We start from the raw sequence: 57,016 nt of genomic DNA, 5'->3' as shown, positions 1-57,016 counted from the left end.
GATCGGCGCGTGGACCTCGCCGTTCCGCACGGTCGCGGCGATGAAGTTCATGCCGGGATTGCCGAGGAACCAGCCGCCGAACTCCGAGGTCGGCTCGTTGTAGAGCACCTGCGGCCGGTCGTATTGCAGGATGCGACCGTCCTTCATCAGCGCGATGCGGTCGGCGAGCGTCATCGCCTCGGTCTGGTCGTGGGTGACGTAGACGATGGTCTGCCGCAGCCGCTGGGTCACCAGCTTGAAGGCGCGGATCAATTGCAGTTTCGCGTTGACCTCGACGTTCGTCGTCGGCTCGTCGAACAGCACGATCTGCGACTGGCGGGCGACGGCCCTGCCGACGGCGACCTTCTGCCGCGAGCCGGCGTCGAGATCCTCGATGAAGGCGCCGGCAAGCGGGCGGATGTCGAGGACATCCAGCACCTCGTCGACCCGGCGCTGGCGCTCGGTGGCGGAAACGCCGCGGTCGTAGAGCATCGGCAGGCCGATGTTCTCGGCAACCGAGAGTGTCGGGTACATCACGGGGTACTGGAACACCATGCCGACATCGCGCTTGCGCGGCGGCAGCCGGGTGACGTCGCGGCCGCCGAACAGGATCCGGCCGCTCGTCGGCCTCTCCAGCCCGGCCAGCATGCGCATCAACGTGGTCTTGCCGCAGCCGGAGGGGCCGAGCAGGCAGGCGACCTCGCCATCGGCAAAGCGCATGTCGATATCATTGACGGCCGTGAAGGCGCCGAAGCGCTTGGTGACGTGCTCGATGACGATCTCGGCCATGTCAGGCAATCCTCTCGTCGCGGCGGCGGCCGGTGGCGCCGTCGAAGAGCATGATGTCGGCGGGATCGACCTGCAGCGTCACGGCATCCCCGAGCTGCGGCGGCACGGCGCCGGACAGCGGCAGCGTCGCGGTCAGCGGGAAGCCGCCGGCATCGAGATAGACCACCGCCTCGCCGCCGAGGTTTTCGACCAGCGTGACGCGGGCCTCGATCACGAGCGCCCCGCCGGACCCGCTGGGGCGAGGGACGAGGCGCACCGCTTCCGGCCGAAGACCGGCGATCACCGCGCCGTCCGCCGTGGCCGCGGGAAAGCGCAAGGGGCCGGCCTCGACCGTCCCGGCTGCGGCCTTGCCGGGGATGAGGTTGGCGTGCGGAAAGCCGATGAGGTCGAGCGACCGGGCGTGCGCCGGTCGGTCGTAGACGGCGATCGCCGTATCGTGCTGGACGACGCGGCCCTCGTCGATGACGACGAGCCGCTGCGCCATGGTCAGCGCCTCCAGGCTGTCCGACGTCGCATAGAGGAAGGTCGCCTTCAGCTCCTGGCGCAGGCTCTTCAACTCTTCCATCAGCCGCTCGCGCAACTTGTAGTCGAGGCCGACCAGCGGATCGTCGAGGACGAAGATCTCGGCATTCTTCAGAAGCCCGCGGGCGACGGCGACGCGCTGCTTCTCGCCGCCCGACAGCTGGTCCGGCGTCTTCTTCAGAAGATGGGTGATCGACAGGATGCCGGCGGTGCGGTCGACACGAACGGCGATCTCGTCTTTGGCGACCTTCGCCAGTGTGAGGGGATAGGCCATGTTCTCGGCCACCGTCTGATGCGGGTAGAGCGCAAAACTCTGCGGCACGTAGCCGATCGGCCGCTGCGCCGGCGGCGCGTCGGTGATGTCGCGGCCGCCGAGCAGGATGCGGCCGTTGTCGGGCTTGTCGAGGCCGACGAGGATGCGGAACAGCACCGACTTGCCGGCATGCGGCGGCCCGCAGAGAACGGTGAAGCTCTCCGGCTCGACGGCAAGGGTGAAGCCGTCCAGCGCCTTTTTGGCGCCGAAGCTGCGGGTGACGGACTGGAAGGTGAGCGACATCGCGGTTACCGGCCCATCACGGAGAAGTACGGCACCAGAAGGATGCCGACGCCGAAGACGACCGCGACGACCACGAGCACCTTGGCGATGAAATAGAGGCTGCGGCCGGCCGAGGCGTCCTTCTTCAGGTTGCCGACGGCGATCTGCAGCAGGGTCGAGACGACGAGGATGCTGAGGCCGACCTTGTAGAGGGTGAGGTTGTAGCGCTGGGCGATCAGCAGGATGCCGATCACGAGGCCGAAGATCAGCGTCGTCTCCAGCCGCTCGGGAAAGCTTCTCGCATGCTTCATGGCCTCAGACCTCGCCACGGACCGTGCCGAAGGTCATGCCGACGAGCAGGTATTTCTGGAAGATGTAGATGAAGAGGATCGGCGGGATAATGTAGATCGAGGTCATCGCCGAGATGAAGGTCCAGTTGACGCCGCCATCGGCATAGGTGCCGACCGCCAGCGCATAGGGAATGTTCTGCGTCGTCACGCCGCCGATGATGAAGTTGAACAGGAACTCGTTCCACACGAAGATCAGGTTGAAGATGAAGGCGGCGATGAGGCCGGGGCGGACCTGCGGCAGTACGACCTTGAAGATGACGTGGAACCAGGAGCCGCCATTGACGATGCCGGTCTCGTCGAAGCGCGTCGACACGCCGTCGAGGAAACCCTTCAGGATCCAGACCGAGAAGGGGATCGAGAACATCGCGTAGAACAGCATCAGCCAGAGGTGCGAATCCTTCCAGCCGAAGGCAACGTACATCAGGAACACCGGCAGGATCACCGCCGGGCCCGGCAGCATGCGGATCGACAGGAGCAGGAACATCAGGAAGTCGGTACCCTTCGGCTTGAAGCGCGAGAAGCAGAAGGCAGCGAGGAACGAGACGAAGACGGCGATGATCACCGCGCCGAGCGACAGGACAATGGAATTGCCGATCTGCAGGAACAGCGAGTCGCGCTGGAACAGGGCGACGTAGTTCTCGAGCGTCGGCGAGAAGATCAGTTTCGGCGGCATGGCCAGGATGTCGGTGCGGGTCTTGAACGAGGCCAGCACGATCCACGCGATCGGCGCGAAGAAGAACAGCGAGATCGCCCAGAGGCCGGCGTAGTAGGCCCATTCGCGGATGCGGCTCATCTCTCAGCCCTCCCGCCGGCGTCTAAGATTGAGAACGAAGATGAAGACGCTGGTCATGGCGATGGAGATCAAGAGCAGCAGCACCGAATAGGCCGAGGACCAGCCCATGTTGAAGCTCTCGAAGGCCTGCTTGTTGAGCTCCAGCGCGACGAGGCGGGTCTGCTGGCCCGGCCCACCCTTGGTCATCGGGATGATCAGGTCGAGCGTCTTGAAGCTGTCGATGGTGCGCAGGAGAATGCCGAGCATCAGGATGAACTTGCCGTGGTGCCAGATCACCAGGCTCAGCCGCCGGAAGAACGGGACGCGGTCGATCTCGGCGGCCTCCAGCTCGGCTTTCGGCACCGAGCCGAGGGCGGCCAGCGTCATCAGCGTCATGAACGGCGTCCACATCCAGCAGTCGACCGCCAGGACCGCCCAGAAGGCGATCCTCGGATTGCCGAGAAAGTCGATCGGGCCGATGTCGAACAGGCCGCTCGCCATGGCGTTGAGGACGCCGAAGGTCGGATCGTAGATGAAGCGGAAGAAGGTGCCGGTGGCGACCGGCGTCAGCACCATCGGCGCGAACAGCAGCGTCAGCGCCAGCCGCCGGCCGGGCATCTGCTTCGATCCCCAAAACAGGAAGCCGAGCGCGGCGCCGAGGAGCGTCTGGATGGTGACGCCGAACAGCACGAAGGTGAAGGTGCGCGACAGGTCGTACCAGATGGCGTTCTTGGAATTGAAGATCTGGATGAAGTTGCGGAAGCCGACGAATTCGGGCGGCACGCCGCCGGTCAGCGAAAAGTTGTAGAAGGAAAGACCGAGCAGCCACAGCGTCGGAATGGTGTTGAAGACGATGAAGAAGATCAGCACCGGTGCGAGCAGCGTCGCCACCAGCGTCTTGCGGTCGTCGAACAGGCGGGCGAGGCGGGGCATGGGCTTCTCCGTGGACCGGCTGCGGCGGCGGGGGTGAGGCGGCGGTGGTGAGGCGCCGACCGCTTTGGCGGTCCTGCGTAGGCTTTGGCGTGGGCATCGCGGTCGGATGAAGGGCAGCGATGCTTGCGTTTCGGGGTGCTGCCGGAGTGGCAGCAAGGGCTTGGCGCCGGGTTTTCAATTTCGTCATCCCGGGCTTGACCCGGGATCCATGCCAACCGCGGCGACCGCCGTAGTCCGGGTCAGGTGGGCCGCAGCAAGGCGCCGACTTGGCAGTTCAAGCGATTTGGAATGGATCCCGGGGTCAAGCCCGGGATGACGAACTGAGAGGTGGCGGCCTTGCTTCCGGAGGCCAGAGGCCAGAGGCCGGGGGCTAGAGGCCAGAGGCCCGGCAAGCGGGGCACCAAGCCCCGCCCGCCTCGATGTCGCGCGTAGAGACGTCGCGCCTACAGCGACGTCATCGCGCATGAATCCCCCGGCGCCGTCTTCGACGTGCCGGAGTCGTAAAGGATCTGCTGCTGGGCGCAGGCGATGTAGTCGAGCACGGCCTGCGGGTCGCTCGACTGTCCCGTCACGAAGGAGGAATAGCCCTCCTGCTGCACCGCCAGCATCTCCGAATATTTCGGGTCGTGCCAGAAATCGCGCGAGCGGCCGTCTTCCAGCATGAACTTGTAGGTGCGGTTCCACGGGTTGATGTCGTTGAAGTCGGCGCGCGACAGCGTCGTCTTGTCGGCGGGGTTGCCGCCGCGCTTGGCGAACTCCAGCGCGGTGTCGGGCTGGTACCACCAGTTCATGAAGTCGATCGCGACCCGCATCTTGGTCTCGTCGTTGAACTTGTTAATCACCCAGGGCTGGCCGCCCATGGAGTAGATCCGCTTGGCGGCCTCGCCGGTGCCGTGCTTGGGCGGCGGCACGACGAGCACCTTGCCCTTCAGCTCCTCGGTGATCATCGCCGGGCCGACGGCGGCCCACTGGATGGTCGAGAACACCTTGCCCTGCACGAAGACGTCGATGCCCTCGGCAATGCCGATATTGGTGGCGCCGGGCGGGGCGTATTTCAGCCAGTCCTTGAAGGCCTGCAGCGAGGCAGCGTTGGTCGGGGTGTTGAGAACGCCCTCGATCTGGCCGGTCGCCGGGTCCCAGAGCTCGCCGCCGCGGCTCCAGAGGAAGTTGTTGAAGGCGCATGTCGCGAAGTCGTAGACGCGGCTGTACTGCTGGGCAAAGCCCCAGCGCTGCTCATCCGGCCGGGTGAAGAACTCGGCCACCTTCTCGAACTCGTCCATGGTGAGGGCTTCGAAGTCCTCGAAGGTCTGCGGCAGCGGCTTGCTGTACTTGGCCTGAAAGGCTTCCTTCTCCTTCGGGTCCTCCAGCCAGTCCTTGCGCACGAACAGCGCCTCGACGTCGCCCTCCTGCGGCAGGCCCCAGACGTCCTTGCTGCCGTCGGGATAGGTCATGTAGGTGTCGACGACGGTCTTGGAGTACCAGTCGAGCTGCAGGCCCTTGTTGGCCGCAATGACATCGTTCAGCTGCAGGATCCAGCCGGGCTGGGCGAGCGCGCCGAGCCACTGCGAATCCGAGATGATGATGTTGAATTCCTGGCTCTTGGTGACGAGCGAGGTCGCCGCCTTCTGGAAAAGGTCTGAGAACGGCGCTTCCTGGAAGGCGAAGGAGACGGTGTAGCCGTATTTCTCCTTCACGTAGTCGGCGAACAGCGGCGACATCTTCACGCCGAGCGAGGAGGGAACCCAGCCGGCGATGCCGAGGATGTTCATCTCGATCGACTGGCCCTTCAGCGGATGCGCTTCCTGCGCGCTCAGCCGGTTGATGAACGGTGCACTCAGCGCGCTGGACAGTCCGAACGCGGCGGCACCCTTTAATATTGTGCGGCGCGGCAAGATGATGCCGTGCCCAGAATTTGGGACATTCTTCATGAGACCCTCCCAGTGCAACCGCAGTTGCTAACGTTTCCGAACGACTTCTTGACGAAGTTCATTTCCACGATTTACCCCGTGCTCAACCTTTGACAGTTGCTGCAGTGCGGTGCCGCGAATAGTTATTGGCGACAATATTCAAATCGGTTACAACAAATGTCAAGATGGCTCGGCGCAATGGTTTCCCCTCACGGCAGAACGACAGCGGAAGGGCTTCCGGCAAGGCTGCGCCGGCGGCGAGCGCGTTTCTGCCGGCGGCCCGCGAGCGCCACGCCGCCGAGGTGATCCCGCTGCATTTCCAGGACGATCCGCTGCTCTGGGCCGGCTGGCTCTACGCCGAGGACGGCATGACCCAGAACGACATCGCGTCGGTCATGGGCGTTTCGCGCGCGACGGTGAACAACTACCTCGCCGAGGCCCGCAGCCGCGGCATCGTCACGCTAACAATGGATCCCGCGCGCCTCGGCGAGTTCTCGATCGCCGAGGCGCTGAAGCAGCATTTCCGGCTCGACGCCTGCATCGTCATCCCCGCCGCCGGTGCCGGCCGGCCGCTGATCGAGCGGCTCGGCGTCGCCGGCGCGCGGGTGCTGCGGGGCCTCGTCAAGCCCGGCGACAGCATCGGCGTCGCCTGGGGGCGGACGGTGATGGCGGTGGCGAGGTCGATGGCGCCGGTCGAGGTGCCGGACGTCTCGGTGATCCAGGTCACCGGGGGCCTCACCGCGACGTTCGACTTCTCGCCGGAGCTCTGCGTCTCGCGCCTCGCCCAGGCCTTCGGGGCCCGGTCGATCAACATCACCGCGCCGGCCATGGTCTCGAGCCCCGAGGTGCGCGAGATCCTGATGGCGGAAAAGATCCTCGCCGAGCAGTTCGCACTGGTGCGCGGCGTCGACAGGCTGCTCTTCGGCATCTGCACGACGCGGCCGGACAGCCTGATCTACGCGAGCGCCCTGATCACGCCCGAGGACATCGCCGACCCCGTCGCCAGCCGGGCGACGGCGGTGGTGGCCGGGCGGCTGATCGACGACCGCGGCAGACCGATCGCCGGCAAGCTCGACGACCGGACGATCGGGCTCGGCCTGCCGGACATGCTGAAGATCAAGACTCGCATCGCGGTGGCCGGCGGCGCCGACAAGGTTTCGGCGATTCTGGCCGTGCTGCGCGGGCGCTACGCCAACATCCTGATCACCGATGCGCTGACCGGGCACGGCATCCTGCAGGCGGAGGGCGTGCCGGAGGCGCTCGGCCAATTGAGGGGAACGCGGAAACTGCAGGCGCTGGGAGGCAATGGCGTGAAGACCAAGAAACTGATCAACGACCCGAAGGACATCATCGAGGAAATGCTGGAGGGCATCGTCACGGCGCATCCAAAGCTCGTGCGGCAATTGCCGGACGCGCCGCGGGCGCTGGTCGCGGTCGAGGGGCCGCGCCAGGGCAAGGTCGGGATCGTCGTCGGCGGCGGTTCGGGGCACGAGCCGACCTTTCTCGGCTTCGTCGGCAAGGGCCTCGCCGATGCCTGCGCCGTCGGCAACGTCTTCGCCTCGCCGCCGCCGGACCCGATCCTCGCCTGCACCAAGGCGGCCGACGGCGGCGCGGGCGTGCTGCACCTCTTCGGCAACTATGCCGGCGACGTCATGAACTTCGAGATGGCCTCGGAAATGGCCGCGATGGAGGACATCGAGGTGCGCACGGTGGTGACCACCGACGATGTCGCCTCGGCGCCGCGCGACCAGCGCGACCAGCGGCGTGGTGTCGCCGGAAACTTCTTCATCTTCAAGGTGGCGGGCGCGGCGGCCGACAGGATGTGGTCGCTCGACGAGGTGGAGCGCGTCGCGCGCAAGGCCAATGATTTGACCTTCACCGTCGGCGTCGCGCTGTCGCCGTGCTCGCTGCCGCAGACGCTGCGGCACAATTTCGAGATCGGCGACGGCGAGATGGAGATCGGCATGGGCATCCATGGCGAGCCCGGCATCCGCCGCGAGGCGCTCGGCACCGCCGACGCCGTGACCGACGCGATGCTCGAGCGGATCTTCGCCGAGCTGCCGACGGAGAAAGGCGGCAAGGTCGCGGTGCTCGTCAACTCGCTGGGGTCGACGCCGCTGATGGAGCTCTACGTCGTCAACCGCCGCGTGCAGCAGCGGCTGGCCAAACGCGGCATCGCCGTGCACGCGACTTTCGTCGGTCCCTATTGCACCTCGCTGGAAATGGCGGGCATGTCGGTGACGCTGATCCATCTCGACGACGAGCTGACTTCGCTTCTCGACCACCCTTGCGACTGTGCGATGTTCCGTGCGGGGTGAGGCCGAGCCTGCGCGGCCCGGGGCCGGAAGCCCGTTCGCCGTGACCTCTGGGAGAATTGACGTGACCGACATCGCCGCCCGCGACCTGATCGCCCTTTTCAAGGCGATCGCCGACATGATCGAGGAGCATAAGGACCATCTCAGCCAGCTCGACGGCGTGATCGGCGACGCCGACCACGGCGTGACCATGGGCATCGGCTTTGCCGCCGTCACCGAGGTGCTGGCGGGGCTCGACCCCGACGCCGAGCCGACGGCGGTGTTCAACACCGCGGCGAAATCCTTCCTCAACGCCGTCGGCGCCTCGTCCGGGCCGCTCTATGCCACCGCCTTCCTGCGGGCGGGCGCGGCGGTGAAGGGCAGAGCGGTGCTCGACTGCGACGCCATGGTCGATGCGGTCGCCGCGATGGCGCGCGGCATCCAGGAACGCGGCAAGGTCGTTCGCGGCGAGAAGACCATGGCCGATGCCTGGCTGCCGGGTGCCGAGGCGGCGCAGGCCGCCCGCGACGCCGGCCAGCCGCTCGCAGCATGCCTTAGCGCGGCCGCCGCAGCGGCCTCGGAAGGCGCCGAGGCGACCAAGGCGATGACGGCCTCCAAGGGCCGCGCCGCGCGCCTCGGCGAGCGGGCGCTCGGCCACATGGACCCCGGCGCGCGGTCGGCGGCGCTGATCATCGCCGTCATGGCCGAGCATTTCGCCGCGGCCTGATCCGCGTATCACCCGGCGGCAGCGCGGAAGGCCGTCGCGCCAAGCTACATCCCGGAAAGGACGAGAGTGCCGACGACCGAGACAGAATTGCGCCAGCATATCATCGACTGCTGCCGTGAGATGAACCGCAACGGGCTGAACCAGGGGACCTCCGGCAACATCTCGGTCCGCCATGAGGGCCGCATGCTGATCACCCCGACCGCGACGTCCTATGAGGCGATGCGCCCGGACATGCTGGCCTCGATGCCGATCGACGACAACGCGGTGGCGGTGTTCGAGGGGCCGCTCCGGCCGTCTTCGGAATGGCGTTTCCACCGCGACATCCTGCGCGAGCGGCCGGAGATCCACGCCGTCGTGCACGCGCACCCGACCTTCGCGACGACGCTGTCGATCGGCCGCCTTTCCATCCCGGCCTGCCACTACATGATCGCCGCTTTCGGCGGCAACGACGTGCGCTGCTCGGATTTCGCCGTCTACGGCACGGCCGCGCTTTCCACCCATGCCCTGAAGGCCTTGGAGGGCCGTACGGCCTGCCTCCTCGCCAACCATGGCAGCATCGCCCTCGGCGCCGATCTCGACAAGGCGATGTGGCGGGCAGTCGAGCTCGAGACCATCGCCCGGCAATATTTCTACAGCCTGCAGCTGAAGGACGGTCCGGTCATTCTGGGCGACGCCGAGATCAAGGAGACCCTCAGGAGCTTCGGGGCCTACGGCCTGCAGGCAAAGCCGGCGGCCTAGCCGCCGACCGCAAGCCGGATCGCTCGGAGAAGGCGTCAGGGCGTTCTGCAACGGAGGAACTGGTCGCCGTCCGCTTGCGGCGCGCCGACGGCATGGCGTACCTCAGGCGATGCCGGGCAGCGGTCGAAGGCTGCGCCCATCTCCGGCGAGGCGCCTTTGGCCTTGCCGAGAAACAGGAAGGTCAATGCGCGTGTCCCACGGTATTCTGGTCCTCGATGGCGGCATGAGCCGCGAACTGGTGGCGTTCGGTGCCACGCTGCGCCAGCCCGAATGGTCGGGGCTCGCTCTGATCGAGCAGCCGGAGATCGTCGGGAAGGTGCACCGCGTCTTCATCGAGGCCGGCGCCGACATCGTCACCACCAACAGCTATGCGCTGGTGCCGTTTCACATCGGGCAGGAGCGGTTCGACCGGGATGCGACGATGCTCGCCGATCGCGCCGGTCGGCTGGCGCGCGCCGCTGCCGATGCCTTTCCGGAGCGGCGGGTCCAGGTCGCCGGCTCGCTGCCGCCGCTGTTCGGCTCTTACGAGCCGGAAAACTTCGATGCAGCGCTCGCGCCCAGCTATCTCAGCCGGCTCGTTCCCGGCCTTGCCCCGCATGTCGACCTCTGGCTCGGCGAGACGCTGAGCCTGATCGCCGAGGGCCAGGCGGTCTGCGATGCTGTGGCGGCGAGCGGCAAGCCGGTCTGGATCTCCTTCACCCTCGACGAGGAGTCCGCCGGCCACGGCACGCCGAAGCTGCGCTCGGGCGAGACGGTGAAGGCTGCGGCCGAGTGGCTCGCGAGGTCGCCGGCGGTGGCGATGCTGTTCAACTGCAGCCAGCCGGAGATCATGGCGGAAGCCGTCGGGGTCGCCGCGGCGGTGCTGGATTCCGCCCGCCCGGACGTCCGGATCGGCGTCTATGCCAACGCCTTCGAGGTCAAGGCAGACGACGAGGTCGCCAACGAGACGCTGACCGAGCTGCGCGGCGATCTTGAGCCCCGGCGCTATGCCGGCATGGCGGCGGAGTGGGTCGAGAAGGGCGCCTCGATCGTCGGCGGCTGCTGCGGCATCGGCCACGAGCACATCCACTGCGTCCGACAGGCTTTCCCGGGCTGAAAGCCGGGTACGAGCGATGAGGCCGGCAATGCCGGCCTCCTGAAGGTCAGGCCGTGGGACGCAGCAGGTCGAAGGCGGCGAGCGACAGGCCGATGACGCCGTAGCCGATGCAGCGCTCATCCGGCTGGTAGTCCGAATTGTGCAGCCTGTCGTCGCGGCCCGGCGTCTGCGCGCCGACGCCGAGCTGGAAGGCCGGCACTTTGGCGCCGACAAGGGCGAAATCCTCCGCGCCGAGCGAGGCCGGCCGGGCGTGCACGACGTCGCCATAATGCTCGGTGATGCTCTTTACCGTCGCGCGCAGCAGCGTCTCGTCGCTGACGAGCGAGGGCACGCCGCGCACCATGTCGAGCCGGCAGTCGACCCGCATCGACGCTGAGACGCCGGCGCAGATCCTGAGGATCGCCTGCTCGATCAGGTCGCGGTTTTCCGGGTGCTGCGTGCGCACCGTGCCGATCAGCCGGCAGCTGTCGGGAATAATGTTGTGGGCGAGCCCGCCCTCGATCCCGCCGATGGTCAGCACCGCCGGGTGCATCGGGTCGACCTCGCGCGCGACGACCGTCTGCAGCTGCAGGATCAGCGTCGCCGCCGCCACAATGGGGTCGCAGGCATGCTGCGGCCGGGCGGCATGGCCGGACGTACCGGTGACGAGGATGCTGAACTCGTCGGAGGATCCGTTGGAGATGCCGGGCGTGTAGCTGAAGCTGCCGACGGCCTCGTCGGGGTGGTTGTGGAAGCCGAGCGCCATGTCGACGCCGTCGAGCGCACCGTCGTCGATCATCGCCGCCGCACCGCTGTCCGACGTCTCCTCGGCCGGCTGGAACATGAAGCTGATGCGCCCGGACAGTTCGTCCTTTAGCCGTTCCATGACCTCGGCGACACCGAGGAGGGTCGCCACGTGCAGGTCGTGCCCGCAGGCGTGCATCTTGCCCTCGATCGTGCTGGCGAAGCCAAGCCCCGTCTGCTCGTGGATCGGCAGCGCGTCCATGTCGGCGCGGATCAGGAGGTGGGGGCCGGGCCGGCCGGTGTCGATCTGCCCAAGGACGCCGGTGCGACCGATGCCGGAACGCGCCGGAATGCCGAGCGCTGCCAGCCGGTCGGCGACAATGCCTGACGTGCGCACCTCTTCGAACCCGACCTCCGGATGGGCGTGGATGTCCCGGCGGATGGCGACGAGGTCGGGGGCGATCGACGCGGTGATTTCCTCGATCTTCGAGCTGAGGCTGTTGGCAAGCATGGTGGTTCCTTCGGCGGCAGGTGGCGCGGAGGGAGTGCAAGATCCCTCGCATCAGACAGCGCCTACCGTTTTTCTAGCGCCACCGCGAGAGCGTCTGCCGCACCTGTCTGCCGCAAGAAAGGCGCATGCCGTGTCCTCCAAGGCTTTCCCCTTTTTTCAGTGTGACGGCGTCTCCTGGCCCAAAACCGCTTGTAATTGAGTATTTCTTCCCTTTCGGCCGGGCTGCGCGGACGCTATCCCTGCCGGATATCTCAGACGCAGGAGCACCATGGCATGACGGACAGATTCGAGAGCGGTCCATTCTTCACGGGCATGAGCCGGCGTGGCCTCCTGAAAGCCTCCGCCATGCTCGGTGCCGGCGCGCTCCTGTCCGGCAGCGCGCTCTCGGCTGCGCTGGCGCAGGAGGCTTCGACGCCGAAGCGGGGCGGCCACCTGATCCTAGGCCTCGACACCGCCTCGAGCTCCGACAGCCTGGACCCGGCCTTCTATACCGAAGCCTACATGTACACGGTCGGTTTCCAGCTGTTCAATACGCTGGTCGAGATCGACGACACCGGCGCGCTGGTGCCCTCGCTGGCGGAAAGCTGGGAGCCGGTTCGGCCGGACGGCTCGGCCTGGCGCTTCAAAATCCGCAAGGGCGTGCTGTTCCACAACGGCAAGGAGCTGACGGCCGCCGACGTCATCTACTCCATCAACCATCACCGCGGTGAGAAGAGCGGCTCGGGTGCCAAGGGCCAGCTCCTGACCATCACCGAGCTGACCTCGCCGGCGCCAGGCGAGGTTGTCTTCACCCTCGACTCCGGCAATGTCGATTTTCCGGCGACGCTGACCGACTATCATCTCGGCATTGGCCCGGACGGCGGCGACTTCACCAAGGGCATCGGCACCGGCGCGTTCAAGCTCGAAAGCTTCCAGCCGGGCGTGCGCGCCTTGACCTCGCGCTTCGACAGCCACTGGAACCCGGCCCGCGGCCATGTCGACAGCTGCGAGACGATCGCGATGAACGACGCGACCGCACGGCTTGCAGCGGTCATGAGCGGGCAGGTGCACGCGATCAACCGCGTCGAGCCGCGGATGATCTCGCGGATCCAGTCGCTGCCTTCGATCGCGCTGACGACGTCGCCGGCCAACACGATGTTTACCTTCCCGATGCGGATGAACGCCGCGCCGTTCGACAATGACGACGTCCGCAAGGCGCTGAAATACGCGATCGACCGCGAGGCGATGGTCGCGACCGTCATGGGCAGCATCGGCACCGTCGGTAACGACAACCCGATCGCGCCCTGGAACAAGTATTATTCCGACGATCTGCCGAAGAATGCCTACGACCCGGACAAGGCCCGCTTCCACATGAAGAAGTCGGGCTTTGCCGGCGCCTTCGAGCTGTCGGCCTCCGACAACGGCTTCCCCGGCGCGGTCGATGCGGCCCAGCTCTTCCAGGTTTCGGCCAAGGCCGCCGACATCGACATTCAGGTCAACCGGGTGCCGAGCGACGGCTACTGGGACGAGGTCTGGATGAAGAAGCCGTTTTGCGCGTCGAACTGGTCGATGCGGCCGACGGCCGACGCGATGCTGTCGCTGGTGTTCAAGTCCGACGCGCCGTGGAACGAGACCGCCTGGAAGCGGCCCGACTTCGACGCCAAGCTGATCGCCGCGCGGTCGGAGTTCGATGAGACCAAGCGCAAGCAGATCTACCACGACCTGCAGCTGATGCTGGTCGAGGACGGCGGCGAGATCATCCCGGCCTTCTCCGACCTGAAGGTCGCGTCGTCGACCAAGCTGTCGGGCGTCACCAGCGTGCCCGGTGGCGGCGACCTCTGCGGCTACCGCCTGCCGGAAAAGGTCTGGTTCAACGCCTGATCGGACGGGAATGCGGCGATGGCTTTGGGGCCTTCGCCGCTCCCTTTCTTCGCGCAAGGCCGGGTGCTGGTGACGGCGGCGGGCCTTGCCGCGCAGATCTCACGCCTGTCTCCCCGAAAGGCTCCATGGCTCCGAAAATCCTGAGCGTCGAGACCGACGCAGCGCTTCCCGGGCGCGCCGACGTCGTCATCGTCGGCGGCGGCATCATCGGCCTGACCACGGCGAAGCATCTCGCCGAGGCCGGGATTTCCTGCGTCGTCTGCGAGAAGGGCGTCCTCGCCGGCGAGCAGTCGAGCCGCAATGCCGGCTGGGTGCGCCAGCAAGGACGGGACGTCCGCGAGGTCGAGCTGTCGATCAAGAGCCTTGCCGCCTGGAACAGCCTTGACGCCCGCATCTCGGGCGATACCGGTTTCCGCCAATGTGGCAGCGTCTATGCCTTCCGCGACGAGAGTGAGCTTGCTCCTTATCAGGCCTGGATCGACCGTGCCCGGGAGTGCGGGCTGGAGACAAGGGTGATCGGCCGGCGGGAGATCGCCGAAAAGGCACCCGGCTTCGAACACAGCTACCCCGTCGGACTGTTCACCCCGAGCGATGGCCGGGCCGAGCCGCAGCGGGCTGCCCCGATGATCGCCCGGCATGCCCGCTCGCTCGGCGTCACCGTCCTCGACCACTGCGCGGTGGAGGGGATCGAGACCGCGGCGGGCGCGGTTTCCGCCGTGGTGACGGAAAAGGGCCGCGTCGCGACCTCAACCGTGGTCGTCGCGGCCGGTGCCTGGTCCTCGATGTTCGTTCGCCCGCTCGGCGTCCGCCTACCGCAGCTGAAGGCGCGCGTCTCGATGGCCAAGTCCGACGTGGCTTTGGATGGACCCGATGCGGCGCTCTGGATACCCGGCCTCTGCATCCGCCGCTGCGACGATGGCCGCTATTCGATCGAGCAAGGCGGGCAGTACATCGCCGACATCGTGCCCGACAATCTGAGGTTCTTCCGCGACTTCCTGCCCTCGCTGCTGCAGCAGCGCGGTGATGTGAAATTGCGCCTCGGAAGGCGATTCTTTCGCGAACTCGGCTACGAGAACTGGTGGAATAAGAAGGAGGCGTCGCCGTTCCGCCGGGAGCGCACGCTTGATCCCATCCCCTCGCAGGCGATCGTCGCCGGGGTGAAAGCGATGATGAACCGTCACCTCTCAGCGCTCGGCAAGGCCGGGGTGTCCGAGACCTGGGGCGGCTATGCCGACGTGACACCGGACGCCATTCCTGTCATTTCCCGGGTGGGACAGGTGCCGGGACTGGTGCTTTCGACCGGCTACTCCGGTCATGGTTTCGGGTTGAGCCAAGCGGCCGCGCGGCTCACGGCCGACATCGTGCTCGATCGGGCACTGCCGCCCGAGGCCCGCCATTTCGATTTTCAGCGCTTTTCGGCGAGAGCCTGAGCGAGCAGAGAGGCCACCAGTGATCGACATCGACAGCCAGAGCGTCGCGCTGGCCGCTGCGCCAGACGCCCGGCGGCGCGACCGCTCGACGGGGATCGCCGGGTTGATCATTCGCCGCGTCGGCCTCGGCTTGTTGACCTTGCTGGCGGTGTCCCTGCTGATCTTCGCAGGCACGCAGATCCTGCCAGGGGATGTCGCCACTGCCATGCTCGGGCAGCAGGCGACGCCGGAGGCCGTGGCCGCCATACGCGCGACGCTCGGCCTCGATCAGCCGGCGCTGCTGCGCTATGCGCACTGGCTCGGCGGCATCGTCCAGGGCGATCTCGGCATCAGCACCAGCAACCGCCAGGAGATCGCCGCCAGCCTCTGGCCGCGGCTGCAGAACACGCTGTTTCTCGCCGGCTTTGCCGCGATCGTCGCGACGCCGCTGGCGCTGGTGCTGGGCGGCGTGTCCGTCCTCTACCGCGACCGCTCCCTCGACCGCTTCATCAACATCGTGACGCTCGCGGCGATCTCGTTGCCGGAGTTCTTCGTCGGCTACCTCCTGATCGCCTATGTCGCGGTGCAGTGGAACTGGCTGCCGACCAATTCCCTGGTGTTCGACGGCATGCCGCTCGTCGACCGGCTGGAGGCGGTGCTGCTGCCGTGCCTGACGCTCGTCCTAGCCGTCCTCGGCCACATGATGCGGATGACCCGCGCGGCGCTGATCAACGTGATGTCGGCGCCCTACATCGAGACCGCGAAACTCAAGGGCCTGCCACCTTGGCGGATCATCTCGCGGCACGCGCTGCCGAACGTGCTCGGGCCGATCATCAACGTCGTGATGCTGAATTTCGCCTATCTCGTGGTCGGCGTCGTCGTGGTCGAGATCATCTTCGTCTATCCCGGCATGGGCCAGTACATGGTTGACCACGTCACCAAGCGGGACGTCCCGGTGGTGCAGGCCTGCGGCCTGGTGTTCGCGGCGATCTACATCGGCCTGAACCTTGCGGCGGACATCCTGACGATCCTCGTCAATCCCCGTTTGCGCCTGAAGCGGTGAGCCGATGCCCCGTCTGACCCTTTCCGCCGCGCTCGCGCTGATCGTCCTTGGCCTCTTCGTCCTCGTCGCCGTGCTGGCGCCGCTGATCGCCCCGCATGCCGGCTACCAGCCGATCGGCGGCGTCTGGGAGCCCGCTTCCGCCGCTGCCCCGCTCGGCACCGATACGCTCGGCCGCGATCTCCTGTCGCGGCTGATCTTCGGGGCGCAGATCACCCTCGTCATCGCCGCCGCCGCCACGGTCCTTGCCTTCGTCGGCGGCACGGTCCTCGGCTTTCTCGCCGCCGCCATGGGCGGCTGGGTCGACCAGCTGCTGTCGCGGCTGAACGACGTCCTGATGTCGATCCCGACGCTGATCTTCGCGCTGGTGGTGCTGTCGATCCTGCCGAAGACGACCGCCGTGCTGATCGCCGTGATGGCCGTGCTGGAGGCGACGCGGGTGTTCCGGGTGAGCCGGTCGATCGCCGGCGACCTCGTCGTCGCCGACTATGTCGAGGTGGCGCGGATGCGCGGCGAGGGCTGGGCCTGGATCGTCTTCCGCGAGATTCTGCCGAACGCTCTGTCGCCGCTGCTGGCCGAACTCGGCCTGCGCTTTGCCTATGCCGTGCTGTTCCTCTCGACGCTCTCCTTCATCGGGCTCGGCATCCAGCCGCCGGCGGCCGACTGGGGCGCGCTGGTGCGCGAGAACAAGGACGGCCTCCTGTTCGGCATCACCTCGGCGCTGATCCCGGGCTTTGCCATCGCGATCCTTGCCGTCGCCGTCAATCTCGTCGTCGACTGGCTGATCAACCGCAGCAGCAGCACCAAGGGAGGACGCTGAGATGAGCTTGCTCAGCGTCCGCGATCTCGAAATTCGCGCTGTCTCCGGCAAGGCGCAGGACGGCGCGGTCATCGTCGACCGGGTCTCGTTCGACCTAGCGCCGGGCAAGGTGCTCGGCCTCATCGGCGAGAGCGGCGCCGGCAAGTCGACCATCGGCCTCGCCGCCATCGGCCATCAGCGCGAGGGGCTGGCGATCACCGGCGGCAGCATCGCCTTTAAGGGTGCCGAGCTCGGCCGCATGTCGCCGGCAGCGCTCCGCGACTTCCAGGGCAACGCCGTCGCCTATGTCGCGCAGTCGGCCGCGGCCGCCTTCAATCCGGCGCAGACGCTGATGGCGCAGATCATCGAGGCCTCGCTCTGGCACGGCCAGCTCAGCCGGCGGGAGGCCGTGGCGCGCGCGACCGAGCTCTTCCGCCTGCTCGCGCTGCCGGACCCCGCGACCTTCGGCGACCGCTACCCGCACGAGGCCTCCGGCGGCCAGCTGCAGCGGGCGATGACGGCGTTGGCGCTCTGCCGCAAGCCGGCGCTCATCGTCTTCGACGAGCCGACGACGGCGCTCGACGTCACCACCCAGATCGAGGTGTTGGTGGCGATGAAGCAGGCGGTGAAGGAGACAGGCACTGCGGCGCTCTACATCTCGCACGACCTCGCCGTCGTCGCGCAGATCGCCGACGACATCCTCGTCCTGCGAAAGGGGAAGACCGTCGAGCTCGGCAGCGCCGACCAGATCGTCAACCGCCCCGCAGAGCCCTATACCCGCGACCTCGTCGCCGTCCGGCAGGCGGCGCGACCCGGCGCGACCGAGACCGCCTCGGATCTGCTGTGGGTCGAGCGGCTCGACGCCGCCTATGGCTCCTCCAAGGTCCTCCACGGCGTCAGCCTTGCCGTCGGGCGCGGCCGCACGCTGGCGGTCGTCGGCGAGTCCGGCTCGGGAAAGTCGACGCTGGCGCGGGTGATCATGGGGCTTCTCCCGCCGTCGAGCGGCACCTTGCGCTATGACGGCGCCGTGCTCGATCCCGCGTTGCGGAGGCGCAGCAAGGAAGCGCTGCGCAAGATCCAGATCGTCAACCAGATCCCCGACACCTCGCTCAATCCACGCCAGAGCATCGGTGAGATCATCGGCCGTCCGTTGACCTTCTATTTCGGTCTGCGGGGCGCCGCGCGCCGGGCAAAAGTCCTGTCGCTGCTGGAGGAGATGGAACTGCCGGCAAGCCTTGCCGAGCGCTATCCGGCCGAGCTCTCCGGCGGGCAGAAGCAGCGCGTCTGCATCGCCCGCGCGCTTGCCGCCGAGCCCGAGCTGATCGTCTGCGACGAGCCGACTTCGGCGCTCGATCCGCTGGTCGCGGCCGGCGTCCTCGGCCTTCTCGCCCGGCTGCAGGCCGAGCGTTCGGTCTCCTACCTCTTCATCACCCACGACATCGCCATCGTCGAAGCGATCGCCGACAGCGTCGCCGTCATGCACCAAGGCAAGATCGTCCGGTCAGGCCCGAAGCAGACGGTGCTGTCGCAGCCCTTCGACGACTATACCGACCGGCTGCTCAAGGCGGTGCCGCGGATGGAGATCGGCTGGCTGGAACGCTATCGCGCGGCGCTGTAGCGCCCAATCTGACGCACACGAGGCAGCGCCACCGTGGCTGCGCGCCGCAGCGGCCCCTGTCGCAGCGAAAGGGCTACTGACGGTTGGCTTGTCGCCCCACGACGTAGGACCGGCTGGAAAGCCGTCTCGTTCTATTCCCGTCATGGCACCGTGAAATCCCCCTCAGACGACGCGAACCACCCGCTTGACTTATCAACCTGACAGACGTCAGATGTCAGACAACTTTTGGGGCTGGGGAGGGGTGCCGTGCTGAACAATCTCTCCCGTCTGCCGCGGTCCGACCGGGTCAAGGACGTCGTTTCGGCCTTTGCCGACTTTATTGCGAAGTCCGGGCTCGGGGCGGGCGACCGGTTGCCGACCGAGCGTGAGATCATGGAGGCGCTCGGCATCGGCCGCTCCACCGCCCGCGAGGCGATGCGCTATCTCCAAGCGCTCGGCATTGCCGAGACGCGCAAGGGAAGCGGCTCCTTCCTGCTGCGGGTTGTCTCCCCGTCGACCATCCACATGCCGCTGTCCTTCGACGCCCTGCACCAGCGGGATGCGCTGCTGCAGACGCTAGACGTTCGCCGCGGGCTGGAGGTGGAGGCCAGCATGCTGGCAGCCAAGCGCGCCGATGCGGACGACATCGCGGATCTCGGCGCGAAGCTTGAGGAGATGGAGCGGGTGCATCTGGAGAAGGGGACGGCCGGCCGCGAGGATCTCGCCTTCCACCTCTCGATCTACGACGCCACGCACAATCCGATGTTCCGCCAATTGCTGGAACAGATGCGCGAGGCGTTCGAGCACTTCTTCGCAAAACCCTTCGACCGGCCGGATTTCGCGCGCCGGTCCTTTCCCTTCCACCGCGAGCTGTTCGAGGCGATCGCCGGCGGCAACCCCGCGCTCGCGCGGGAGAAGACGCTCGCGATCCTCGACATCGTCGAGGAGGATATCAAGGACATGTCCCTATGAACGATGGCGCCTTTTCCGCCGCTGACGCCGCCTTCATCGTGGCGCATGACGAGCCGAACCCCTATGAGGCGGTCGTCCCGCCGATCGTCCAGACCTCGCTCTTCACCTTCTCTTCCTATCAGGACATGGAGGAAACCTACCGCGGCCTGAAGGTCCGGCCGACCTATTCGCGCGGTCTCAACCCGACGGTGCGCATCTTCGAGGAGAAGATTTCAGCGCTTGAGGGCGCCGAGGATGCGCTGGGCTTTGCCAGCGGCATGGCGGCGATCTCCTCGACCGTTCTGACCTTCGTCGAGCCAGGCGAGCGCATCGTTTGCGTCCGCCACGTCTATCCCGATGCCTACCGCCTGTTCGAGACGCTGCTGAAGCGCCTGCGGATCGAGGTGACCTATGTCGACGGCCGCGACGAGGCAGCGGTGGCCGCCGCGATGCCCGGCGCAAAGCTGTTCTACATGGAGAGTCCGACCAGCTGGGTGATGGACGTGCACGACGTCGGCGCCCTGGCGTCGATCGCCCGCGCCCACGGCGTGATGACCGTCATCGACAATTCCTGGGCCTCGCCGATTTTCCAGAACCCGCTCGCGCTCGGCGTCGACATCGTGCTGCATTCGGCCTCGAAATATCTCGGCGGCCATTCCGACGTGGTGGCCGGCGTCGTCGCGGGTTCGGCGGCGCATATCGGTGAGATCCGCTCGGCGACGCTGCCCTATCTCGGTGGCAAGCTGTCGCCCTTCGACGCCTGGCTGCTAATCCGCGGCCTGCGCACTCTGCCGATCCGGATGAAGGCGCACGAGAGCGCGGCGCTAGATCTGGCGCAGCGGCTGCTGGCGCACCCGGCGGTGGAATCGGTGCAGCATCCGGGCCTCGCCAACAGCCTGCCGGCGGGACTTACCGGCACGTCAGGCCTGTTCTCCTTCATCTTCAAGGACGGGATCGACATTCCGGCCTTCAGCGACCGGCTTTCGGTGTTCAGCCTTGGCGTCAGCTGGGGCGGGCACGAAAGCCTGGTGGTGCCGGGGAGGGTGGTGCGGGCCCAGGCGGCCGCGCCGAACTCCGCCGTCGCCTTCGGCATCCACGAGAATTCCGTGCGGCTGCATGTCGGGCTGGAGGGCGCGGACACGCTCTGGCGCGACCTTGCTGCCGCCATCGACCACGCGACGCTCTGAGGGACGTCGCCGCTTTCTGCCTGAGACCAGATCAACCCGTGCCCGGCATGAGACCGGCCAGACAAGAAGGATGACGCGATGCTCAAGATACTCCTGACTGCGACTTTCCTCTCCACATGCCTCATCGGCGCGGGCCAGGCGCAGACGGTGCTGAAGCTCACTGAGGTCATCACCAGCCCCGAGCGCACCGAGACGCTGCAGGGTTTGGTGAAGACCTTCGAGGCCGCCAATCCCGGCACCACCGTCGAGATCACCTCGCTGCCCTGGGGCGAAGCTTTCGAGAAGTTCGCGACCATGGTCTCGGCTGGCGAGACGCCGGATGTCGTCGAGATGCCCGACACCTGGCTTGCGCTCTACGCCAAGAACGGCGCGCTGGAGAATCTCGAGCCCTACCTCAAGGACTGGCAGTACACCGCCGGCCTCAACGACCGCGCGCTGCAGTTCGGCCGCGCCGTCGACAACACCGCCTACACGCTGCCCTACGGCTTCTATCTCCGCGCCATGTTCTACAACAAGAAGCTATTCAAGGAGGCCGGCGTCGAGGCGCCGCCGGCGACGCTAGACGAGTTCACCGCGGCCGCCGAGAAGATCTCGAAGCTGCCGGGGAAATCGGCCTATTGCCTGCGCGGCGGCCCCGGCGGGCTGAACGGCTGGGTGATGTTCGGCGCCATCGCCAATGGCGACAACACCTTCTTCAAGGAAGACGGCACCTCGACCTTCGCCGAGCCCGGCTGGGTCAAGGGGCTCGCCTACCTCACCGACTTCTACAAGAAGGGCTATGCCCCGAAGGATTCGATCAACTGGGGCTTCAACGAGATCGTCGCGGGCTTCTATTCCGGCACCTGCGCCATGCTCGACCAGGATCCCGACGCGCTGATCTCGATCGACGAGCACCTGTCGGCCGAGGAGTATGGCGTCGCGCCGATGCCGAAAGGCCCATCCGGCAAGACCTTCCCGACGATTGGATATGCAGGGTGGTCGATGTTCTCGGCCAGCGCCAACAAGGATCTCGCCTGGAAGCTGATCGAGACGCTGGAAGGACCGGAGGGCAACATCGCCTGGAACAAGCGCACCGGGGCGCTGCCGGTGCACAAGGCGGCGGAGCAGGATCCGTTCTACGCGCAGGAGAAGTTCAAGGGCTGGTTCGAGGAACTGTCGGATCCGAACGTCGTGCCGACGATGATGCCGACCGATCTCGAGGAGTTCGCCTTCTTCAAGGACTCGCTGGTGATCAAGACCAGCCAGGAGGCGCTGCTCGGCGCGACGACGCCCGAGGATCTCGCCAAGACCTGGGCGGACTACCTCACCGCCGCCAAGCAGAAGCAGATGGCGCAGTAGTTCGACCGGCGCGCGGCGCGAGCCGCCGCGTGCCGCCCTCGCGGGAACCTCCATTGGTGGGGGCTCCGCCCGTGCCAACTGAAGAGACGAGATGACCGCCATCGGCCAATCCCCCGGCGCGAGCCCCGACAGACCGACCGGCCGCCGCCTCGGCGCCCGGCTGGAGCCCTATCTCTACACTGCGCCGGCGGTGATCCTGATCGTCACGGTGATGCTGGTGCCGCTGGTGATCGGCATCACCTACGCCTTCCGCGACATCCGCTTGCTCAACCCGTTCGGCGGCGGCTTCGTCGGCCTGCAGCATTTTGCCAAACTCTGGAACGACGAGGACTTCTTCCTCGCCCTCGAGAACACGGTGTTCTGGACGGCGACCTCGGTCTTCTTCCAGTTCACCCTGGGCCTCATCCTCGCGCTTCTCCTCAACGTGCCGTTCGCCGGGCGGGGTGTCGCGCAGGCGCTGGTCTTCCTGCCCTGGGCGGTGCCAAGCTTCCTGTCCGGCCTCGACTGGGCCTGGCTGTTCAACCCGGTGGTCGGCCCGATACCGCATTGGCTGACGGCGCTCGGCCTGATGGACCAGCCTGTCAATATCCTTGCCGATCCCGATCATGCGATGTGGGGGCCGATCATCGCCAATGTCTGGTGGGGCATCCCCTTCTTCGCGATCACGCTGCTGGCCGCCCTCCAGTCGATCCCGAAGGACATCTACGAGGCGGCGGCCATCGACGGCGCCGGCCCGCTCGAGCGCTTCCGGGCGATCACCTTGCCGTTTCTTGCGCCGACCATCGCCATCGCCGTGCTCCTGCGCACGGTCTGGGTTGCGAACTTCGCCGACCTCATCGTGGTCATGACCAATGGCGGCCCGGCCGACCGCACCCAGATCGTCGCGAGCTACATCTTCACCACCGCCTTCCGCCGGCTCGATTTCGGCTATGCCTCGGCGATCGCGCTGGTGCTGCTGGTGCTCCTGATGATCTATTCGCTGCTGCTGGTCGTCCTGCGGCAGACGCTGCTGGCGAGGTCCTGACCATGGCTTCCCGCACGAAACGCATCGCTGGCACGCTCGCCCACCGTACCGCGATCCTCGCCTTCATCGCCTTCGCGCTGTTCCCGCTCTACTGGCTCCTGAAGGTCTCGTTGACGCCCAACAAGCTGCTCTACAGCGAGGGCGTGCGGCTCTGGCCCTCGGCGACGAGCTTCGAGCACTACAGCTTCGTCCTGCAGCATTCGAGCTTCCCGCTGTTCTTCCGCAACAGCCTGATCGTCTCGCTGTCGACCGCCGTTCTGGTGACGCTGATCGCGGCCGGCGCTGGATACGCCATGTCGCGCTTCCTCTTTCGCGGGAAATTCTTCCTGATCGCCCTGATGCTGGTGACGCAGATGTTTCCGCTGGTGATGCTGATCGCGCCGATCTTCAAGATGCTGACGCCCTTCGGCCTGACCAACAGCCTGACCGGCCTCGTCGTGGTCTACACCGCCTTCAACGTCCCCTTCGCAGTGTTCCTGATGCAGTCCTTCTTTGACGCGATCCCGAAGGAGCTGGAGGAGGCGGCGCAGATGGACGGCGCCAGCCGCTTCACCGCGTTTCGCCAGATCATCGTGCCGCTGACGCTGCCAGGCATGGCGGCGACGCTCGGCTTCGTCTTCACCGCCGCGTGGAGCGAGCTCTTGTTCGCGCTGATGCTGATCTCGAAGACCGATGCCAGCACGTTTCCGGTGGGGCTCCTGTCCTTCGTCTCGAAGTTCGGCGTCAATTTCGGGCAGATGATGGCCGCCGGCGTCCTCGCGCTGATCCCAGCCGTCCTCTTCTTCCTCATGATCCAGCGCTTCCTCGTGCAGGGCCTGACGGCCGGCGCGGTCAAGGGCTGAGGAGATCCATCATGGCTGCCATCGACATCCGCGCCGTCCAGAAATCCTTCGGGACCGTCGCCGTGCTGCATTCGGTCGACCTGTCGATCGAGAAGGGCGAGTTCGTCGTCCTCGTTGGCCCATCCGGCTGCGGCAAGTCCACGCTGCTGCGGATGATCGCCGGGCTCGACGAGGTCTCCTCGGGCGACATCCTGATCGCCGGAAAACGCGTCAACGACCTCGAGCCGAAGGACCGGAACCTTGCCATGGTGTTCCAGTCCTACGCGCTCTATCCGCACATGACCGTCGCCGGCAATATGAGCTACAGCATGCGGCTGCGCAAAGCCGCCAAGGAGAAGATCACAAGCGCGGTCTCCAACGCTGCCGACATCCTCGGCCTGACGCCGCTGATCGAGCGGCGGCCGAAAGCGTTGTCGGGCGGCCAGCGCCAGCGCGTGGCGATGGGCCGGGCGATCGTGCGCGAGCCGCAGGCCTTCCTGTTCGACGAGCCGCTGTCGAACCTCGACGCGCGCCTGCGCGAACAGATGCGCGCCGAGATCAAGAAGCTGCACCAGCGCCTCGGCGCGACCTCGATCTACGTCACGCACGACCAGATCGAGGCGATGACGCTGGCCGACCGGATCGTCGCCATGGACGGCGGCTACATCCAGCAGATCGGCACGCCGCTCGACCTCTACGAGCGCCCGGCCAACCGCTTCGTCGCCGGCTTCATCGGCTCGCCGGCGATGAACTTCTTCCACGGCCGCTACCGCAGCGATGCTGCGGGCGGCGCCGCCCTCGATGTGGCCCCCGGCATCAGCATCGCCTTGCTGCGGCCGCTGGCCGTGGCCGAGGGCCTGGACCTCACCATCGGCATCCGGCCCGAACATGTCCTCGTCGGCGAGGTCGCCGGCGGTGGGGCACCGGGCGGCATGGTCTGCCCGGTGGAACTGGTGGAGCCGACCGGCATGGGGGCCATCGTCCACGCCCATTTCGGGGATACCTCGCTGAAGGCTTTCCATCTTGGCCGCATCGGCCTGAGGACCGGCGACACGGTGAAGATGACCTTGCCGGCCGACAAGCTCCATCTGTTCGACTCCAAGTCCGGACACCGGCTCAACTGACCGTCGCCAGGCACCATGCCGGCTGTCGGGGCAGGGCATCTGCCGCGCGGAGAGAATGCCGGCATTCGAACAGGACAAAAACGCGGTACGCATTGAAGGGGATCAGGGGATGGGGAACAACGGGAGTGGAACGTCGCCAAGTGGCGACCGGCTCGGGCCAGACGACGCCGGCACCGCCTGGCGGCAGGACGAGACGCATCGCGCCTGGCTGATCGCCGATGCCCGCCGCCAGCTCGGGTTCTTCGAGCGCTCGCTTCGGACCGATGGCGGGTTCGACGTGCTCGGCCTCGACGGCAGCCCGATCCCCGGCGGCCCGCAGGAACTCCACACGACGACCCGGCTGGTGCATTCCTATGCGCTCGGAAAGGCCGCGGGCTGGACGGGGGGCGAGGCGATCATCGATGCCGGCCTCGACCGTCTCTGGCACGGACACCGCGACACCCTTCACGGCGGCTACGCCGCGGCGATCCGCGGGCGCGAAATCGAGGACGGCACCAAACTCGCCTACGGCCACGTCTTCGTCCTGTTGGCGGCGGCCAGCGCCAAGCTGGCCGGCCATCCCGATGCCGACCGGCTTCTACAGGACGTGTCCGGCATCATCGACCGGCACTACTGGGACGAGGCGCACGGCCTTCTCCGCGACGAGTTCACCCGCGACTGGGCCCCGTTCTCGACCTATCGCGGCATGAACGCCAACATGCATGGTACCGAAGCCTTCCTCGCCGCTTTCGAGGCGACGGGCGAGCGCCGCTTCCTCGACCGCGCCGGCCGCATTCTCGACACCTTCGTCGGCCGCATCGCGCCGGCCAACGCCTACCGGCTGCCCGAACATTATACCGAGGCCTGGACGCCCGATCCCGACTACCGCGGCAATCCGATGTTCCGCCCGGCCGGCACGACGCCCGGCCACTCCTTCGAGCTGTCACGCCTCGTCCTCCAGCACTGGGACCTCGCAGGTCGGCTGGACGCCGATGCCCCCGTGCGCGCCCGCGCTTTGTTCGAGCGGGCCTTCGCCGATGCGTGGCGCGGGGATGGCGGGTTCGTCTACACGGTCTCGGCCGACGGCAAGCCGCTCGTGTCCGATCGCTACTGGTGGCCGGTGACCGAGGCCATCGGCGCAGCCGCCGCGCTCATAAAAGTGGCGCCGCAGCCGGATGACGAGGCGCGCTACCGCAAGGCCTGGCGCTTCGCGGACCGCCACTTCATCGACCACGACCGTGGCGGCTGGTATCCCGAGATCGACGAGGCCGGACAGCCCGTGGGGCGCCAGTTCATCGGCAAGCCGGACATCTACCACTCCGTCCAGGCGACGCTCCTGCCGCTCGCCCCGGGCGTCTCCCGCCTGTACGAGGAGATCAGTGCCCTCGCGCTGTAGGCATTCGTTGGGCCCGTGGTTCAGGATGATAGCGTTACTGGCCGGCGAAGCGCCGTGGCCAGAAGCGGACAAGCCGCGTGACGGGCCGGATGTTCTAGCGCGACTGGTCGAGAAGCTCGCGGTATTCCGCCTGCGTCGGGATGCGCGGATTGGTCTCGTGGCAATGGTCCTTCAGCGCCTCGCCGGAGACGCGCTCGCGCATCGCCTCGGTGACGCCGAGCGCGTCGAGGCCCGACGGCAAGCCGATGTCGCGCGACAGCCCGGCCATCACCTGGTCCGGCTCGCCGCCAAGGATCTCGGTCAGCACGTCCCATTTGTCGCCGATCGCCGGGCGGTTGAATCGGAGCACGGCGGGCGTCAGCACCGCGTTCAGCGTGCCGTGGTGGAGGTTCAGTTCGCGGATCGCGCCGAGCGGATGGGTCAGCGCGTGTACCGCGCCGAGGCCCTTCTGGAAGGCCATCGCGCCTTCTAGAGCCGACATCATCATCTCCGAGCGCGCCTTGCGGTCGCTGCCGTCCTTGACCGCCTGGCGGATGGCCTTGATGCCGCGCTTGAGCCCGTCGATGGCGATCGCGTCCGCGGGCGGGTTGATCGCCGGCGCCATATAGGTTTCGAGGCAGTGCGATAGCGCGTCCATGCCGGTTGCCGCGGTGAGGAAGGGCGGCAGGCCATAGGTCAGTTCCGGATCGCACAGCGCGACCGAGGGCAGCATGTGCGGGCTGATGATGCCGAGCTTGCGCCCTTCGGCGGTGATGATCACCGCGGCGCGGCCGACTTCCGAGCCGGTGCCCGAGGTGGTGGGCACCGCGACGAAAGGGCAGATCCGGCCGTGGATCCTGCCGAGGCCGCCCTCGACCAGCGTGTACTGGGCGATCGGACCCGCATGGCCGGTCAACAGCCGCACCGCCTTGGCCAGATCGAGCGACGAGCCGCCGCCGAGGCCGACGATCCCATCGCAGCCTTCGGCGCCGTAGAGGGCATAGGCGGCATCGACGGCCGCCTCGGTCGGGTTGGCCGGCGTTTCCGAGAAGACCGTCGGCCGCTCGGCGAAGAGGCCGGCGACTCGCTCGACCATGCCGCTTGCCAGGAGGCCGCGGTCGGTGACGAGCAGCGGCCGCTTTACCCCGAGACCCTCGAGGATCGCCGGCAGCTTGGCGACTGCGCCTTCGTCGAACTCGATGCGGGTGAGATAGGTGATGAGGGCCATGGATGCGCGCTTTCGAATGTCTGTTTCAACAGGCAGGAAGTCGGCTGCGGCACCGCAGACGCCGCGTTGGAGCGATCTACGCTGTGGAGCGCTGAGGTGCCGCACACTGGCAGGCCGCAATCCTCGTCGCACCATTCGTTGCGACCGGTCGGGTGGTCTCTCGTGCTCTCCCCTGCGGTCCGAGCCTGTGCCGCCGGGCCATGTCGCTGGCGGGAAACCTCATGTGTTCGGGGCGTGCATGTCGTACCGGTTCGTGTCTTGCACGGTCAACCGCTGTATGGGCCAGTCGAGCCTTAGCAGCCTGGACGTGGTCATTCCCCATTCCCGATCGGCGGAATATCCTACGCATGCTGATAGGGCCAAGCGATAAGCCGGCTCGCACCTGTGAGAGATCAGTACGAAAAAAACCGAGCATACATAAACATCGAAATGCCGGGCAAAAGGGAAGCGGGAGGGAACATGAACAAGCTAGGGGTCCATGCACTCGTCTGGGAGGCCGGCTGGAGCAACGCCGAGTGCGCGCGCGCTATCCAGCGCACCGCCGAGGTCGGCTACGATTTCATCGAGGCGCCCTCGCTCGATCCGAGCTCGATCGATGTCGACTTCACCCGCCGCCAGTTGGAGGCCGCCGGCATCGGCATCAACTTCTCGATGGGCCTCGACGCGGACACCGACATTTCCAGCGGCGATGCTGGCAAGGTAGCGCGCGGCAAGGCGCGGCTCCTGGAGGCGGTGTCGATCGCCCGCGACCTCAACGCAACCCACCTCTGCGGCATCCTGCATTCGGCGTTTCAGAAGTACGCGGTCCCGACGACCGCCGCAGGCGTCGCACAGTCCGTAGAGGTGCTGGCGGAAGTCGCCGAGGTCGCGGCGAAAAGCGGCGTGACGCTCGGGCTCGAGGTGGTCAATCGCTACGAATCCAACGTGCTGAACACGGCGGCGCAAGCAGTGGAGATGTGCAAGCGCACTGGCGCCGACAACGTCAAGGTGCATCTCGACGTCTACCACATGAACATCGAGGAGTCGGACGTGCCGACCGCGATCGCCGAGACGGGGAAATACCTGGGCTACTTTCACACGGGCGATTCCCACCGCGGCTACATGGGGTCGGGCACCATCGACCTCGCCGGCGTTTTCCGGGCTTTGGTGCGGTTGGACTACCAAGGCCCGATCACCTTTGAATCGTTTTCCTCGCGCGTGGTCGGGCAGCCGCTCGAGGGCATCCTCGGCATCTGGCGCAATCTTTGGGAGGACAGCGGCGATCTGGCGTCGCATGCGCTTGCCTATACCCGCGTCCAGCTGAAATCGGCGAAGGAGGCGGCGAAACAAGCCAGCCGGAGCCGGCTTCCCTGAAGCAAGGCGCCGATCTGTAGAGCACCAGGGTGAAAGTGCGAGCACGGAGGCCCTGGTGCGATCAGGAGGCTCAGCCGGCCTGTGTTAGACTGGCTGGGCCATTCCGGCAGACCGTCCGCCGGACGTTCCGCTGTCGGCTATTCCATGTTGGTATGGTTCGCGCGCATCGCCTCGGGCGTGACGCCGAGCAAGGTCTTCAACTTCAGAACCATCACCTCGAACAGCACGAACAGCGCACCCTCGAACAGCGAGCCCATCGGCAGCACCGACGTGGCCGCAACGCCCTGATCGTCGGCCATGGTCTGCGCCGGGATGGTGAGGACGAAGTCGGCCATGCCCGGCACCTTGCCCGACGGCTGCGCGGTGACGACCAGCACCTTCGCGCCGGCCGCCTTGGCGACGCCGACCAGCGCCACGGCGGTCGAGATCTCACCCGGGCCGCAGACGACGAAGAACAGGTCGCCTTCGCCGAGCGCCGGCGTCGTCATGTCGCCGATCACCGAGACCGATCGGCCGAGGTGGAACAGCCGCATGGCAAAACCCTTGACCTGCAGGCCCTCGCGACCGCCGGCATAGACGCTGACATGGCGCGCGTCCGCCACCAGCCTGCAGGCTTCGTCCACCTGGCTGTCATCGATGCGGTCCATGGCGACGCCGAGTTCATCGAGCGCGGTGCGGTACAGATTAGTCATGGTTTTCCTCCAGAAATGCCGGGTGAGCGTCGTGGATGCGCGCTTGCGCCCGGTGCCGGTATAGCGGCGGTCGAGGCTCTCGGCCTGCGACCACGGCGTCAGACGATGCCGCCACCGGAGCCCTTCATCGCGGGCCGATCTGCCGAGACCTTTGCCCGGTAGGAGCTGGCGCGATAGGCCGTGACCGGATCGATGGCGCCGCCCGCGTCGAGTCTGACTTTCGCGAGGATCGGCTCGACGTCGATGCGAAAACCGTCCTTCAGCGTTTCCGACGCCATCATGGCATCATTCTCCTCCTGGAAACCGTGCAGCGCGGGGCGGTCGACGAGCAGCGCCTGCGCGTAGGCGCGGCGAATCTCGTTGGCGGAACGGATCAGGCTCTCGATGGGATCGGTGACGTTGTGCGACTGGTCGATCATGTAGGACGGCTGCAGCGCATCGAGTTTCCCGGCGGCCTCGACCAGCTCGTTGAAGACCAGGAACAGACGGAACGGGTCGATCGAGCCGGCGTCGAGATCGTCGTCGCCATAGCGGGAATCGTTGAAGTGGAAACCGCCGAGCTTGCCGGTCCGGATCAGCCGGCAGACGATCTGCTCGATGTTGACGTTGGGGGCGTGATGGCCGAGGTCGACGAGACAGAACGCCTTCTCGCCGAGTTCCATGGCGGTGAGGTAGCTGGTGCCCCAGTCCTGCACGACGGTCGAATAGAAGGCCGGCTCGTACATCTTGTGCTCGGAATAGATCCGCCAGTCCGTTGGCAGCCCGGCGACGATGTCCTTCATGGCAAAGAGATAGCGGTCGAAGGCGCGGCCGAGATCGGCCTGGCCGGCAAAGTTCGAGCCGTCGCCGATCCACACCGTCAGTGCCCTGGAGCCGATCGCCGCGCCGATCTCGACCGTTTCGAGGTTGTGCGCCACGGCCTGCGCCCGCACCGCCGCATCGGTATGGCTGAGGGAGCCGAACTTGTAGGACAGCGGCTGGCGTGGGTCGTCCGGATGGTCCTGGAAGGTGTTGGAGTTCATCGCATCGAAAGACAGGCCGAGCGCCTTCGCCTTGGCGACGAGATCGGCCGGGTCGGCCTTGTCCCAGGGAATGTGCAGCGAGACCGCCGGCGTCGCGCGGCAGATGTCGTTGATCACCGCGCAGTCGTCGAGCTTCTCGAAGATGCCGCGCGGCTCGCCGGGGCCCGGGAAGCGCGCGAACCGCGTGCCGCCGGTCCCGACGCCCCAAGACGGCACCGCCACGGTGAAGCCGGCCACGTCGCGCGCCACGGCATTGATGTCGACGCCGCGCCGGCCCAGACGCTCGCCGAGCGCGGCGTAGTCCTTCTCGAGGTCGGCCCGGCGCAGGGCATTCTGGCTTTCGATCAGCGACGTCTCGATCCGCACGGGCTCTCTCCTCAAACTTGAGCTCTGCCCGAAGCGCCGGCCTGCGCATCGGGCCATGGCGGCATCGCTCAGCGCGTGAACGCGATCTGGTTGCCGGCGTCGACGTTGATGATGTTGCCGGTCGACTTCGCCGACTGGTCGCTGGCGAGGAAGTACACGGCTTCGGCGATGTCTTCCGGAAAGACCGAGCGTTTCAGCAGCGAGCGGTTGCGGTAGTGCTCCTCCAACTGGTCGGTCTCCAGCTTCGACGAGGCCGCGCGCTGCTCGCGCCATTCGCCGCTCCAGATCTTCGAGCCGCGCAGGACAGCGTCGGGATTGACCGTGTTGACGCGGATCCCGGCGTCCGCCCCCTCCAGCGCCAGGCAGCGGGCGAGGTGGATCTCGGCAGCCTTCGCGGTGCAGTAGGCGGAGGCGCCGGCGGAAGCGGCGAGGCCGTTTTTCGAGGCGATGAAGATGATGGCGCCGCCGAGCTTCTGCCGTCGGAACAGCCGGAATGCCTCGCGCGAGACGAGGAAATAGCCGGTGGCGAGGATGTCGATATTGCGGTTCCAGACCTCGAGCGTGGTCTCCTCGATCGGTGCGGCGGAGGCGATGCCGGCGTTCGAGACGAGGATGTCGAGGCCGCCATACTCGGCAACGGTGTCGAGAAAGCCCGCCTCGACGGCGGCTTCCTTCGTCACGTCGAGCAGGACGCCGCGGACCTGGTCGGCGCCGAAGCTTGTTGCGAATTCGGCCTTGGCCCCGTCGAGCGCGGCTTGGTCGATGTCGGCGAGCACCACGCAGGCGCCCTCGCTCAGCAGCCGGGCCGCGGTTGCCCTGCCGATGCCGCCGGCACCGCCGGTGACGAAGGCGATGCGTCCGGCGAGCGCCTTCGGCTTCGGCATCCGCTGGAGCTTCGCCTCCTCCAGCAACCAGTATTCGATGTCGAAGGCTTCCTGCTCTGCAAGGCCCTGGTAGGTGCCGACGCCGGACGCACCGCGCATGACGTTGATGGCGTTGACGTAGAACTCGGCCGCGATGCGCGCCGTCGCCTTGTCCTTGGCGAACGACAGCATGCCGACGCCGGGCACGAGGTAGATCACCGCGTTGGGGTCGCGCATGGCGGGGCTGTCGTCGTGCCTGCAGCGTTCGTAATAGGCGGCGTAGCCCTCGCGGTATGTCGCGATCGCGGCATCGAGGCCGGCCAGCAGGCCGTCGACGTCGCCGGTAGACGGATCGAAGTCCAGCACCAGCGGGCAGATCTTGGTGCGCAGGAAATGGTCGGGGCAGGAGGTGCCGAGGGCTGCCAGCGGCGCCAGATCGGCCGAGTCGACGAAATCCAGCACGGCGAGGCTGTCGTCGAAATGGCCGATCTTCTTTTCTTCCTGGCCGATCCGGGCGCGGATTTCCGGCATCAGTCTTGCCGCGATGGCGCGCCGTGCCGCGGGGTCGAGCGCCTGATGCTTCTGGCCGCCAAAGGCCGCCTTGCCGGCGAGCTGGCCGTCGAACCAGGCGATCGCCTTATTGATGATCCGCAGCGTTGTCTCGTAGCTCTCCCGCGCGGTGTTGCCCCAGGTGAACAGGCCGTGGCTCTCCAGCACCACGCCTTTCGCCTCCGGGTTCTCGGCGGCAAAGCGCGAGAGGTCGAGGCCGAGCTGGAAGCCAGGGCGACGCCATGGCAGCCAGCCGATTTCGTCGCCGTAGATGTGGGCCGTCAGAGCGCGCGAGTTCGTCGTCGCGGCGATGGCGATCACCGCGTCGGGGTGCATGTGATCGACGTGTTTGTAAGGCACGTAGGCATGCAGCGGCGTATCGATCGAGGCGGCGCGCGGGTTGAGGTTGAAGGTGCAGTGGCTGAGCAGCCCCACCATCTCGTCCTCGAAATCCGGGCCGCGATAGAGGCCGCGCAACTGGTTGAGCTTAGCCTGGTAAAGCGTCGCGAATCCGTCGAGCTTCATCGTGCCGACATCGCCGCCCGAACCCTTCACCCACAGCACGGTGGCCGGCTCGCCGGAGAGCGGGTCCTTCATTTCGACCTTGGCCGAGGTGTTGCCGCCGCCGTAATTGGTGATCCGCTTGTCGCTGCCGAGAAGGTTCGAGCGATAGAGCAGCAGCTCCGGCTCGCTCAAGCCGATCGCTCTCGCCTCGTCCCAGCGGTTGTCGAGCAAAGCGGAGGTGGTGGCGGACATGGTGTTCGTTCCCCGAGCGTCTGGCCCGACGCCATGGCTGTCGCGTGACGGCGTCGGTGATGCCGCCAAGCATCCCGGCGATGGTCCCGCCTGTCAACCAAAATGAGCAGAACCAGTCATGGTGCATCGCAATATGATAGATTGTGACTGAAAATGATTGACGATCGGGCGTTTTCGTTGGAGCTTCGGTTCTGGAGGAAATGCCGAATGCACGAACGCGAGCGCCATCGGATGATCTTGAGTGCCGTCCAGGGCCGCTCCGTCGCAACCGTTGCGGAGTTTGCGGAACTGACCGGGGCATCCGAGGCGACGATCCGCCGGGACATCTCCACCCTCTCGGGCCTGCGCAAGCTGCGCAAGGTCCGCGGCGGGGCGGAGGCGCTGTCGGCACCGACGCCGGGCGTCATCGCGGGGGAAAGCTTCGCTGGCGCGCAGACACGGCACGTCGCCGAGAAGCGCGCCATCGCCCGCGAAGCGGCAAGGCTGTGCGAAGAAGGCGATGCCACCATTATCAATGGGGGAACCACGACCTTTCAGATGGTGCACCATCTCACCGGCCTGAAGCTGCAGGTGCTGACCAATTCCTTCCCGATCGCCGACCATCTTCTGAAGCATTCCGCCTGCGCCGTGCTGCTTCCGGCCGGCGCCGTCTACCGTGAGCAGGGGCTAATCCTGTCGCCGTTCGAGGCCGACGGCATCGCGCATTTCCGCGCCCGGCGGATGTTCATGGGGGCGCAGAGCATTTCGCGTGTCGGCATCGCCGAAGCCGATCCGCTGATCATCCAGTCGGAACAGCGCCTGATGCGCCAGGCGGACGAGCTGGTCGTGCTCGTCGACTCCTCGAAATTCGACCGCCGCTCCAGCCTGGTGATCGCGCCGCTGGAGCGTTGCGCGGTCCTCATCACCGACGAGGGCATCAGCGATGCCGCCGCGCAGATGGTCGAGGCCGCCGGCCCCCGCCTCGTCGTGGCGCGGCTCGACGGGGGCGCCGCCCATGACTGATGCACTGACGGCTGGACCGCCCGAAATGTGTGCCAATCCTTTCTGCGGGATGGGCTGAGCCATGGCGCCGCGGTTCGTCGCCGTCGTCGATATCGGCAAGACCAATGCGAAGGTCGTGCTGCACGATCTCGACGAGCGCCGCGACATCGCTTTGCGGTCGGCGCCGAACAAGGTTTCCACCGACGGTCCCTATCCGCATTACGACGTCGACCGGCTGTTCGGCTTCTTCATCGAGGCATTACGGGAGATTGCGGCCGACCATCCCGTCGACGCCGTCGCAATCACCGCGCACGGGGCCTCAGCGGTTCTGGCAACCGAGGACGGGCTGGCGATGCCGGTGCTGGACTATGAGTTCGATCTTTCGGGCCCGGAAACCGACGCCTACGAGGCCATCCGCCCCGCCTTCGCCGAGACGCTGTCGCCGCGCATGCCCAATGGCCTCAACCTTGGCAACCAGATTTTCTGGCAGCAGCAGCGCTTTCCCGAGGCCTTCGCCACGGTGCGGTCGATCTTCACCTATGCTCAGTACTGGGCCTGGCGCCTTTCCGGTGTCGCGCGCTTCGAGCCGACCGGGCTCGGCAGCCACACCGATCTCTGGGCGCCGGACCGCGACGACTTTTCCGGCCTCGTCGACGCTCTCGGATGGCGGTCGCTGTTTCCACCGCGCGGCACGCCTTTCGAAGTGCTGGGGCCGCTGAAGCCGGAAATTGCGAAAGCCGCGGGCCTCGGTCCCGTCCCGGTGATCTCCGGCATCCATGACTCCAACGCCTCGCTGCTGCCGCACCTTCTCGCCCGCCCGGCACCGTTCACCGTCGTCTCGACAGGGACATGGCTCGTCAGTTTCGCCATCGGTGGACACCCGGCGCAACTGGACGCTTCGAACGGCACCGCCGCCTATGTCGACGCCTTCGGCCGGCCGGTTCCGACGGCGATGTTCATGGGCGGGCGCGAATTCGATCTTCTGACCGGCGGGACGATGGCCGAGCCTGACGAGCGCGATATCGCCGCGGTGATAGACGCAGGCATCATGGCGCTGCCGAGCTTCGTTGCAGGCTCCGGGCCGGTACCCGACAGGCCGGGGACTTGGATCATTCCAGGCATGGCGTCACCGGAAGAATTGCCGCCGGCGAGGCGCACCGCCGCCGCCAGTCTCTACGCCGCACTGATGACCGACACCGTCCTGCGGTTGATCGGCGCAGACGGCCCGAGCGTGGTCGAGGGGCCGTTCGCACGTAACGCCTTGTACGTTCGGGCGCTGTCGGAACTCACGGGCAGGAGGGCGGACGCTTCGCTGTCCAGCACAGGCACCAGCGGCGGGGCCGCCTTGCTGGCTCTCGGGCATTCAAGCGTCCCAGAAGCCACCGGGGTAGCCAAACTCGGCGAGGCCGCGGCGACTGGCATACCAGGACTTCAGGCCTATGCGGCGTGCTGGCGGGAGAATGCCGGAGTGGCGTCCGCCGGCTAGGTGATCTGCGTGAGAATGCCGGGGGCGGGCGAGGGCCCCCTCGGGTCAAAATGCTTTGGGAGGGGCGCAGCATGGATTTCACGGGCAAGACGGTCATCGTCACCGGCGCGGGCAAGGGCATCGGCCGCCATACGGCGACGCTGCTCGCCGCGCGCGGGGCAAAGGTCATCGGCATGGCGCGGTCTCAGGCCGATCTCGACAGCCTCGACGCCGAGATCGGTAGCACCAGCATCGCCGTCGACCTTGCCGATGCGACGGCCGCGCGCAGAGCCGCCGAACAGGCGCTGCCGGCCGATCTCCTGGTCAACTGCGCCGGCACCAACATCCTCGAGCCGTTTCTGGAGATGAAGGACGAATCCTTCGACCAGATCCAGGCGCTGAACGTGCGCGCCGCCGCGATCGTTTCCCAGGTCTTCGCCCGCGACCTCGTCCGCCGCGGCGCCCCGGGGGCCATCGTCAACGTCTCCTCGCTCTCGGCCTTCGTCGGCTTCGCCGACCATGCGGCCTATTGTGCCTCCAAGGGGGCGCTCGATGGCCTCGGCCGGGTGATGGCGAACGAGCTCGCCCGCCATGGCATCCGGGTCAACTCGGTCAATCCCGGCATCACCTTGACCGATCTCGCCCGCGCCGCCTGGGACGACCCGGCCAAAGGCGGGCCGATGCTGGCCCGCACGCCGGTCGGGCGTTTTGCCGAGACCGGCGACGTCGCCGAGGTGATCCTGTTCCTTCTGTCCGAACAGGCGGCCATGTTGAACGGCCTGGCACTGCCGATCGAAGGGGGCTTCCTTGTCAATTGAACCCCCGGCGACGGCTGCCCCGATCATCGCGCTGAGGGCGGTCGAGAAGGCTTTTGGTCCGGTGAAGGTGCTGCGCGGCGTCGATTTCAACATCCGTGCCGGTGAGGTCCATGCGCTGATGGGCGAGAACGGCGCCGGCAAGTCGACGATGATCCGCATCATGTCCGGCGCCCACCAAGCCAATGCCGGCACGCTGGAGATCGACGGCACGGTGACCCGGTTTTCCGGTCCCGCCTCGGCGCAAGCGGCCGGCATCGCCGTCGTGCACCAGGAACTCCTGCTCTTTCCGGCGCTGACGGTGGCCGAGAACATCTTCCTTGGCCATGCCCCGCGCAACGGTGTCGGCTTGCTCGACTGGCCTGCGATGCGCGACCGGGCGCGCGCCATTCTCGACCGGCTGGACTGCCCGGACCTCGATGTCGACGAGAAGGTCGAGCACCTGTCGGTCGCCAACCGCCAGCGCGTCGAGATCGCCCGCGCCCTGTCGCGCGATGCCCGCGTGCTGATCATGGACGAGCCGACCGCCGCGCTCGCCGAGGCCGACGTCAAGCGCCTGCTCGACGTCGTGCGCTCGCTGCGGACTGAGGGCGTCGGCATCGTCTATGTCAGCCACCGGATGAACGAGATCTTCGAGATCTCCGACCGCGTGACCGTGCTGCGCGACGGCAAGACGATCGACACCCGCCCCACCGCCGACGTCACCGAAGCGGCGCTGGTCTCGATGATGGTCGGCCGCGACATCGACCAGCTCTTTCCGAAGGAAGACATTCCGCTCGGCGAGACCGTGCTGGAGGTCCGCAACCTCACGCACACCGGCAAGGTCGCCGACATCTCCTTCTCGGTCCGTGCCGGCGAAATCCTTGGCATTGCCGGACTTGTCGGTTCCGGCCGGACCGAGCTCGCGCAGACGATCTTCGGTGTGACGCCTGCCACCTCCGGCGAAATCCGCATCGACGGCAAAGCGGTCACCGTCGGCAGCATCCGCGAGGCCATCGGCCACCGCATCGCCTATGTGCCGGAGGACCGCGCCCAACACGGCCTCGTTCGGCCGCAGTCGATCCGGGAGAACGTCGCGATGGCCATCCTCGACCGGCTGACCCGGAAGTCCGTGGTCGACACGGCGAGGGAACGGAAGCTGGCAGAGGAGGCGATCCAGCGCTTCCAGATCCGCGCCCGCGGCCCCGGCCAGATCGTCGCCCAGCTGTCTGGCGGCAACCAGCAGAAGGTGGTGATCGCCAAATGGCTCGCCACGGACCCGCGCATCCTCATCCTCGACGAGCCGACGCGCGGCGTCGACGTCGGCGCCAAGACGGAAATCCACAAGCTCATGAACACGCTTGCCGCCAGCGGCATCGCCATCGTGATGATCTCGAGCGAGTTGCCGGAAGTGCTGGGCATGAGCGACAGGGTGCTGGTGATGAACGGCGGCCGGATGTCGGCCATGCTGTCGCGCGCGGAGGCGACGCCCGACGCGGTCGGCGCGGCGATGATGACGGGACACGCGGCATGAAGGCCCCGACATTCTCCCGCCGCCTCTCTGCGTCCGGGCAGGAGGTGCTGCTGTTCCTGGCGATCGTCGCGCTGTTCCTCGTCGTCGGCTGGCTCAACCCACGCTTCGTCTCGGGCAACAACCTGACGTCGATCTTCGTCGGCAACGCCTACATCGCCATCGCCGCGATCGGCATGTCGATGGTCATCATGTCCGGTCACATCGACGTCTCCGTCGGGGCGCTGATCGGCGTGCTCGCGACGATCTCTGGCCTGCTGGTGACCAACGGCTACCCAATCTGGCTCGCCTGGCTCGGCCCGGTGCTGATCGGCGGCGTGATCAATGCCGGTCTCGGCGCCCTGATCGCCTATGCCCGCGTTCCCTCGATCATCGCGACGCTGGCGATGCTGTCGATCCTGCGCGGCGGGCTGATCACGCTTACCGGCGGCGCCTGGATCTCGGGCCTGCCGGCGGGATACCAGCTGGCGCAGTTCCGGCTCCTGGATGTCCCATCGCCGGTCTGGTTCATGATCGGCATGACGATCGCCGCGGCCTTCCTGCTGCGCTCCACCGCCTTCGGCCGTTCGATCTATGCCGTCGGCGGCAATCCGGAAGCCGCGGAAGCCTCCGGCATTCGCTACAAGCCGACCATCGTCAAGGTCTTTGCCTTGCACGGGCTGATCACCGGCTGTGCCGCCGTGCTCTTTGCCACGCAGCTGCAGGTCATTCAGTCCACCGTGCCGAACGGCCTCGAGCTGATCATCATCACGGCCTCCGTGGTCGGCGGCGTCTCCATCCTCGGCGGCATCGGCACCGTCACCGGATCGACGCTGGCCGCGATTCTGTTCGCCGCCATCGGCTCCTCGCTGATCTTCCTCAACGTCTCGGCCTACTGGCTGAAGGCGGTGCAGGGCATCCTCATCCTCGTCACCGTGCTCGCCGACATGGCGCGGCGCGGCCGGGCCGGCTGAGGGAGAGACACATGACGTTCCGGACCCTTCTCCGCCACGAGGCCATCCTCGCTCTGATCCTGGCGATCGCGCTGGCCGTCCTCGCCAGTGAGAACGAGCGCTTCTTCACCGCCGCCAACCTCCTCAACCAGGCGCGGCTGATGACCGAGGTCGGGCTGATCGCTGTCGTGATGACCTTCGTCATCATCACCGGCGGCATCGACCTGTCGGTCGGTTCGATCCTCGGCCTCTGCGCCATTCTCGTCGGCGTCTTCTGGAAGACGCTCGGCCTACCGCTGCCGGCCGCGATGGCGCTGTCGATCGCCGTCGGCACGCTCGCCGGCTTCGTCAACGGGCTGATCATCACCCGCTTCCGCGTGCCGCCGCTGATCGCGACGCTGGCAACGCTCGCGCTCTACCGGGGCCTCGCCGAAGGCATCAGCCAGGCGCAGTCGATCCGCGGCTACCCGAAATGGTTCTTCGAACTCGGCCAAGGCAATCTCTTGGGCATCCCGACCCAGCTTTGGCTGCTCGCCAGCGTCGCGCTCGTCGGCTTCTTCGTCCTGCGCTTTACCGCTTTCGGCCGCACCACCTACGCCATCGGCAACAACGAGGCGGGCGCCGCCTTCTCCGGCCTCGACGTCGTCCGGACCAAGCTGATGATCTATGCCGCCTCGGGTTTCGTCTCGGGTCTCGCCGCCGTCGTTTTCGTCAGCCGCGTCTCGACCACGCGCTCCGACATGGGCAACGGGATCGAGCTCGACGTCATCACCGCCGTGGTGCTGGGCGGCACCTCGATCTTCGGTGGCCGCGGCATGGTGGTCGGCACGCTGCTCGGACTCTGCCTCGTCCAGGTGCTGAAGAACGGGCTCGCGTTGTCCGGCGTCAAGGGCGACGGTACCATCGTCATCATCGGGGTCGTGCTGATCGCAGCGGTCCTGATCTCGAATTTCCTGAGCCGCTACACCGACGACTGAGGAAATGGGCCGTGCCTGGGAGGGGGCGGCTTTAACAACAACCCGTGGAGGATTTCGATCATGCGCACGCTTCTGACACTGATGCTCGGCACCAGCCTGCTCACTGCCATGCCCGCCCACGCGCAGAGCGCCTGGACCGGCGGCGACGACCAGCCGGCCAACCCGCTCGCCTGCGACGCCACCGTCACCGCCACGCCGCCCGGCGAATACAACGGCGGCGCGCCGACCTCGGCGCCCGATCGGAAGGGCAAGCCGCTGAAGGTCGTCGACATCCCGAAGCTCGTCGGCGTCGGCTACTTCAACTCGACGGCCCAGGGCGTGCAGGAAGCGGCCAAGGAAACCGGCACGATGACCGTCACCACCGACGGCCCGACCAAGGCGAACATCGACGAGCAGATCACCTTCATCGACAACTACATCACCTCCGGCGTCGACGGCATCCTCTTCGCCGCCAACGATCCTGTGGCGATCGCCCCGGTGCTGAAGCGGGCGCTCGAGGCCGGCATCAACGTCGTCGGCTACGACGCCGAGGCGGAGCCGGATGCCCGCCAGTGGTTCGTCAATCAGGCCGAGCCGAACGGCGTCGCTAAGTCGATGATCGACCAGCTGGTCTCCGAGATCGGCGAGGAGGGCGCCTTCGCCATCGTCACCTCGACCTTCACCACGCCGAACCAGGCGCGCTGGATCACCGAGATGGCCGGCTATGCCGAGAAGTGCCACCCGAAGATCAAGTTCCTCGAGACCGTCGAGGCGCAGGAGGACAACATCCTGTCCTTCAACCAGGCGCAGACCCTGATCAACAAGCACGGTGATGACCTGAAGGGCATCCTCGGTATGACCTCGGTCGCAACGCCTGCCGCCGCCGAGGCGGTGCAGCAGAACAAGCTCTGCGGCAAGGTCGCGGTCGTCGGCCTCGCCCTGCCGAACGCCATGAAGCCCTACGTCAATGGCGACTGCATCAAGACGACGATCCTCTGGTCGACGGTCGACCTCGGCTATGCCGCGGGCCTTGCGATGCGGGCCGTTGCCGACGGCACGTTGAAGCCGGGCGACACCTCGTTCAAGGCCGGTCGTCTTGGTGAGCTGCAGATCGTCAACCAGAGCCAGATTCTGCTCGGCGCGCCAAAAGTCTTCACCAAGGCCGACATCAACAACTTCGACTTCTAAGCGAGGCATCGACCAGTCGTCTCGCGCGACCAGGTCGATCGGCAAGGTCCGACAGGAGCCTGCCGGCAACACTCAACACAAAGCCGGCGCTAACTCTCGAAGAGTTCACGCCGGCCGATCCCGAGATAGAGTTCTGACATCCTGCTGAAGCAGGCCCTCGCTTCAGACGTCCTGCGCCTGCGGCAGGATCACGAGGTCGCGGATGGTGACATTGCGCGGCCGCGACACCATGAACAGCACGGCCTCCGCGACCTCCCGCGGCTCGATCACGCTGCCCGAGGCGATCGCCCGCTCGAGCCGGTCCTTCGGCCAGTCGTCGAGCAGCGCGGTCAGCACCGGGCCCGGCGCGACGGCGCCGACGCGCAGGCCATGCTTGATCACCTGGCGGCGCAGCGTGTGCACGAAGACCTGTACCGCGTGCTTGGAGGCCGAATAGATCGGCTCCCAGTGGATGGGCTCGTGGCCGGCGACGGAGGTGGTGACGATGATGTCGCCGGTCTTGCGGCCGATCATGTGCGGCAGCACCGCCTGCACGGTGCGGAAGACGCCGTTGATGTTGAGGTCGAGCATGCGGTCCCAGGCGTCCGGATCGCCGTCGGACACGTCACCCGCGACATAGGAGCCGGCGTTGGCGTGAAAGATGTCGAGTTGGCCGGCCTTGGCGAGGATCTGGGGCAGCATGCCCGCGACGCTCTCGGGATCGGTGAGGTCGACGATCACCGGATGCGCCGATGGTCCGATCTCGGCGCAAAGCCTTGCCAACTGGTCCGCTGCATGGTCGACGAGGAAGACGGTGGCGCCCTCGGCAGCGGAAAGCCGCGCACAGGCGAGGCCGATGCCGGATGCGGCACCGGTAATGGCGATTACCTTGCCGGACAGGATATTGCTCATGATTTCCTCCCAGAAATTCGGATGTGGTCGACGGCGTCGGCCGCTCAAAGTGACGTCGATGCGCGGTGTCGTCGCCGCCGGATAAAAACCGGGTTGGCGACGTCGGCAGCGGCAGGCGGGCAGGGACCTGTCCGCAATCGGCCTCGCCTCCGATGCTGCCTCAGCGGATCACAGTCGCGCGGCCGCCCCAGACGGCATTCCATTCCTGATGACTAAAGCCACCGCACGACTTGTGTAACTAGGCAATGCCATCAGTTTTCGGCATTATTGTTTTGTAACGCAACATATTGCGGTGGTAGCCGTCTAATTCCGGCTAAGGGCTTTGAGCGAAAAGGCAATCGTACAGCAAGGTCTGCTGAGCAAGGGTCTCTCCTCAGCGTTGGCGATGCGATTGGCATCCGGTCCCGCACATCGACGACAGGAGCCCTGCGCAGCTTGCCCATGCGCTTGGCATCAGGCGCGCGCCACCGTCGCACGGCGCCGTGCCGCCTCCTCCTGCCGGATGTCGATATAAGCCTTGGCGTGCCGGGCCAGCGGGAGGTTCTCCGTCCAGGTGTCGCGCCAGATCGCGCAGGCGATCGAGAGGCCTTCGTCCACCACGGCACTGGAGAAGGATTCGAAGGTGATGTCCCGGGCGTAGTCGATGTCGAGCAAGGCGTCGAAGATCAGGTCGAAGTTGATGACGCCGTCGCCGAGATAGCCGCGATTGCTTTCGCCGATGTGGAAATAGCCGACCTTATCGCCGGCGAGGCGGATCGCGGCGGCCGGGTTGGCTTCCTCGATGTTCATGTGGAACGTGTCGAGATGCAGCCGGACATGGTCCGAGCCGGTGGCGGCAACGAAGTCGAGGCCTTGCGCCGTGGTGTTGAGGAGGTTGGTCTCGAAGCGGTTGACCACTTCCAGCACCAGGTCGACGCCGGCCGCCTTGGCGACGTCGGCGGTCTTGGCGATCGCCGCCACGCTGTTCCGGCGGCCCCGCTCGGTCGGCATCGCGGCGTATTTCATGTGGGCGGAATAGAGGATGCCGCCGAGCTTCGAGCCGCCGACATCGCGCACCGCCTTGACGGCGCTGGCCAGCAATTCCTCGCCGCGTTTCACAGTGTCCAGATCCTCGCTGGAGACATCGGCGGTCGCCGGCAGGCCCATGGTGACGGCGATGTCGAGGTCGAGCGACTGGGCGCGCTTGGCGAGCCTGTCGAGGTCGAACTTTTCCGGACGGAGATAGGCGAGTTCAATCAGCTTGAAGCCGCAATCCGCCGACGACTCCATCGCCTTCTCGATCTCAGCCTGGGTCGAAACGCCGGTCCAGCAGAACGAATGGATCCCGAGACGACGCATGAATACTCCTCCCTGACGTCTTTTGATTGTTTATTCCTGCAACAAAATTGCATTCGGTTGGGATGTCAAGCCTGGCGTATCATCCCTCCGGCGGACGCGCGACTGGCCATTGCGGAGCAACGCATCGCCAACCGGCTGAAATCGTCATGTCGATGTGGGCAATGCCATCCACATTGCACTGCAGTATACGTTCGCATCTGCACCGAATAAGTTCAGCCTCTGCAGTCGGTTTGCTTTAATAAGACGTACGAAGGAGTGCAGTCGGCGCGCCATTGGCGTGAGGTGTGGAGGTGGAGATGAACTCATGTCTCTCCGTCGACCCTTCTGATGTTAAAGCTGAATTTGAATGCGTTCGCAACAAATGTTGTGCATCGGATTTTTTTACATTAACGTTCGGTCAGGATCTGCGGCGTCGAACGCTGCGGCCACCCGGAATGTCCCTTCAGTGGAGGGAGAATCCACCGCCGAAAAGGCGGGGCGTTTCAGGGTTCAACAGTCGGTCCCGGGGGGTCGACGGCTTTGGGAGGAATGAGCATGAGACGCGCAATTGCAGTGAGTCTGGTTGCCCTCGCGGCGGGGTTGATGGCAGGCCTCCCGGCCAAGGCCGACTTCTGGTCGGACGCCGGTGCCAAGTTCAAGGGCGTGACCTTGCACGGCGTCACCGAAAGCACCCCGCCGTCGAACTACATCAAGGACGTGCTGGCCCCGGATTTCGAGAAGAAGACCGGCATCAAGGTCGAGATCGAGACGACCTCCTGGGACCAGATGTACGACAAGGCGATCAAGGACATGGAGGCCAAGACCGGCATCTATGACATGGTCTACATCGAGCAGGACATCATCTACGCCTACCTCGCCCGCAACTTCCTTGTCGACGTCACCAAGACGCTGAAGGAGAAGCCGGAGCTGAAGGCGGAGGGCTTTGACGAGACCCACTTCACGACCTTCGCCAATTACTTCAAGGACAAGTCGGGCGACCTCTTCGGCGTGCCGATGGAAGCCTTCATCAAGATCTACCTCTATCGTACCGACCTGTTCGGCGATCCGGCGATCCAGGAGGCCTTTAAGAAGGAGACCGGCAAGGACCTGAAGCCGGCGACCAACCACGAAGAATACACCCAGATCGCGGAATTCTTCACCAAGTACGGCAAGGACAAGGGCGAGCAGCTCTGGGGCACCACCGCCCAGGCTCATACCGGCCACCCGGCGTCCTGGTACGAGTTCTTCGAATCCGTCGCGCCGACCTTCGGCGTCTACAACTGGGGCATCGACGCCGGCAACAACTATGCCGCCTCGGTCGCCAATGGCGGCCAGATGAACAGCGACAAGTCCAAGGCCGCGCTGAAATACTGGCTGCACCTGCGCGACATCGCGCCGCCAGAATCGGCCGCCAGCACCTGGACGGAAGTCGCCACCACCTTTGCCGCCGGCCGCGCGGCTCAAGGGCTGGTCTATGGCGAGAACGCCGCGTGGATTGCTTCCGACGCCGAGAAGTCGAAGGTCGTCGGAAAGGTCGGCGTCGCGCTCCCGCCGACCGAACCTGGCATCCTCGACGAGGTGAAGGGCGGCAAGGGCTATATCGGCTACTACGATGGCGGTGCCTTCGGCGTGCCGGTGACCTCGAAGAACTCGGACGCCGCGCTGCTCTTCCTACAGTATATCGGCCAGGATTCAGTCCAGGGCGGCTGGGCCGTTGCTGCCCCGCGCATCACCAACACGGCGACTTACGAGGACGCCGGCGTCAAGGACATGGATGCCAAGCTCGGCGGCTACTACACGATGCTGAAGAACGACGGCAAACTGTTCGCCGGCGCGCCTCCGTATCCGTTCCATGCCCAGGTGCGCGAGGCCACCGCGCCGATTTTCTATCGCATCCTGACCGGCGAAGTCGGCTCCGACGAGGGCCTCGACGAGATGGCTGCGGCGGCCGAGGAAGAACTCACCAACCTCGGCTACCGCAAGTAGCCACCCCGACGATCGCGCCGCCGCATCTCCTTGCGGCGGCGTGCTTGCCCTCGCGCGCGCCGCGGGATGTTGCTGCGTTGCCTCTGATAGGATGGTTCCATGCGGTCGAACACGGTGGGATGGCTTCTGCTCGCCCCTACGCTCCTGATCCTCGGCCTGTTCGGGATCCTGCCCTTCATCTACGTTCTCTACGTTGCCTTCCACCAGTGGAACCCGTTCGGCTTCAGTCCGGACATGATCTACAACGGCGCCAAGAACTTCCGCCGGCTGGTGTTCGACAAGGAGTTCCTTTTCTCACTCTGGGTGACGCTGAAGTTCGCCTTCTTCGCCGTCGGCAGCGAGATCGTGCTCGGCTATTTCCTGGCGCAGCTGTTCACCCGGGAATTCCCTGGAAAAGCTTTCTTCCGGACGATCCACACCCTTCCGCTGATCGTCGCGCCGATCGTCGTCGGCTCGGTCTGGCGGCTGATGACGACGCCGAGCATCGGCATCATTCCCTATTATCTCAACCTCTGGTTCGGCTACGATCTCAACATCGGCCGCGATGCCAATGCGGCCTTCGTGCTGACCGTCATCATGGACATCTGGCACTGGACGCCGCTGGTGACGCTGACCTTGCTCGCGGCCCTCGTCTCGCTGCCGAAGGAGCCGTTCGAGCAGGCGCAGATCGACGGCGCGAGCAAGCGCCAGATCTTCTGGCATATCACGCTGCCGATGATCCGGCCGGCGATCCTCGCCACCGTCTTCATCCGCCTGATGGACGCGCTGCGCACCGTCGACGAAGTCTGGATGCTGACCGGCGGCGGACCGGGTGCCGCGACGCGCTATGTCGGCCTGCACATCTGGAAGGTGGTCTTCCCGAAGACCGATTACGGCTACGGCTCGGCGATCTCGATCATCGTCCTCTACCTGACCCTCGTGATGTGCTGGATTCTCTACGTCGCGCTCGTCGCCCCCCGTGACAAAAAGAGGGCATCCTGATGCCGACCGAAAAGCCCTACCTCTCGATCCTGCTCTGGGTCATTATCTCATTCGCGACGCTGTTTCCGATCTACTGGCTGTTCGTGATCTCGGTGAAGCCGGCGGTGGATCTGTTCACCACGCCCAGCGCCTTCCTCGATACCATCTACTGGAAGAACTACGTCAACGTGCTCGGCAACGAGACGCTGCAGCGTTACATGATGAACTCGATCATCATCTCCACCTGCAACGCCTTCCTGGTGACGACGCTCGCCTTCATGGCCTGCTACGCCCTCTCGCGCTTCGACTTGGGCGGCAAGGAGAACATCTTCTTCTGGACGATCACCAACCGCATGGCCCCGGCTGCGGTCTTCCTGCTGCCGTTCTTCCTCCTGTTCACCAAGGTCTTCACCTTTGGCGACTGGAAGCTATACGACACCAAGATCGGCATGATCCTGCTCTACTGCACCTTCAACTTGCCCTTCGCGATCTGGACGCTTCGGCCGACCATCGACGGCATCCCGAAGGAGCTCGACGAGGCCGCCACGGTCGACGGCTGCTCGACCTTCCAGGTGATCACGCAGGTGATCTTCCCGCTGGCACGGCCGGGCCTTGCGGTGACGCTGATCCTCACCTGGGTCTTCGCCTGGAACGAGTTCCTGCTCGCGGCGACGCTGACCAGCTTCAACGCCCGCACCATCACCACGGGCCTGTCGGAATACGTGACATCCACCGGTACCGAGTGGGGCACCATGGCGGCGATCGCCATCATCACGCTGATCCCGGCGCTCATCGTCTTCTCGGTCGTCCAGCGGCACATCGTGGCCGGACTGACCTTCGGCGCGGTCAAGGAGTAGCCGAATGAACCAACTCGTCGATCTCGATGCCGCCGACGAAGAGGCCGCCATCGTCGCCGCGACGCCGGAGCGTCACGGCTTCCTGCCGATCGTCACCAACTGGTTCGACCGGCTGTTCATGGGGATCTACCTCTTCGTCGCGCTCGAGCTGTTCTGGCTGCGCTTCGTCGAGAAGCTGATCCCGCTCACCTTTTGCCACATCCTCGCCGTCGCATTGACCGTGCTGATCATCTGGAAGGGCTAAGGAACATGTGCGTGAGAGGAGACGCCCGATGAAGGCGCTGGTGCTCGAAGAAAGAATGAAACTGTCGCTGCGCGACTTCCCGATCGACGAGACGATGGGCGCGCACGACGTGCGCATCAAACTCCACACGGTCGGCATCTGCGGCTCGGACGTCCACTACTACACCCATGGCGGCGCCGGCATCTTCCAGGTCAAGGCGCCGATGATCCTCGGCCACGAGGCATCGGGCACCGTCGTCGAGACCGGCAGCGCGGTTGCGACGCTGAAGGTCGGCGATCGCGTCTGCATGGAGCCGGGCATTCCCGATCCGCGCAGCCGCGCGACGCGCCTTGGCCACTACAACGTCGACCCGGCCGTCCGCTTCTGGGCAACGCCCCCGGTGCACGGCGTGCTGCGGCCGAGCGTCGTTCATCCGGAAGCCTTCACCTTCAAACTGCCGGACAACGTCTCCTTCGCCGAGGCGGCGATGGTGGAACCGCTGGCGGTCGGCGTGCACGCTGCGATCAAGGCCGACGTCAAACCCGGCGACACCGCGCTCGTCATCGGCGCCGGGCCGATCGGCCTCGTCACGGCGCTGTCGGCGCTCGCCGCCGGCTGCGCCCGTGTCTTCGTCAGCGATGTCGACCCGGTCAAGCTGGCGCTCGCCGCGAGCCTCGGGCTGATCACCCCCATCAACGTTGCCGACGAGGACGCAACCGCGGTCATCCTTAAAGCCACAGACGGCTGGGGCGTCGAGGTCGTCTTCGAGTGTTCCGGCAACGGCAAGGCGGCGGCGATGGTGTTCGATCCGCTGTGCCCCGCCGGCCGCGTCGTGTTCATCGGCTCGCAGATGCACGACGTCGCCTACAATGTCGGCAAGGCGATGGTGCGCGAGGCGCGGGTCGAGCACGTCTTCCGCTACGCCCACGTCTTTCCGCGCTGCGTCGCCATGCTGTCGTCGGGCGCCATCGACGTGAAGCCGCTGATCACCCGCACCTTCGCCTTTGACGACAGCGTCGAGGCCTTCGAGACCGCCGCCTCCGCCCCGGCGGGCGAGGTCAAGATGCAGATAGAGCTGCCCCAGTGAGAGGAGTTGCGTAATGGCTGAGGTCAGCGTCAAGGGTATCGTCAAGCGCTACGGCAGCGTCGAGGTCATCCACGGGGTGGATGTGGACATTCAGGATGGCGAGTTCGTCGTCCTCGTCGGCCCGTCCGGCTGCGGAAAGTCGACGCTGCTGCGGATGATCGCCGGGCTGGAGGCGATCTCCGGCGGCACCGTCTCCATCGGCGGCAAGGTGGTCAACGACAAGCTGCCGAAGGACCGCGACATCGCCATGGTGTTCCAGTCCTACGCGCTCTACCCGCACAAGACGGTGCGCGAGAACATGGCGTTCTCGCTGATGATCAAGGGCAGTCCGAAAGCCGAGATCGCCGCGAAGGTCGCGAAAGCCGCCGGCATCCTCGATCTGGAAAAACTGCTCGACCGCTATCCCAAGCAGCTTTCCGGCGGCCAGCGCCAGCGCGTCGCGATGGGCCGCGCCATCGTCCGCGACCCGCAGGTCTTCCTGTTCGACGAGCCGCTATCCAATCTCGATGCGAAGCTGCGCGTCGCCATGCGCGTCGAGATCAAGGAACTGCACCAGCGGCTGAAGACCACTACGGTCTATGTCACGCACGACCAGATCGAGGCGATGACCATGGCCGACAAGATCGTCGTGATGAAGGACGGCCATGTCGAGCAGATCGGCAAGCCGCTGGAGCTCTACGACAATCCCCGCAACATCTTCGTCGCCGGCTTCATCGGCTCGCCCTCGATGAACTTCATCAAGGGCCGGATCGATGCCGCCGAGGGCAAGCCTGTCTTCGTCTCCGAGAAGGGCGCGAGCCTCCCGGTCGGCGAGATCCGGGCGGAGAGGGGGCAGGCGGTTGTCTACGGCATCCGGCCCGAGCACATCGCGATCGGCCCGGGCGGCATTCCGGCCCGCGTCTCGCTGCTGGAGCCGACCGGCTCGGAGACCCAGATCTTCGCCAAGGTCGGCGGCGATGCGATCGACGCGGTGGTCAAGGACCGGATCGACATCCATCCGGGCGACGAGGTCTCCTTCCTCATCGACCCGCGCCGCGCGCACCTCTTCGACGCAAAAACCTCTGCGCGGCTTTGAGTCAGGAGGGATTGCCGATACGGGTTGTGGCCTTCGGAAGCTCAAGACGCCTTCAGTTTTAGGCGCGCTTGAAGCTTTCGGATGCTACCACATCTCTGATGTACCTGGCAGGATTTCCAGCAAATACCGTACTAGGCGGAACATCTTTAGTTGCCACTGACCCTGCACCAATGACGCTATGATTGCCTATCTCCACGCCGGGAAGAACAATGGCGCTATTACCTATCCATACGTTATTTCCGATGGTAATAGCCGACTGCACCACACCCCCACCTTCAGATACCTTATGGTAGTTTGAGTCTTGCATTTGAACGCGATCGCCAATCAGAAAATTGTTTCCGATCGTGATGGAAACTGAGCTTTCCAAGATAACGCCACTGTTGATGAAACTGCGATCGCCGATTAAGATCACGCCACCGAAACCGACGCCAAGACGGGTTCTAGCCCTGATTCCCCGAAATGATACCCGCGAACCAATAGTTATCGTTCCGGCACCGCCAGCGCTCGGCGCCGCGCCAAGGCATACGACACGATCCGCAATTCTGATGCCGCGGGACCGCCACATGGCGGTAACACTAAAAGGCCTTTCACGAAGGCTGAGATTTTGTATCGGTTCAAGAGATGCCTCCTGCAAGCGGTGAACCTGCCGTGAATATTCGACGATTCATCGAGTGGGTTGGATCCACAGCTTCTGAGCGAACAGAGATAGGCTCGTCCTCATCCGGGCAGTTATTCACTAAACACGCATGACCGACTTCGGCAGATCCAAGGGCGAGGCCAGCCTGCTTGCGACATCGACCTTCCGGCGGCTGTCGCGTCGAGGTGGGCAAGGAAGGGATGCGCGCCCTGATAAGCGACTGAGCCGCGAGCGGCGCATGGGCCGCCAATAGCGGCCATAGATGCGGTTCGAGCCGGATCGCTTACACACCGAACCTGGACGATCCCGCGCCCCGTTCGCGAGGGGTCACTGGCTTTGCCTCCAGTTCCTAAGCGAAGCAGCGCTACCCACCCCTGCTTGAGGCGAAGAGGGTCGATCAGACCTTGACGCTTGAATCGGGATCCCTGGGGCTGGACTGGTCGTGGCTGACTATTCCTTCCAGCGGCGTCAAAAGCCTCATGAGCAAATTGCGATATCAAATTAGCCGGGTGTCGCGATGGGCTTTCGAAAAGGGGCGTTTGATTCCCTCGATCGCTGCGACCAGCACGGGACGCTCGACAGTCTGTATGCGCGACTTCGCGCGGTCGACAAAACTCGATGGGAAGTCGCAGCGATCCTGAATATTGTCGAGGGAACAGTGCGTAATCATCTCGCTGCCATCCATCGCAAGCTCGATGTCGGGAGCACAACCCACGCCGTCACCAAGGCGATCCGGCAGCGGCTCATCTCATTCTGAGGATAAAGTCGGTGTCATATGTCGGCGATGATCTGTCGAGCCAACCGCTCTGCCTGCCACGGCATGAACTGCCAGTTCGGCTGGACGCAAGCCTTAGACCGACGTCAAAACCCTGTCAGAACTTGGGGGGCAAATGGTGGTCGCGCACAGGATCGAACTGTGGACCCCCTCGGTGTGAACGTTGTATCGGATATGCCCGGAACCTCTCGCTGTTCCCTTATCCTACTATAATCGTTATGAAAACTACTACTCCATTCCCTTGAAGCTCTCCTGCCTGCCTGTTACCCTAGTAGCTAGCTCGTAGCTAGGAGATGTAAGTGCCGATCACGAAAAGGGATGTTGAAACCGCCATGCCCAACTCGATCATTTGGGATCAGGGGCGGGGAAGCGTAACCGGCTTTGGAGTTCGCCGGCAGCGCCAGTTTCCGGTGTTCATTCTGAAGTTCAGCAAAGCTGGTCGTGGTCGATGGTTCACGATCGGCCGCTTCGGTGCGCCCTGGACGGTAGAAAATGCACGGGCCGAAGCACGCAGACTTCTTGGGCACATTGCTGAAGGCAGAGATCCAGGACAAGAAAAAAATGATGTCCAATCAGTTATACCGACTTCCGTCGCAGACTTATGTGATCGCTACATGGATGCGGCAAATGCAGGCCTAGTATTAACGCGATTCAAACGACCGAAAAAGCCTAGCACACTTCGGGATGATCGAGGAAGAATAGATCGCCACATCAAGCCGTTAATCGGAAAAACAGCCGTCTCAGCTTTAGACAAGCGTATAGTCCGGCAAATGATTTCTGATATTTCGGCCGGAAAAACGGCGGTAGATGAAAAAACTCAAAACAAACGTGGCAGGGCAATTGTCAAAGGAGGGGCAACGGCTGCTGCGAGGGTTGCGGATCTCTTATCGGGAATTATGGCTTGGGCTGTGGATGATGGCTACGTCAGTGCGAATCCTGTTCACGGGGTTCGCCGGCATCGCAGTGAGCCGAGAGATCGGTATCTTTCGAACGAAGAGATCACGATGCTCGGGAGGTTTTTACAGCGTAGCTCGGACGAACCTAGGGAGTTTCATCCATTTGCATTGACAATCGTGGAGCTGCTGGCGCTGACCGGCTGTCGGCTAAACGAGATCGCCGGATTGCGCTGGAGCGAGATTGATTTTCAGGATGGTTGCCTTCGGCTCGCAGACAGTAAAACGGGTCGTAGCATGCGCCCAGTTAGTGACGCCGTGATTTGCAAACTCAGAGATCAGGGAAGGGAGGTTGGGTCGGAATTTGTATTTCCGACGTCTCGCGGCACTGGTTGGTATCAGGGGACAAAGCGCCAGGGAGCATTGATCTTGGCGGCTGCCGGCGTCGATCGAGCTTCAAGTCACACGCTCCGGCATACTTTTGCATCGCTCGCTTCTAACTTGGGATACTCCGACTCGACAATCGCTGGATTATTGGGACACGCCGGCCGTGGTGTCACATCTCGATATGTGCACCGTCCTGATGAAGCGTTGAAGTTGGCTGCCGAGTCCATTAGTACTAGAGTAATGGAACTGATGGCCTACTCGTGATTTTCGGCCAAATCCTGAAAAATAACCGTTTAGATCAGTTTAAAGCAATTTAAGGCTCAAATCCGGTGTTTTTCAAGCTGGTTCAACAGAAAATCGATGTAACAAGTGCAATTAGATCGCCGGGCTACTCGAGCGATTTGTTTTAAAAACTGCCTTCTCACGCTACACCCTCAGCGGCCTTATTCAGTGAACGAGTTATTTCCACAAGAATGGCATTGGTTTTTCTGTGCACCGAAATCGTGAAATCATCATCAAACTTAGACTATTCGCGGTAAGAAAGCTTGTTGCACCGCGCCGGCAATCCGGCCAGAACAACTCGTGGCAAAAGTGGTCATTCGCCACCAGTTCATTCCAGTTAATTTTCCGGTTGCCAAATACGAACGGCAGCTTTGCGCCCAGTCTCGCCGGCCGGTTTGTAGCCGAATTGGGCGGAAGGCGGATGGTCCGCTTCAGATGGCGGGACGCATAAAGCAGACGTTGCGGTAGCACTAAGCGGTCCGGACCACGCCTATGGGAATGGCATGACGATGATGCCGACCGTCAGCGCCATCAAAGCCAGCGTAAGCGCGACCGATCGCAGGAAGGTGACGCCCGAGAAGACTCGGACAATCATGTAGATGACGAGAACCCACAGCCCGATCCAGATGAGTCTGCTCGAAACGAACAGCCAAAGGTCGCCATCCATCGGCTGAAAGTCGTTTAGAGGCACTGCCGCTATGACGACTGCGATGCCCGAAGCCGCGAACAGCACAAGCGGCACGACGGGGAAGAGGCTCGCAGGTCTGCCGCGCCGTGCCGATGCTATGCGCCGTGCGGCGCCTACGACATAGTAGGAAACGAGGGGCGTCAGGGCAGCAAGGCAGACGATGGCAACGCGGCCTGCCTGCGATCGGGTTGGAAGGTCCTGCGCACGCGCCAATCGTGCGAGCCAGATGCCATGCGCGAAGGTAAGACAAACGCCCATTACGATGAAGATAGCTAGGATCTTCAGCATCGGAACGATGGCGTTGGCATTCACGAACATGCCGATTTCGCTTCCGCTTCACAAATGAGCCGGATGTCTACGACTTCACCACCACCAAGGGAGTGGCTCGGTTCATTCTCTTTCAAAGCCAGACATCTCGATCCGCAGGCGCAAATGCTCATCGGCGTCGATCTGGCGGATGGAGATGTTGTTCGCCTGCCCCTCCGGCGTCCAGGCGAAGGGGAAGACCATGAGCACGTGTTCGAATGACGGCTTCGTTTCACAGCCCATACGCCCAGCGTGCGTGTTTTCGCCGTAGAGGAGGTCGAGATCGCCGCCGAGGCACCATGCGACGAAGTCCGAGTGGCCAACATCAAGCGACGCCCAGCGCTGGTCGTCGGCAGGGAGATGAAAAATCTCGCCACGGTCCTCGGCTCCGAACCCGCCGCCGTTCAATGCGAAGAGGCCGCCGAACGCATCGTCGCCGACCAGTAGAATATCGGACAGTCCACGGCCTGCAGCAGTCGCGGCTGCTTGATTGGCCTGGAGCAGCGAGCGCTTCGGCCCCGAGCCCCACAGGCGGATCAGACCGCCAGCGACCGACACCCCTCCTGTTTCGAAGGCTATTGCCCCAAGGATCGAACGGGTGGAGACACTAAGGTGAAGGAGCGTCCTTTCCGCGAGGTCCGGGTCACGTTCCAGAATAACGGTGGGGCCGGCAGCGGAGCGCACGGCCCACTCTCGCAGGAGAACGATCCCAGGGTCCTCGCTGTCGACCAGGTCGCTGATATCCAGAGCCACTTCCTGTCTTCGATCATCAAGCTCCATACATCGTCGAACCTGATCGCGCTGCAATGGCATTGGCTGCTTTCGGGTGTCGGGAAAATGAGCGCTCGCAGCTTCGATGGATTGAAACAGAAGGCCGAGTTCCGGAGCGTCCACTTCCCAGGCGCCGATCGGCTCGACCGGGTGGGAAGACGACGACCCTCTTTTTCGCAGCTTTAGGTATCAAAAGCCAGCAGCGGACAGCAACTCACGCCTCGCCGAAGCCGTCCAAAAGCCAACCTTGGCTCCTCGATCCGAGCGGACGCCTAGTTCCAGCCGACCGACATCAATCAGGACGTCGCGTATTCTCGGCGATCTGCTCCAACAGCGCGATGACCCGAGCGAAGCCGACCAGCAAAGCACCGGAAAGCAAACCTCCGAAGGCGGCGCCCAAAACGGCGGGGTTGCCCGCCATGAAGCTGACGGGGATTAGAAAAACGGCCAAGGCGACCGAGACGATGCCGATTGCTTTAAGGACGACACGGGACATTCACATACCACCAAGATGTAGCTGAAGGGCTGCGCTGCGTGTAGCTGCCGCAACACGGTCGCGGAACTAGTGCAATAAGACCAGTGTACGGCAGCATTCCCTTTTAGCATTGCGGACGCGGAGGATCGGCAAACAACCTGAGGGCATACCATGACGTTTCGAATGGATCGGAGTTGGTGGCTTTTGCTACCTGATGCTGCTTTTTCGGTCACCTACGGAGAAAGCTGACGCAAGCCTGGGAACTCCTGCTCCAGAAGTTCGGAAGGGATCGCTATGTGCTGCCATCGTGTGTCGGACAAGCGATAAACGCCATGCTTCGCGTCAAACACGAACAGCGTGTCGGCGACGCCCTGCACTCGGATCGGCTGCGCTGTGGCAGAGACCTCGACCGGCAGGGCTGGCTCGAATGGGATCAGGCCGGATCCGCTCCATTCGTACAGGGCGGAGTCTGAGCTCAAGACGATCTTCCCGTTCAAACCGGTGATGCTAGTGAGGTTGTGAAACCGATCTGCCTCGGCGGTAAGGTTCTCGACCTTGCCTGCCGTGTCGACCTTCAGGACGGTGCCGGCGGAGCCGACCGCCCAGAACCAGTTCCTATCCCACAGGACGTCCATGAGTTCGGCCTGTGTCCTGATGTCGATCCGGCTCCATCCAGCCTTGCCCTTTATCGCTGCGAAGCCTGTGTTCACCCCGGCCAGTCCGGCCTTGGCAGCCCATTCCTCTGCCTGGCGACTGAGGATCTCGAAGCGTTCGAGATCGCCAGCCTTTGCGGCTTCAAGCTGTTCCCGCTCTATCTCCTCTGGCGGCTCCCAAAAGCCGGGCTCGATCGTTCCGACCATGAGTGCCGAGCTGTCGTCGGCCTGCGCTATCCCGGATATCTTCCCCCGATGGGCGACCGTCTTCGCTTCGACCGGGAGCCTCTGCCACATCCCGTTGTCCGACCGCTGGTAGAACTGTCCCGACGTGCCAAACGCGTGGAGGCGACCGGCGAGGGTCGCCAGGCCGGTGATCGGTCCTGAACCATCTGCATCCTCGCTATAGACGCCTGCACCTGGGATCTTCGTCGCAACCGGAGCGGCCACGGTAGTATCGAAGTCGTAGACGTCACCTTCGTCGCTGACGCCTGCGCAGCCCCGCCCACCTGGATGGGAGGGCGGGGCCAAGTCGACGACGTTGCGTCGGACGTCGACGCGCCCCCATGGCTGGTCGAGGCTTCCGTCGAAGAGAAGCACGATGGAAAACGGATCGTCCGGCTGCATCTCGTTAATTGCAATGCAGAACCGATCGGGGCCAAGTGCGTATGCGGCCCTCAGGCTTTGTGCATCATCCATCACTATTGCGCTCCGAGCATACGACTTCTCAGTTGAAGGTCGGCTTTTGGGATCGTCGGTCAATAGCCGCATGGTCTCAGAAGGGTCGATTGCGGAGTGGCGGCTTTTCTCGTGTACGCCCGAAAGCTGACAGTCGGCTTTCGGCTTATTGGGGAGTAGGAAATTATTTGCAGCTTGGGTAGAAAGCGGGAGGGCTGGTGTAGAACCATAGGAAGCCACTAGCTGCCGCTCTCAAGCCGGCGTTCACCATTTGAAACCGAAATCTCAATTCCGTTTCAGATTTCGCGGATGAGGGCTCGTGGTTTCAAATTGGTTAAGTTTGAATTCAACGGTTCATTGATAGCAGGTCAAAATGCCGAAAAACGAGGCTTCATCTAACGCCGAGCTTTCTGAAATCTACCGCCTCTACATCGAGTGTTTGAACCGACAGGATTGGTCTGATCTCGAACGCTTCGTCAATGACAACGTCGAGCACAACGGTCGTCCACTCGGCCTTGCTGGGTATCGAGAAATGCTGATGAAGGACTTTCGAGACATTCCTAATCTCCATTTTCAGATCGATTTTCTGGTCACTAGCGCCCCTCGCGTTGCTGCTCGATTGATGTTCAATTGCACCCCGAAAGACGGTTTTCTTGGCTTGAAAATTGGTGGCCGTAAAGTCTCTTTCACGGAAAACGTCTTCTATGCGTTCAGAGAAACAAAGATCGTTTCAGTATGGTCGATCGTGGATAAATCCGCGATTGAAGCCCAGATCGACGGCTAGGGAATTCTCGTTTTCGAATAAATTTCCTTGTATTCTGTTTGAAGCTCTGACCGTCCGCTTCAGCGTTATCTCGCCAGCCGCTTCAGCGTGATCTCGCCAGTCCCATCTGTGGCTGCGTGGGGTCGAGAGCGGAAGGCGCTGTTCAGGCGTCTGCTTCCTCTGCGCCAATCGGCTCGACCGGGTGGAAGGCCGTCGGTCAGCTTTCGAAGTCAGCT

52 protein-coding genes (1 of these 52 running past the window's edge) are annotated in these 57,016 nt (G+C 64.9%); 33 read left to right on the top strand and 19 right to left on the bottom strand.

The window, feature by feature from the left end; translation table 11 throughout:
* The 6 genes from ACZLZY_RS11370 to ACZLZY_RS11345 form a co-directional block, all read right to left on the bottom strand.
* On the bottom strand, positions 1-768 hold the 5' portion of the coding sequence (locus ACZLZY_RS11370; protein ID WP_472934017.1) for an ABC transporter ATP-binding protein. It extends 321 nt beyond the left edge of the window; the window shows 768 of its 1,089 coding nt (coding positions 1-768); it begins with the start codon at positions 766-768; its stop codon lies off the left edge, out of view.
* Between the two features lies 1 nt (position 769).
* Positions 770-1,846 (bottom strand): ABC transporter ATP-binding protein, encoded by a 1,077-nt coding sequence (locus ACZLZY_RS11365; protein ID WP_472934016.1) that lies wholly within the window; start codon positions 1,844-1,846, stop codon positions 770-772.
* A 5-nt stretch (positions 1,847-1,851) separates the two neighbouring features.
* Positions 1,852-2,136, bottom strand: a complete 285-nt coding sequence (locus ACZLZY_RS11360; protein ID WP_472934015.1) for a hypothetical protein — start codon at positions 2,134-2,136, stop codon at positions 1,852-1,854.
* 4 nt (positions 2,137-2,140) lie between these two features.
* Positions 2,141-2,968 carry a carbohydrate ABC transporter permease gene (locus ACZLZY_RS11355; RefSeq protein ID WP_472934014.1) on the bottom strand — a complete coding sequence of 276 codons (828 nt, stop codon included), beginning with the start codon at positions 2,966-2,968 and terminating at the stop codon, positions 2,141-2,143.
* A gap of 3 nt (positions 2,969-2,971) precedes the next feature.
* The gene (locus ACZLZY_RS11350; protein WP_472934013.1) at positions 2,972-3,880 is read right to left on the bottom strand and encodes a carbohydrate ABC transporter permease; all 909 of its coding nucleotides are present in this window, start codon (positions 3,878-3,880) and stop codon (positions 2,972-2,974) included.
* A gap of 443 nt (positions 3,881-4,323) precedes the next feature.
* Complete coding sequence (locus tag ACZLZY_RS11345; protein WP_472934012.1) at positions 4,324-5,808, bottom strand: ABC transporter substrate-binding protein; 1,485 nt, start codon at positions 5,806-5,808, stop codon at positions 4,324-4,326.
* Positions 5,809-5,972: 164 nt separating this feature from the next.
* Here ACZLZY_RS11345 and ACZLZY_RS11340 point away from each other — a divergent pair, with 164 nt between their 5' ends.
* The 4 genes from ACZLZY_RS11340 (at position 5,973) to ACZLZY_RS11325 (ending at position 10,642) form a co-directional block, all read left to right on the top strand.
* Positions 5,973-8,105, top strand: a complete 2,133-nt coding sequence (locus tag ACZLZY_RS11340) for a bifunctional sugar-binding transcriptional regulator/dihydroxyacetone kinase subunit DhaK (protein ID WP_472934011.1) — start codon at positions 5,973-5,975, stop codon at positions 8,103-8,105.
* A gap of 61 nt (positions 8,106-8,166) precedes the next feature.
* Positions 8,167-8,808 (top strand): dihydroxyacetone kinase subunit DhaL, encoded by a 642-nt coding sequence (gene dhaL, locus ACZLZY_RS11335; RefSeq protein ID WP_472934010.1) that lies wholly within the window; start codon positions 8,167-8,169, stop codon positions 8,806-8,808.
* Between the two features lie 66 nt (positions 8,809-8,874).
* On the top strand, positions 8,875-9,546 hold the full coding sequence (locus ACZLZY_RS11330) for a class II aldolase/adducin family protein (RefSeq protein ID WP_472934009.1): 672 nt from the start codon (positions 8,875-8,877) through the stop codon (positions 9,544-9,546).
* A 184-nt stretch (positions 9,547-9,730) separates the two neighbouring features.
* Positions 9,731-10,642 (top strand): homocysteine S-methyltransferase family protein, encoded by a 912-nt coding sequence (locus tag ACZLZY_RS11325; RefSeq protein WP_472934008.1) that lies wholly within the window; start codon positions 9,731-9,733, stop codon positions 10,640-10,642.
* Between the two features lie 46 nt (positions 10,643-10,688).
* Here the strand turns inward: ACZLZY_RS11325 and ACZLZY_RS11320 are convergent, their stop codons facing one another.
* On the bottom strand, positions 10,689-11,876 hold the full coding sequence (locus tag ACZLZY_RS11320) for a M20 metallopeptidase family protein (RefSeq protein WP_472934007.1): 1,188 nt from the start codon (positions 11,874-11,876) through the stop codon (positions 10,689-10,691).
* A gap of 273 nt (positions 11,877-12,149) precedes the next feature.
* Between ACZLZY_RS11320 and ACZLZY_RS11315 the strand changes: the two genes are divergently transcribed.
* From ACZLZY_RS11315 to ACZLZY_RS11260, 12 genes are all read left to right on the top strand, one after another.
* A complete protein-coding gene (locus tag ACZLZY_RS11315) occupies positions 12,150-13,736 on the top strand; it encodes an ABC transporter substrate-binding protein (protein WP_472934006.1) in 1,587 nt (528 codons plus the stop codon).
* A 125-nt stretch (positions 13,737-13,861) separates the two neighbouring features.
* Positions 13,862-15,166 (top strand): NAD(P)/FAD-dependent oxidoreductase, encoded by a 1,305-nt coding sequence (locus ACZLZY_RS11310; RefSeq protein WP_472934005.1) that lies wholly within the window; start codon positions 13,862-13,864, stop codon positions 15,164-15,166.
* A 49-nt stretch (positions 15,167-15,215) separates the two neighbouring features.
* Positions 15,216-16,208, top strand: a complete 993-nt coding sequence (locus ACZLZY_RS11305) for an ABC transporter permease (RefSeq protein WP_472934203.1) — start codon at positions 15,216-15,218, stop codon at positions 16,206-16,208.
* A gap of 4 nt (positions 16,209-16,212) precedes the next feature.
* Positions 16,213-17,025 carry an ABC transporter permease gene (locus ACZLZY_RS11300; protein WP_472934004.1) on the top strand — a complete coding sequence of 271 codons (813 nt, stop codon included), beginning with the start codon at positions 16,213-16,215 and terminating at the stop codon, positions 17,023-17,025.
* Position 17,026: 1 nt separating this feature from the next.
* On the top strand, positions 17,027-18,622 hold the full coding sequence (locus tag ACZLZY_RS11295) for an ABC transporter ATP-binding protein (RefSeq protein WP_472934003.1): 1,596 nt from the start codon (positions 17,027-17,029) through the stop codon (positions 18,620-18,622).
* Between the two features lie 246 nt (positions 18,623-18,868).
* Positions 18,869-19,573 (top strand): FadR/GntR family transcriptional regulator, encoded by a 705-nt coding sequence (locus ACZLZY_RS11290; RefSeq protein WP_472934002.1) that lies wholly within the window; start codon positions 18,869-18,871, stop codon positions 19,571-19,573.
* On the top strand, positions 19,570-20,739 hold the full coding sequence (locus ACZLZY_RS11285) for a PLP-dependent transferase (RefSeq protein ID WP_472934001.1): 1,170 nt from the start codon (positions 19,570-19,572) through the stop codon (positions 20,737-20,739). Before ACZLZY_RS11290 ends, ACZLZY_RS11285 begins: the two co-directional genes overlap by 4 nt.
* 78 nt (positions 20,740-20,817) lie before the next feature.
* Entirely contained in the window at positions 20,818-22,077 is a 1,260-nt protein-coding gene (locus ACZLZY_RS11280; protein ID WP_472934000.1) for an ABC transporter substrate-binding protein, read from the top strand.
* Positions 22,078-22,168: 91 nt separating this feature from the next.
* Complete coding sequence (locus ACZLZY_RS11275; RefSeq protein WP_472933999.1) at positions 22,169-23,101, top strand: carbohydrate ABC transporter permease; 933 nt, start codon at positions 22,169-22,171, stop codon at positions 23,099-23,101.
* A gap of 2 nt (positions 23,102-23,103) precedes the next feature.
* The gene (locus ACZLZY_RS11270) at positions 23,104-23,943 is read left to right on the top strand and encodes a carbohydrate ABC transporter permease (RefSeq protein WP_472933998.1); all 840 of its coding nucleotides are present in this window, start codon (positions 23,104-23,106) and stop codon (positions 23,941-23,943) included.
* 11 nt (positions 23,944-23,954) lie between these two features.
* Positions 23,955-25,046 (top strand): ABC transporter ATP-binding protein, encoded by a 1,092-nt coding sequence (locus ACZLZY_RS11265; protein WP_472933997.1) that lies wholly within the window; start codon positions 23,955-23,957, stop codon positions 25,044-25,046.
* Positions 25,047-25,155: 109 nt separating this feature from the next.
* Positions 25,156-26,421, top strand: coding sequence for an AGE family epimerase/isomerase (locus ACZLZY_RS11260; RefSeq protein WP_472933996.1), 1,266 nt, complete (start codon positions 25,156-25,158; stop codon positions 26,419-26,421).
* A 94-nt stretch (positions 26,422-26,515) separates the two neighbouring features.
* Here ACZLZY_RS11260 and gbd read toward each other — a convergent pair whose 3' ends face one another.
* On the bottom strand, positions 26,516-27,628 hold the full coding sequence (gene gbd, locus ACZLZY_RS11255) for a 4-hydroxybutyrate dehydrogenase (protein WP_472933995.1): 1,113 nt from the start codon (positions 27,626-27,628) through the stop codon (positions 26,516-26,518).
* Between the two features lie 459 nt (positions 27,629-28,087).
* Here gbd and ACZLZY_RS11250 point away from each other — a divergent pair, with 459 nt between their 5' ends.
* Positions 28,088-28,981 (top strand): sugar phosphate isomerase/epimerase family protein, encoded by an 894-nt coding sequence (locus tag ACZLZY_RS11250; protein WP_472933994.1) that lies wholly within the window; start codon positions 28,088-28,090, stop codon positions 28,979-28,981.
* Between the two features lie 137 nt (positions 28,982-29,118).
* Here the strand turns inward: ACZLZY_RS11250 and ACZLZY_RS11245 are convergent, their stop codons facing one another.
* From ACZLZY_RS11245 to ACZLZY_RS11235, 3 genes are all read right to left on the bottom strand, one after another.
* On the bottom strand, positions 29,119-29,673 hold the full coding sequence (locus tag ACZLZY_RS11245; protein ID WP_472933993.1) for an SIS domain-containing protein: 555 nt from the start codon (positions 29,671-29,673) through the stop codon (positions 29,119-29,121).
* Positions 29,674-29,771: 98 nt separating this feature from the next.
* A complete protein-coding gene (gene rhaI, locus ACZLZY_RS11240; protein ID WP_472933992.1) occupies positions 29,772-31,118 on the bottom strand; it encodes an L-rhamnose catabolism isomerase in 1,347 nt (448 codons plus the stop codon).
* An 11-nt stretch (positions 31,119-31,129) separates the two neighbouring features.
* Positions 31,130-33,229 (bottom strand): bifunctional rhamnulose-1-phosphate aldolase/short-chain dehydrogenase, encoded by a 2,100-nt coding sequence (locus ACZLZY_RS11235; RefSeq protein ID WP_472933991.1) that lies wholly within the window; start codon positions 33,227-33,229, stop codon positions 31,130-31,132.
* A 207-nt stretch (positions 33,230-33,436) separates the two neighbouring features.
* Between ACZLZY_RS11235 and ACZLZY_RS11230 the strand changes: the two genes are divergently transcribed.
* The 7 genes from ACZLZY_RS11230 to ACZLZY_RS11200 all read left to right on the top strand — a co-directional run bounded on the left by ACZLZY_RS11230 (position 33,437) and on the right by ACZLZY_RS11200 (position 41,076).
* Entirely contained in the window at positions 33,437-34,231 is a 795-nt protein-coding gene (locus ACZLZY_RS11230; RefSeq protein ID WP_472933990.1) for a DeoR/GlpR family DNA-binding transcription regulator, read from the top strand.
* A 61-nt stretch (positions 34,232-34,292) separates the two neighbouring features.
* Positions 34,293-35,696: an FGGY-family carbohydrate kinase gene (locus ACZLZY_RS11225; protein ID WP_472933989.1), complete on the top strand. Its 1,404-nt coding sequence runs from the start codon at positions 34,293-34,295 to the stop codon at positions 35,694-35,696.
* Positions 35,697-35,767: 71 nt separating this feature from the next.
* Complete coding sequence (locus ACZLZY_RS11220) at positions 35,768-36,493, top strand: SDR family oxidoreductase (protein WP_472933988.1); 726 nt, start codon at positions 35,768-35,770, stop codon at positions 36,491-36,493.
* Complete coding sequence (locus ACZLZY_RS11215; protein WP_472933987.1) at positions 36,483-38,003, top strand: sugar ABC transporter ATP-binding protein; 1,521 nt, start codon at positions 36,483-36,485, stop codon at positions 38,001-38,003. The genes ACZLZY_RS11220 and ACZLZY_RS11215 overlap by 11 nt, the downstream gene beginning before the upstream one ends.
* Positions 38,000-38,953 (top strand): ABC transporter permease, encoded by a 954-nt coding sequence (locus ACZLZY_RS11210; protein ID WP_472933986.1) that lies wholly within the window; start codon positions 38,000-38,002, stop codon positions 38,951-38,953. Before ACZLZY_RS11215 ends, ACZLZY_RS11210 begins: the two co-directional genes overlap by 4 nt.
* 11 nt (positions 38,954-38,964) lie before the next feature.
* The gene (locus ACZLZY_RS11205; RefSeq protein ID WP_472933985.1) at positions 38,965-39,909 is read left to right on the top strand and encodes an ABC transporter permease; all 945 of its coding nucleotides are present in this window, start codon (positions 38,965-38,967) and stop codon (positions 39,907-39,909) included.
* A gap of 60 nt (positions 39,910-39,969) precedes the next feature.
* Complete coding sequence (locus ACZLZY_RS11200) at positions 39,970-41,076, top strand: substrate-binding domain-containing protein (RefSeq protein ID WP_472933984.1); 1,107 nt, start codon at positions 39,970-39,972, stop codon at positions 41,074-41,076.
* A 162-nt stretch (positions 41,077-41,238) separates the two neighbouring features.
* Here ACZLZY_RS11200 and ACZLZY_RS11195 read toward each other — a convergent pair whose 3' ends face one another.
* Complete coding sequence (locus ACZLZY_RS11195; RefSeq protein WP_472933983.1) at positions 41,239-41,967, bottom strand: SDR family oxidoreductase; 729 nt, start codon at positions 41,965-41,967, stop codon at positions 41,239-41,241.
* 453 nt (positions 41,968-42,420) lie between these two features.
* The gene (locus tag ACZLZY_RS11190) at positions 42,421-43,305 is read right to left on the bottom strand and encodes a sugar phosphate isomerase/epimerase family protein (protein ID WP_472933982.1); all 885 of its coding nucleotides are present in this window, start codon (positions 43,303-43,305) and stop codon (positions 42,421-42,423) included.
* 534 nt (positions 43,306-43,839) lie between these two features.
* Here ACZLZY_RS11190 and ACZLZY_RS11185 point away from each other — a divergent pair.
* The 6 genes from ACZLZY_RS11185 (at position 43,840) to ACZLZY_RS11160 (ending at position 49,472) form a co-directional block, all read left to right on the top strand.
* Positions 43,840-45,270: an ABC transporter substrate-binding protein gene (locus ACZLZY_RS11185; protein ID WP_472933981.1), complete on the top strand. Its 1,431-nt coding sequence runs from the start codon at positions 43,840-43,842 to the stop codon at positions 45,268-45,270.
* A 99-nt stretch (positions 45,271-45,369) separates the two neighbouring features.
* Positions 45,370-46,251 (top strand): carbohydrate ABC transporter permease, encoded by an 882-nt coding sequence (locus ACZLZY_RS11180; RefSeq protein WP_472933980.1) that lies wholly within the window; start codon positions 45,370-45,372, stop codon positions 46,249-46,251.
* A complete protein-coding gene (locus ACZLZY_RS11175) occupies positions 46,251-47,087 on the top strand; it encodes a carbohydrate ABC transporter permease (RefSeq protein ID WP_472933979.1) in 837 nt (278 codons plus the stop codon). The genes ACZLZY_RS11180 and ACZLZY_RS11175 overlap by 1 nt, the downstream gene beginning before the upstream one ends.
* A gap of 4 nt (positions 47,088-47,091) precedes the next feature.
* Positions 47,092-47,331 carry a DUF2160 family membrane protein gene (locus tag ACZLZY_RS11170; protein ID WP_472933978.1) on the top strand — a complete coding sequence of 80 codons (240 nt, stop codon included), beginning with the start codon at positions 47,092-47,094 and terminating at the stop codon, positions 47,329-47,331.
* Between the two features lie 28 nt (positions 47,332-47,359).
* Positions 47,360-48,397, top strand: a complete 1,038-nt coding sequence (locus ACZLZY_RS11165) for an NAD(P)-dependent alcohol dehydrogenase (protein ID WP_472933977.1) — start codon at positions 47,360-47,362, stop codon at positions 48,395-48,397.
* 13 nt (positions 48,398-48,410) lie between these two features.
* Positions 48,411-49,472, top strand: coding sequence for an ABC transporter ATP-binding protein (locus ACZLZY_RS11160; protein WP_472933976.1), 1,062 nt, complete (start codon positions 48,411-48,413; stop codon positions 49,470-49,472).
* Positions 49,473-49,530: 58 nt separating this feature from the next.
* On the opposite strand, the gene ACZLZY_RS11155 is transcribed toward ACZLZY_RS11160, so the two are convergent.
* Together ACZLZY_RS11155 and ACZLZY_RS11150 are read right to left on the bottom strand one after the other, a co-directional pair.
* Positions 49,531-50,106, bottom strand: coding sequence for an acyltransferase (locus ACZLZY_RS11155; protein ID WP_472933975.1), 576 nt, complete (start codon positions 50,104-50,106; stop codon positions 49,531-49,533).
* Between the two features lie 499 nt (positions 50,107-50,605).
* On the bottom strand, positions 50,606-50,794 hold the full coding sequence (locus ACZLZY_RS11150; protein WP_472934215.1) for a hypothetical protein: 189 nt from the start codon (positions 50,792-50,794) through the stop codon (positions 50,606-50,608).
* Here ACZLZY_RS11150 and ACZLZY_RS11145 point away from each other — a divergent pair.
* On the top strand, positions 50,768-50,866 hold the full coding sequence (locus ACZLZY_RS11145; RefSeq protein ID WP_472934202.1) for a helix-turn-helix domain-containing protein: 99 nt from the start codon (positions 50,768-50,770) through the stop codon (positions 50,864-50,866). The two genes, ACZLZY_RS11150 and ACZLZY_RS11145, sit on opposite strands and share 27 nt — an antisense overlap.
* A gap of 317 nt (positions 50,867-51,183) precedes the next feature.
* Positions 51,184-52,428, top strand: a complete 1,245-nt coding sequence (locus ACZLZY_RS11140) for a site-specific integrase (RefSeq protein ID WP_472933974.1) — start codon at positions 51,184-51,186, stop codon at positions 52,426-52,428.
* 508 nt (positions 52,429-52,936) lie between these two features.
* On the opposite strand, the gene ACZLZY_RS11135 is transcribed toward ACZLZY_RS11140, so the two are convergent.
* From ACZLZY_RS11135 to ACZLZY_RS11120, 4 genes are all read right to left on the bottom strand, one after another.
* Positions 52,937-53,452, bottom strand: coding sequence for a hypothetical protein (locus tag ACZLZY_RS11135; protein WP_472933973.1), 516 nt, complete (start codon positions 53,450-53,452; stop codon positions 52,937-52,939).
* A gap of 72 nt (positions 53,453-53,524) precedes the next feature.
* Positions 53,525-54,334, bottom strand: coding sequence for a DUF2625 family protein (locus ACZLZY_RS11130; protein ID WP_472933972.1), 810 nt, complete (start codon positions 54,332-54,334; stop codon positions 53,525-53,527).
* Positions 54,335-54,503: 169 nt separating this feature from the next.
* Complete coding sequence (locus ACZLZY_RS11125; protein ID WP_472933971.1) at positions 54,504-54,707, bottom strand: hypothetical protein; 204 nt, start codon at positions 54,705-54,707, stop codon at positions 54,504-54,506.
* Between the two features lie 212 nt (positions 54,708-54,919).
* A complete protein-coding gene (locus ACZLZY_RS11120; protein WP_472933970.1) occupies positions 54,920-56,038 on the bottom strand; it encodes a hypothetical protein in 1,119 nt (372 codons plus the stop codon).
* A gap of 352 nt (positions 56,039-56,390) precedes the next feature.
* Here ACZLZY_RS11120 and ACZLZY_RS11115 point away from each other — a divergent pair, with 352 nt between their 5' ends.
* Positions 56,391-56,801, top strand: a complete 411-nt coding sequence (locus ACZLZY_RS11115; protein WP_472933969.1) for an ester cyclase — start codon at positions 56,391-56,393, stop codon at positions 56,799-56,801.
* The last annotated feature ends 215 nt before the right edge of the window (positions 56,802-57,016 follow it).

The organism is Mesocryomonas lacus, assembly GCF_055730135.2.
This window is presented reverse-complemented; position numbering and strand designations above follow the sequence as displayed.

Bases quoted from the DNA above. Each gene is read 5' to 3' on its own strand.
- ACZLZY_RS11365 (WP_472934016.1), bottom strand. From the start codon at position 1,846: ATGTCGCTCACCTTCCAGTCCGTCACCCGCAGCTTCGGCGCCAAAAAG.
- ACZLZY_RS11360 (WP_472934015.1), bottom strand. From the start codon at position 2,136: ATGAAGCATGCGAGAAGCTTTCCCGAGCGGCTGGAGACGACGCTGATC.
- ACZLZY_RS11355 (WP_472934014.1), bottom strand. From the start codon at position 2,968: ATGAGCCGCATCCGCGAATGGGCCTACTACGCCGGCCTCTGGGCGATC.
- ACZLZY_RS11350 (WP_472934013.1), bottom strand. From the start codon at position 3,880: ATGCCCCGCCTCGCCCGCCTGTTCGACGACCGCAAGACGCTGGTGGCG.
- ACZLZY_RS11345 (WP_472934012.1), bottom strand. From the start codon at position 5,808: ATGAAGAATGTCCCAAATTCTGGGCACGGCATCATCTTGCCGCGCCGC.
- ACZLZY_RS11340 (WP_472934011.1), top strand. From the start codon at position 5,973: ATGGCTCGGCGCAATGGTTTCCCCTCACGGCAGAACGACAGCGGAAGG.
- ACZLZY_RS11325 (WP_472934008.1), top strand. From the start codon at position 9,731: ATGCGCGTGTCCCACGGTATTCTGGTCCTCGATGGCGGCATGAGCCGC.
- ACZLZY_RS11320 (WP_472934007.1), bottom strand. From the start codon at position 11,876: ATGCTTGCCAACAGCCTCAGCTCGAAGATCGAGGAAATCACCGCGTCG.
- ACZLZY_RS11315 (WP_472934006.1), top strand. From the start codon at position 12,150: ATGACGGACAGATTCGAGAGCGGTCCATTCTTCACGGGCATGAGCCGG.
- ACZLZY_RS11310 (WP_472934005.1), top strand. From the start codon at position 13,862: ATGGCTCCGAAAATCCTGAGCGTCGAGACCGACGCAGCGCTTCCCGGG.
- ACZLZY_RS11300 (WP_472934004.1), top strand. From the start codon at position 16,213: ATGCCCCGTCTGACCCTTTCCGCCGCGCTCGCGCTGATCGTCCTTGGC.
- ACZLZY_RS11295 (WP_472934003.1), top strand. From the start codon at position 17,027: ATGAGCTTGCTCAGCGTCCGCGATCTCGAAATTCGCGCTGTCTCCGGC.
- ACZLZY_RS11285 (WP_472934001.1), top strand. From the start codon at position 19,570: ATGAACGATGGCGCCTTTTCCGCCGCTGACGCCGCCTTCATCGTGGCG.
- ACZLZY_RS11280 (WP_472934000.1), top strand. From the start codon at position 20,818: ATGCTCAAGATACTCCTGACTGCGACTTTCCTCTCCACATGCCTCATC.
- ACZLZY_RS11275 (WP_472933999.1), top strand. From the start codon at position 22,169: ATGACCGCCATCGGCCAATCCCCCGGCGCGAGCCCCGACAGACCGACC.
- ACZLZY_RS11270 (WP_472933998.1), top strand. From the start codon at position 23,104: ATGGCTTCCCGCACGAAACGCATCGCTGGCACGCTCGCCCACCGTACC.
- ACZLZY_RS11265 (WP_472933997.1), top strand. From the start codon at position 23,955: ATGGCTGCCATCGACATCCGCGCCGTCCAGAAATCCTTCGGGACCGTC.
- ACZLZY_RS11260 (WP_472933996.1), top strand. From the start codon at position 25,156: ATGGGGAACAACGGGAGTGGAACGTCGCCAAGTGGCGACCGGCTCGGG.
- gbd (WP_472933995.1), bottom strand. From the start codon at position 27,628: ATGGCCCTCATCACCTATCTCACCCGCATCGAGTTCGACGAAGGCGCA.
- ACZLZY_RS11250 (WP_472933994.1), top strand. From the start codon at position 28,088: ATGAACAAGCTAGGGGTCCATGCACTCGTCTGGGAGGCCGGCTGGAGC.
- ACZLZY_RS11245 (WP_472933993.1), bottom strand. From the start codon at position 29,673: ATGACTAATCTGTACCGCACCGCGCTCGATGAACTCGGCGTCGCCATG.
- rhaI (WP_472933992.1), bottom strand. From the start codon at position 31,118: ATGGCCCGATGCGCAGGCCGGCGCTTCGGGCAGAGCTCAAGTTTGAGG.
- ACZLZY_RS11235 (WP_472933991.1), bottom strand. From the start codon at position 33,229: ATGTCCGCCACCACCTCCGCTTTGCTCGACAACCGCTGGGACGAGGCG.
- ACZLZY_RS11230 (WP_472933990.1), top strand. From the start codon at position 33,437: ATGCACGAACGCGAGCGCCATCGGATGATCTTGAGTGCCGTCCAGGGC.
- ACZLZY_RS11225 (WP_472933989.1), top strand. From the start codon at position 34,293: ATGGCGCCGCGGTTCGTCGCCGTCGTCGATATCGGCAAGACCAATGCG.
- ACZLZY_RS11220 (WP_472933988.1), top strand. From the start codon at position 35,768: ATGGATTTCACGGGCAAGACGGTCATCGTCACCGGCGCGGGCAAGGGC.
- ACZLZY_RS11210 (WP_472933986.1), top strand. From the start codon at position 38,000: ATGAAGGCCCCGACATTCTCCCGCCGCCTCTCTGCGTCCGGGCAGGAG.
- ACZLZY_RS11205 (WP_472933985.1), top strand. From the start codon at position 38,965: ATGACGTTCCGGACCCTTCTCCGCCACGAGGCCATCCTCGCTCTGATC.
- ACZLZY_RS11200 (WP_472933984.1), top strand. From the start codon at position 39,970: ATGCGCACGCTTCTGACACTGATGCTCGGCACCAGCCTGCTCACTGCC.
- ACZLZY_RS11195 (WP_472933983.1), bottom strand. From the start codon at position 41,967: ATGAGCAATATCCTGTCCGGCAAGGTAATCGCCATTACCGGTGCCGCA.
- ACZLZY_RS11190 (WP_472933982.1), bottom strand. From the start codon at position 43,305: ATGCGTCGTCTCGGGATCCATTCGTTCTGCTGGACCGGCGTTTCGACC.
- ACZLZY_RS11185 (WP_472933981.1), top strand. From the start codon at position 43,840: ATGAGACGCGCAATTGCAGTGAGTCTGGTTGCCCTCGCGGCGGGGTTG.
- ACZLZY_RS11180 (WP_472933980.1), top strand. From the start codon at position 45,370: ATGCGGTCGAACACGGTGGGATGGCTTCTGCTCGCCCCTACGCTCCTG.
- ACZLZY_RS11175 (WP_472933979.1), top strand. From the start codon at position 46,251: ATGCCGACCGAAAAGCCCTACCTCTCGATCCTGCTCTGGGTCATTATC.
- ACZLZY_RS11170 (WP_472933978.1), top strand. From the start codon at position 47,092: ATGAACCAACTCGTCGATCTCGATGCCGCCGACGAAGAGGCCGCCATC.
- ACZLZY_RS11165 (WP_472933977.1), top strand. From the start codon at position 47,360: ATGAAGGCGCTGGTGCTCGAAGAAAGAATGAAACTGTCGCTGCGCGAC.
- ACZLZY_RS11160 (WP_472933976.1), top strand. From the start codon at position 48,411: ATGGCTGAGGTCAGCGTCAAGGGTATCGTCAAGCGCTACGGCAGCGTC.
- ACZLZY_RS11150 (WP_472934215.1), bottom strand. From the start codon at position 50,794: ATGGATGGCAGCGAGATGATTACGCACTGTTCCCTCGACAATATTCAG.
- ACZLZY_RS11135 (WP_472933973.1), bottom strand. From the start codon at position 53,452: ATGTTCGTGAATGCCAACGCCATCGTTCCGATGCTGAAGATCCTAGCT.
- ACZLZY_RS11125 (WP_472933971.1), bottom strand. From the start codon at position 54,707: ATGTCCCGTGTCGTCCTTAAAGCAATCGGCATCGTCTCGGTCGCCTTG.
- ACZLZY_RS11120 (WP_472933970.1), bottom strand. From the start codon at position 56,038: ATGGATGATGCACAAAGCCTGAGGGCCGCATACGCACTTGGCCCCGAT.
- ACZLZY_RS11115 (WP_472933969.1), top strand. From the start codon at position 56,391: ATGCCGAAAAACGAGGCTTCATCTAACGCCGAGCTTTCTGAAATCTAC.